Source organism: Streptomyces sp. NPDC038200 (assembly GCF_055600785.1).
In genome coordinates this window covers 112,827-167,723 of record NZ_JBVJYH010000020.1, presented here as the reverse complement: position 1 = coordinate 167,723, position 54,897 = coordinate 112,827, and the positions used below count along the sequence as shown (strand labels likewise).

The 54,897-nt window shown below is 72.4% G+C and carries 55 protein-coding genes (1 of these 55 cut by a window edge); 32 read left to right on the top strand and 23 right to left on the bottom strand.

What is annotated here, in order from left to right; genetic code table 11:
- The first annotated feature begins 144 nt into the window (after positions 1-144).
- The 5 genes from ACZ7KF_RS32765 to ACZ7KF_RS32745 all read left to right on the top strand — a co-directional run bounded on the left by ACZ7KF_RS32765 (position 145) and on the right by ACZ7KF_RS32745 (position 3,906).
- Positions 145-960: a phosphatase gene (locus ACZ7KF_RS32765; RefSeq protein WP_471083232.1), complete on the top strand. Its 816-nt coding sequence runs from the start codon at positions 145-147 to the stop codon at positions 958-960.
- 129 nt (positions 961-1,089) lie between these two features.
- Positions 1,090-1,302: a helix-turn-helix domain-containing protein gene (locus tag ACZ7KF_RS32760; RefSeq protein ID WP_121791081.1), complete on the top strand. Its 213-nt coding sequence runs from the start codon at positions 1,090-1,092 to the stop codon at positions 1,300-1,302.
- A 136-nt stretch (positions 1,303-1,438) separates the two neighbouring features.
- Positions 1,439-1,537, top strand: a complete 99-nt coding sequence (locus tag ACZ7KF_RS32755) for a 30S ribosomal protein bS22 (RefSeq protein WP_003948845.1) — start codon at positions 1,439-1,441, stop codon at positions 1,535-1,537.
- Between the two features lie 234 nt (positions 1,538-1,771).
- On the top strand, positions 1,772-2,833 hold the full coding sequence (locus ACZ7KF_RS32750) for an NAD-dependent epimerase/dehydratase family protein (protein WP_471083229.1): 1,062 nt from the start codon (positions 1,772-1,774) through the stop codon (positions 2,831-2,833).
- Between the two features lie 14 nt (positions 2,834-2,847).
- A complete protein-coding gene (locus ACZ7KF_RS32745) occupies positions 2,848-3,906 on the top strand; it encodes a lysophospholipid acyltransferase family protein (protein WP_471083226.1) in 1,059 nt (352 codons plus the stop codon).
- Positions 3,907-3,976: 70 nt separating this feature from the next.
- On the opposite strand, the gene ACZ7KF_RS32740 is transcribed toward ACZ7KF_RS32745, so the two are convergent.
- The 3 genes from ACZ7KF_RS32740 to ACZ7KF_RS32730 all read right to left on the bottom strand — a co-directional run bounded on the left by ACZ7KF_RS32740 (position 3,977) and on the right by ACZ7KF_RS32730 (position 7,520).
- On the bottom strand, positions 3,977-5,206 hold the full coding sequence (locus tag ACZ7KF_RS32740) for a DUF5667 domain-containing protein (protein WP_471083223.1): 1,230 nt from the start codon (positions 5,204-5,206) through the stop codon (positions 3,977-3,979).
- Positions 5,207-5,442: 236 nt separating this feature from the next.
- Positions 5,443-6,222 carry an ECF subfamily RNA polymerase sigma factor, BldN family gene (locus tag ACZ7KF_RS32735; RefSeq protein ID WP_471083220.1) on the bottom strand — a complete coding sequence of 260 codons (780 nt, stop codon included), beginning with the start codon at positions 6,220-6,222 and terminating at the stop codon, positions 5,443-5,445.
- Positions 6,223-6,599: 377 nt separating this feature from the next.
- Positions 6,600-7,520, bottom strand: coding sequence for an HAD family hydrolase (locus ACZ7KF_RS32730; protein WP_471083217.1), 921 nt, complete (start codon positions 7,518-7,520; stop codon positions 6,600-6,602).
- Between the two features lie 117 nt (positions 7,521-7,637).
- Here ACZ7KF_RS32730 and ACZ7KF_RS32725 point away from each other — a divergent pair, with 117 nt between their 5' ends.
- The 6 genes from ACZ7KF_RS32725 (at position 7,638) to hemB (ending at position 14,733) form a co-directional block, all read left to right on the top strand.
- The gene (locus ACZ7KF_RS32725; protein ID WP_471083214.1) at positions 7,638-7,925 is read left to right on the top strand and encodes a glutaredoxin family protein; all 288 of its coding nucleotides are present in this window, start codon (positions 7,638-7,640) and stop codon (positions 7,923-7,925) included.
- A 288-nt stretch (positions 7,926-8,213) separates the two neighbouring features.
- Entirely contained in the window at positions 8,214-8,990 is a 777-nt protein-coding gene (locus tag ACZ7KF_RS32720; RefSeq protein WP_471083211.1) for a redox-sensing transcriptional repressor Rex, read from the top strand.
- Positions 8,987-10,744, top strand: coding sequence for a glutamyl-tRNA reductase (locus ACZ7KF_RS32715; protein WP_471083209.1), 1,758 nt, complete (start codon positions 8,987-8,989; stop codon positions 10,742-10,744). Before ACZ7KF_RS32720 ends, ACZ7KF_RS32715 begins: the two co-directional genes overlap by 4 nt.
- Positions 10,741-11,736: a hydroxymethylbilane synthase gene (gene hemC / locus ACZ7KF_RS32710; protein ID WP_471083206.1), complete on the top strand. Its 996-nt coding sequence runs from the start codon at positions 10,741-10,743 to the stop codon at positions 11,734-11,736. Before ACZ7KF_RS32715 ends, hemC begins: the two co-directional genes overlap by 4 nt.
- Positions 11,733-13,442: a bifunctional uroporphyrinogen-III C-methyltransferase/uroporphyrinogen-III synthase gene (locus ACZ7KF_RS32705; RefSeq protein WP_471083203.1), complete on the top strand. Its 1,710-nt coding sequence runs from the start codon at positions 11,733-11,735 to the stop codon at positions 13,440-13,442. Before hemC ends, ACZ7KF_RS32705 begins: the two co-directional genes overlap by 4 nt.
- 298 nt (positions 13,443-13,740) lie before the next feature.
- Positions 13,741-14,733 carry a porphobilinogen synthase gene (hemB, locus tag ACZ7KF_RS32700; protein WP_471083200.1) on the top strand — a complete coding sequence of 331 codons (993 nt, stop codon included), beginning with the start codon at positions 13,741-13,743 and terminating at the stop codon, positions 14,731-14,733.
- A gap of 13 nt (positions 14,734-14,746) precedes the next feature.
- Here the strand turns inward: hemB and ACZ7KF_RS32695 are convergent, their stop codons facing one another.
- On the bottom strand, positions 14,747-15,490 hold the full coding sequence (locus ACZ7KF_RS32695) for a DUF4232 domain-containing protein (RefSeq protein WP_471083197.1): 744 nt from the start codon (positions 15,488-15,490) through the stop codon (positions 14,747-14,749).
- A gap of 196 nt (positions 15,491-15,686) precedes the next feature.
- Between ACZ7KF_RS32695 and ACZ7KF_RS32690 the strand changes: the two genes are divergently transcribed.
- Entirely contained in the window at positions 15,687-17,081 is a 1,395-nt protein-coding gene (locus ACZ7KF_RS32690; protein WP_471083194.1) for a helix-turn-helix domain-containing protein, read from the top strand.
- Between the two features lie 178 nt (positions 17,082-17,259).
- On the opposite strand, the gene ACZ7KF_RS32685 is transcribed toward ACZ7KF_RS32690, so the two are convergent.
- Positions 17,260-18,084, bottom strand: a complete 825-nt coding sequence (locus ACZ7KF_RS32685; RefSeq protein WP_471083191.1) for a DUF4253 domain-containing protein — start codon at positions 18,082-18,084, stop codon at positions 17,260-17,262.
- 113 nt (positions 18,085-18,197) lie between these two features.
- A complete protein-coding gene (locus ACZ7KF_RS32680; protein WP_471083188.1) occupies positions 18,198-18,584 on the bottom strand; it encodes a VOC family protein in 387 nt (128 codons plus the stop codon).
- A 71-nt stretch (positions 18,585-18,655) separates the two neighbouring features.
- On the opposite strand from ACZ7KF_RS32680, the gene ACZ7KF_RS32675 reads away from it, so the two are divergent.
- Complete coding sequence (locus ACZ7KF_RS32675) at positions 18,656-19,603, top strand: helix-turn-helix transcriptional regulator (RefSeq protein ID WP_471083184.1); 948 nt, start codon at positions 18,656-18,658, stop codon at positions 19,601-19,603.
- A 192-nt stretch (positions 19,604-19,795) separates the two neighbouring features.
- Here the strand turns inward: ACZ7KF_RS32675 and argS are convergent, their stop codons facing one another.
- Entirely contained in the window at positions 19,796-21,580 is a 1,785-nt protein-coding gene (gene argS / locus ACZ7KF_RS32670; protein WP_471083181.1) for an arginine--tRNA ligase, read from the bottom strand.
- Between the two features lie 127 nt (positions 21,581-21,707).
- Between argS and lysS the strand changes: the two genes are divergently transcribed.
- Entirely contained in the window at positions 21,708-23,471 is a 1,764-nt protein-coding gene (gene lysS, locus ACZ7KF_RS32665) for a lysine--tRNA ligase (RefSeq protein ID WP_471083178.1), read from the top strand.
- Between the two features lie 63 nt (positions 23,472-23,534).
- On the opposite strand, the gene ACZ7KF_RS32660 is transcribed toward lysS, so the two are convergent.
- The 3 genes from ACZ7KF_RS32660 to ACZ7KF_RS32650 form a co-directional block, all read right to left on the bottom strand.
- Positions 23,535-24,773: a DUF2637 domain-containing protein gene (locus ACZ7KF_RS32660; protein WP_471083265.1), complete on the bottom strand. Its 1,239-nt coding sequence runs from the start codon at positions 24,771-24,773 to the stop codon at positions 23,535-23,537.
- Positions 24,774-24,893: 120 nt separating this feature from the next.
- Complete coding sequence (locus ACZ7KF_RS32655) at positions 24,894-25,832, bottom strand: DUF3558 family protein (RefSeq protein WP_471083175.1); 939 nt, start codon at positions 25,830-25,832, stop codon at positions 24,894-24,896.
- Between the two features lie 126 nt (positions 25,833-25,958).
- Positions 25,959-26,846: a DUF3558 domain-containing protein gene (locus ACZ7KF_RS32650; RefSeq protein ID WP_471083172.1), complete on the bottom strand. Its 888-nt coding sequence runs from the start codon at positions 26,844-26,846 to the stop codon at positions 25,959-25,961.
- A 214-nt stretch (positions 26,847-27,060) separates the two neighbouring features.
- On the opposite strand from ACZ7KF_RS32650, the gene ACZ7KF_RS32645 reads away from it, so the two are divergent.
- Positions 27,061-28,254: an RtcB family protein gene (locus ACZ7KF_RS32645; protein ID WP_471083169.1), complete on the top strand. Its 1,194-nt coding sequence runs from the start codon at positions 27,061-27,063 to the stop codon at positions 28,252-28,254.
- 136 nt (positions 28,255-28,390) lie between these two features.
- On the opposite strand, the gene ACZ7KF_RS32640 is transcribed toward ACZ7KF_RS32645, so the two are convergent.
- Positions 28,391-28,987 carry a TetR/AcrR family transcriptional regulator gene (locus ACZ7KF_RS32640; protein WP_471083166.1) on the bottom strand — a complete coding sequence of 199 codons (597 nt, stop codon included), beginning with the start codon at positions 28,985-28,987 and terminating at the stop codon, positions 28,391-28,393.
- Positions 28,988-29,068: 81 nt separating this feature from the next.
- Between ACZ7KF_RS32640 and ACZ7KF_RS32635 the strand changes: the two genes are divergently transcribed.
- Positions 29,069-29,914 carry an SDR family oxidoreductase gene (locus ACZ7KF_RS32635; RefSeq protein WP_471083163.1) on the top strand — a complete coding sequence of 282 codons (846 nt, stop codon included), beginning with the start codon at positions 29,069-29,071 and terminating at the stop codon, positions 29,912-29,914.
- Between the two features lie 115 nt (positions 29,915-30,029).
- Positions 30,030-30,425 (top strand): hypothetical protein, encoded by a 396-nt coding sequence (locus tag ACZ7KF_RS32630; protein WP_471083160.1) that lies wholly within the window; start codon positions 30,030-30,032, stop codon positions 30,423-30,425.
- A 66-nt stretch (positions 30,426-30,491) separates the two neighbouring features.
- Here ACZ7KF_RS32630 and ACZ7KF_RS32625 read toward each other — a convergent pair whose 3' ends face one another.
- Together ACZ7KF_RS32625 and ACZ7KF_RS32620 are read right to left on the bottom strand one after the other, a co-directional pair.
- Positions 30,492-30,692, bottom strand: coding sequence for a hypothetical protein (locus ACZ7KF_RS32625; protein WP_471083157.1), 201 nt, complete (start codon positions 30,690-30,692; stop codon positions 30,492-30,494).
- Positions 30,692-31,468, bottom strand: coding sequence for an SDR family NAD(P)-dependent oxidoreductase (locus ACZ7KF_RS32620; protein ID WP_471083154.1), 777 nt, complete (start codon positions 31,466-31,468; stop codon positions 30,692-30,694). Before ACZ7KF_RS32620 ends, ACZ7KF_RS32625 begins: the two co-directional genes overlap by 1 nt.
- 353 nt (positions 31,469-31,821) lie before the next feature.
- Here ACZ7KF_RS32620 and ACZ7KF_RS32615 point away from each other — a divergent pair, with 353 nt between their 5' ends.
- Positions 31,822-32,220 carry a hypothetical protein gene (locus tag ACZ7KF_RS32615; RefSeq protein WP_471083151.1) on the top strand — a complete coding sequence of 133 codons (399 nt, stop codon included), beginning with the start codon at positions 31,822-31,824 and terminating at the stop codon, positions 32,218-32,220.
- Positions 32,221-32,316: 96 nt separating this feature from the next.
- Here ACZ7KF_RS32615 and ACZ7KF_RS32610 read toward each other — a convergent pair whose 3' ends face one another.
- A complete protein-coding gene (locus ACZ7KF_RS32610) occupies positions 32,317-32,721 on the bottom strand; it encodes a winged helix-turn-helix transcriptional regulator (protein WP_471083148.1) in 405 nt (134 codons plus the stop codon).
- Positions 32,722-32,854: 133 nt separating this feature from the next.
- Here ACZ7KF_RS32610 and ACZ7KF_RS32605 point away from each other — a divergent pair, with 133 nt between their 5' ends.
- The 6 genes from ACZ7KF_RS32605 to ACZ7KF_RS32580 all read left to right on the top strand — a co-directional run bounded on the left by ACZ7KF_RS32605 (position 32,855) and on the right by ACZ7KF_RS32580 (position 38,984).
- A complete protein-coding gene (locus ACZ7KF_RS32605) occupies positions 32,855-33,745 on the top strand; it encodes an NADP-dependent oxidoreductase (RefSeq protein ID WP_471083145.1) in 891 nt (296 codons plus the stop codon).
- Between the two features lie 89 nt (positions 33,746-33,834).
- On the top strand, positions 33,835-34,986 hold the full coding sequence (locus ACZ7KF_RS32600) for an LLM class flavin-dependent oxidoreductase (RefSeq protein ID WP_471083142.1): 1,152 nt from the start codon (positions 33,835-33,837) through the stop codon (positions 34,984-34,986).
- A gap of 20 nt (positions 34,987-35,006) precedes the next feature.
- Complete coding sequence (locus tag ACZ7KF_RS32595; RefSeq protein WP_471083262.1) at positions 35,007-35,603, top strand: FMN reductase; 597 nt, start codon at positions 35,007-35,009, stop codon at positions 35,601-35,603.
- A 117-nt stretch (positions 35,604-35,720) separates the two neighbouring features.
- Complete coding sequence (locus tag ACZ7KF_RS32590) at positions 35,721-36,467, top strand: response regulator transcription factor (protein ID WP_471083139.1); 747 nt, start codon at positions 35,721-35,723, stop codon at positions 36,465-36,467.
- A complete protein-coding gene (locus ACZ7KF_RS32585; protein ID WP_471083137.1) occupies positions 36,468-37,913 on the top strand; it encodes a sensor histidine kinase in 1,446 nt (481 codons plus the stop codon).
- Between the two features lie 270 nt (positions 37,914-38,183).
- Positions 38,184-38,984, top strand: coding sequence for a hypothetical protein (locus ACZ7KF_RS32580; protein ID WP_471083134.1), 801 nt, complete (start codon positions 38,184-38,186; stop codon positions 38,982-38,984).
- A gap of 27 nt (positions 38,985-39,011) precedes the next feature.
- On the opposite strand, the gene ACZ7KF_RS32575 is transcribed toward ACZ7KF_RS32580, so the two are convergent.
- On the bottom strand, positions 39,012-40,799 hold the full coding sequence (locus ACZ7KF_RS32575; protein WP_471083131.1) for a phosphatidylglycerol lysyltransferase domain-containing protein: 1,788 nt from the start codon (positions 40,797-40,799) through the stop codon (positions 39,012-39,014).
- 265 nt (positions 40,800-41,064) lie between these two features.
- Complete coding sequence (locus ACZ7KF_RS32570) at positions 41,065-41,337, bottom strand: hypothetical protein (protein ID WP_471083127.1); 273 nt, start codon at positions 41,335-41,337, stop codon at positions 41,065-41,067.
- An 89-nt stretch (positions 41,338-41,426) separates the two neighbouring features.
- Between ACZ7KF_RS32570 and ACZ7KF_RS32565 the strand changes: the two genes are divergently transcribed.
- Complete coding sequence (locus tag ACZ7KF_RS32565; RefSeq protein WP_471083124.1) at positions 41,427-42,257, top strand: M55 family metallopeptidase; 831 nt, start codon at positions 41,427-41,429, stop codon at positions 42,255-42,257.
- A gap of 162 nt (positions 42,258-42,419) precedes the next feature.
- Here ACZ7KF_RS32565 and ACZ7KF_RS32560 read toward each other — a convergent pair whose 3' ends face one another.
- Positions 42,420-43,043 (bottom strand): ABATE domain-containing protein, encoded by a 624-nt coding sequence (locus ACZ7KF_RS32560; protein ID WP_471083259.1) that lies wholly within the window; start codon positions 43,041-43,043, stop codon positions 42,420-42,422.
- A gap of 194 nt (positions 43,044-43,237) precedes the next feature.
- On the opposite strand from ACZ7KF_RS32560, the gene ACZ7KF_RS32555 reads away from it, so the two are divergent.
- Entirely contained in the window at positions 43,238-43,984 is a 747-nt protein-coding gene (locus tag ACZ7KF_RS32555) for an MBL fold metallo-hydrolase (protein WP_471083122.1), read from the top strand.
- A gap of 8 nt (positions 43,985-43,992) precedes the next feature.
- On the opposite strand, the gene ACZ7KF_RS32550 is transcribed toward ACZ7KF_RS32555, so the two are convergent.
- Positions 43,993-45,405 carry an MFS transporter gene (locus ACZ7KF_RS32550; RefSeq protein WP_471083120.1) on the bottom strand — a complete coding sequence of 471 codons (1,413 nt, stop codon included), beginning with the start codon at positions 45,403-45,405 and terminating at the stop codon, positions 43,993-43,995.
- Between the two features lie 189 nt (positions 45,406-45,594).
- On the opposite strand from ACZ7KF_RS32550, the gene ACZ7KF_RS32545 reads away from it, so the two are divergent.
- The gene (locus ACZ7KF_RS32545; protein WP_471083117.1) at positions 45,595-46,479 is read left to right on the top strand and encodes a helix-turn-helix transcriptional regulator; all 885 of its coding nucleotides are present in this window, start codon (positions 45,595-45,597) and stop codon (positions 46,477-46,479) included.
- A gap of 60 nt (positions 46,480-46,539) precedes the next feature.
- Here ACZ7KF_RS32545 and ACZ7KF_RS32540 read toward each other — a convergent pair whose 3' ends face one another.
- On the bottom strand, positions 46,540-47,487 hold the full coding sequence (locus ACZ7KF_RS32540) for a LysR family transcriptional regulator (RefSeq protein WP_471083256.1): 948 nt from the start codon (positions 47,485-47,487) through the stop codon (positions 46,540-46,542).
- A gap of 79 nt (positions 47,488-47,566) precedes the next feature.
- Here ACZ7KF_RS32540 and ACZ7KF_RS32535 point away from each other — a divergent pair, with 79 nt between their 5' ends.
- Positions 47,567-48,451: an EamA family transporter gene (locus ACZ7KF_RS32535; protein WP_471083114.1), complete on the top strand. Its 885-nt coding sequence runs from the start codon at positions 47,567-47,569 to the stop codon at positions 48,449-48,451.
- The gene (locus tag ACZ7KF_RS32530) at positions 48,448-49,107 is read left to right on the top strand and encodes an NAD(P)-dependent oxidoreductase (RefSeq protein WP_471083111.1); all 660 of its coding nucleotides are present in this window, start codon (positions 48,448-48,450) and stop codon (positions 49,105-49,107) included. The genes ACZ7KF_RS32535 and ACZ7KF_RS32530 overlap by 4 nt, the downstream gene beginning before the upstream one ends.
- Before the next feature lie 73 nt (positions 49,108-49,180).
- On the opposite strand, the gene ACZ7KF_RS32525 is transcribed toward ACZ7KF_RS32530, so the two are convergent.
- Positions 49,181-49,690 (bottom strand): NUDIX hydrolase, encoded by a 510-nt coding sequence (locus ACZ7KF_RS32525; protein ID WP_471083108.1) that lies wholly within the window; start codon positions 49,688-49,690, stop codon positions 49,181-49,183.
- 80 nt (positions 49,691-49,770) lie between these two features.
- Positions 49,771-50,664, bottom strand: coding sequence for a phosphorothioated DNA-binding restriction endonuclease (locus ACZ7KF_RS32520; protein WP_471083104.1), 894 nt, complete (start codon positions 50,662-50,664; stop codon positions 49,771-49,773).
- Positions 50,665-50,802: 138 nt separating this feature from the next.
- On the opposite strand from ACZ7KF_RS32520, the gene ACZ7KF_RS32515 reads away from it, so the two are divergent.
- Positions 50,803-51,069, top strand: coding sequence for an MmyB family transcriptional regulator (locus ACZ7KF_RS32515; RefSeq protein ID WP_471083101.1), 267 nt, complete (start codon positions 50,803-50,805; stop codon positions 51,067-51,069).
- A 186-nt stretch (positions 51,070-51,255) separates the two neighbouring features.
- On the opposite strand, the gene ACZ7KF_RS32510 is transcribed toward ACZ7KF_RS32515, so the two are convergent.
- The gene (locus ACZ7KF_RS32510) at positions 51,256-51,756 is read right to left on the bottom strand and encodes an NUDIX domain-containing protein (protein WP_471083098.1); all 501 of its coding nucleotides are present in this window, start codon (positions 51,754-51,756) and stop codon (positions 51,256-51,258) included.
- Between the two features lie 36 nt (positions 51,757-51,792).
- Positions 51,793-53,145, bottom strand: coding sequence for a helix-turn-helix domain-containing protein (locus ACZ7KF_RS32505; protein ID WP_471083095.1), 1,353 nt, complete (start codon positions 53,143-53,145; stop codon positions 51,793-51,795).
- A 225-nt stretch (positions 53,146-53,370) separates the two neighbouring features.
- On the opposite strand from ACZ7KF_RS32505, the gene ACZ7KF_RS32500 reads away from it, so the two are divergent.
- Positions 53,371-54,120: a hypothetical protein gene (locus ACZ7KF_RS32500; protein WP_471083091.1), complete on the top strand. Its 750-nt coding sequence runs from the start codon at positions 53,371-53,373 to the stop codon at positions 54,118-54,120.
- Between the two features lie 80 nt (positions 54,121-54,200).
- Positions 54,201-54,897: the 5' portion of a phosphotransferase family protein gene (locus ACZ7KF_RS32495; protein ID WP_471083088.1), read on the top strand. 215 nt of this gene lie beyond the right edge of the window; the window shows 697 of its 912 coding nt (coding positions 1-697); the start codon lies at positions 54,201-54,203; its stop codon lies off the right edge, out of view.

Below are 54,897 nucleotides of genomic sequence, written 5' to 3'. Positions count from 1 at the left end.
CCGGCTGCCCGGGCCGGCGGGGAAGGCGTCGTCGGCTGTCCGGACCGGCGGGGAAGGCGTCGTCGGGGCCCCGCATTAGGCCAACCGTGCGGATTTTCCCGGATTCCGGCCCGGGCCGCCCCCCGCTGGGCCACCATCGCAACCGTGTCGACCCCCGCCCGGCTTCGCGCGCATCTGGTGGCCGTCGGGCTGGCCGGGGTGGTGGCGACCTCGCGGGAGGAAAGCCTGCGGAGCTACCGGCTCTTCGCCGCCCGGGATCCGCGCGCGCTGATCGGGATCGACCCCGAAGGGCCCTGGGGATTCCCGGACTTGCTCGGGCTGATGGCGGAGAGGTGCGGGGTTTCGGCCGACCCTCGCTACACATCCGGTCCGGATGTGATCGATCCGGACCGGACACTTACCGCGCTGGACGCGTTCGCCGGTCGGATCCGTGCGGTCGCCCGGCGCGGTGCGCCCGTGCTGCTCGGCACGGGGCACCCGCAGCGGCTGCTCGGCTTCTACGTCGGCTTGGCGGACGCGTTGTCGGCGGCGGGATGTGAGGTACTCACCCCGGCGCAGGGTCACTGTGTCGACATATTGACCCGGTTCGGTCTACGCACCCATCGCCTCGACTACGTACGAGGGGTTGCCCTGGTGCGGGAACCGGCGAGCGGGCGCCCCGGTCGTGAGCCGGGTGCCCACAGCCACTCGCCGCTCCCGGTTCGGGTCGTCCTGGATGCCGCGGCGGCGGCCGGCGGGCCGCTGCCCGAGCTGGTCGTGGGGGATCACGGGTGGGTCTGCGGTGCTGGTCAGCTGGGGTTCGAAGCCATCGGCCTGGCCGACACCGACGATCCCGCGCTGTTCGTGGGGGAGGCCGAGGGGCGGGTGTCCGTCGTCGTTCCGGTTGATGACGCAGTGCGGTCTAGTCACTACCGCCCGCTGATCCGCTACGTACTCAATCGAGCGTGTCTGTCACAGTAGGCCGCCGATGGGTGCACCTCTTCCCCACTCGCATCACCCGCCCCTAGTCTGGGGAGTGAGCACGCAGCGACGAAGAGTCACCGGAAGGGGAAGCCGGTGGCCGTCGAGTGCGGAAGGTTCAGGTGTGTCATGGCTGCAGCTGGCGAGAGGCCTCTGAACGAGGTTCAGTTCCTTACCGTGGCGGAGGTCGCCTCGGTGATGCGAGTGTCGAAGATGACCGTGTACCGCCTGGTGCACAGCGGTCATCTGCCCGCGATCCGGGTGGGACGGTCGTTCCGCGTCCCGGAACAAGCGGTACACGAGTACCTCCGCGACAGCTATGTGGGGGTGGAGACGGCCTGACGGCCACCCCCGGGTGACCCGGGGGTGCCCCCTCGATTACGACCTCGGCGCTCGGTTGGGTAGGCTAGCCCCTCGTAGGTCGTGTGGGCCCATGGCGCCCAAACAACCGAGTGATGAGAAGTGAGCGAGGGTAGTCGTGGGCTCTGTTATCAAGAAGCGGCGCAAGCGGATGGCCAAGAAGAAGCACCGCAAGCTGCTCAAGCGCACGCGCGTTCAGCGTCGCAACAAGAAGTAGTCCGCTCCCCGCGTCAGCGGGGGTGAACTACGAGGTTGCGGCGCCGCGAAAGCGTGGCCCTGTGGCCCCCCACCGACAGTGGTGGGGGGCCACAGTCATGTTCCGGCCTGTGCCGATGGGGGAAATTCCGTCACCTCGTGCATCGAGGGTCATCACAGCGCAACGTCGACCGGCTAGGTTGGCCGCACACGGGGAACGCGGGATACCGGTTACGCGGGAAGGAAGGCGCTGATCTTGGGAAAGGTCGTGCTCGTCACCGGAGTGGCCCGGCAGCTGGGCGGCCGGTTCGTGCGGCGGATCCAGCGGGACCCGGAGGTCGACCGCGTGATCGCCGTGGACGCGGTGCCGCCGGCGCACCATCTGGGCGGAGCCGACTTCATCCAGGCCGACATCCGGCAGCCGACCATCGCCCGGGTGCTCGCCGAGACGGGTGCCGACACGGTCGTCCACATGGACGTGACGGGCACGGCGCTGGGCGGCGGGAGCCGGGCCACGGTCAAGGAGACCAATGTCATCGGCACCATGCAGCTGCTCGGTGCCTGCCAGAAGTCGCCCTCCGTCCAGCGGCTCGTGGTGAAGTCCAGTACGAACGTGTACGGGTCCGCGCCGCGCGATCCGGCCGTGTTCACCGAGACGACCCCGCCCAAGTCGCTGCCCAGCGGCGGCTTCGCGAAGGACGCCGTCGAGGTGGAGGGCTACGTGCGCGGGTTCGCGCGGCGGCGGCCGGACGTCGCCGTGTGCGTGCTGCGGTTCGCCAACATCCTGGGGCCGACCGCGGACACCCCCCTCGCCTCGTACTTCGCGCTGCCCGTCCTGCCGACCGTGTTCGGCTACGACCCGCGGCTGCAGTTCGTGCACGAGGACGACGTGATCGAGGTGCTGCGGATCGCCTCGCACGAGCCGCGCCGGGGCACCCTCAACAGCGGCACCTTCAACATCGCCGGGGACGGCGTCCTGCCGCTCTCGCAGTGCTCACGGCGGCTCGGCCGCCCCACCGTGCCGCTGCTGCTGCCCGCGGTCACCTGGGCCGGTTCCCTGGTCCGTACGCTCGGCATGACGGACTTCTCGCCGGAGCAGATCCGGCTGCTCACCCATGGGCGCGTGGTGGACACCGTCCAGATGCGCGAGACGCTGGGCTTCACGCCCCGCTACACCACGGCCGAGACCTTCGCGGACTTCGCGCACGGCCAGGGCCCCGGGCTGCTGCCGCCGGAGGCCCTCGCGGGGGCCGTCGACCGGATCGCCGCGCTGACCGCGAGGGCAGGCGGCCACCCCCAGACGCACAGCGCCAACTGAGGAGAGCGGCAACGATGGCGGACGCCAAGGTCATTCCGTTCGACGACGACCGCTCCCGCGGGAGCGCCGCCCAGCGTCAGGCGCGGCGCCGGGGGAGCCGGCGCGGCGCGCTCGGTGAGCCGGGCGAGATCGGTGCGGTCCAGCCCCTGCCGGGCAGGGAGCGGGCGCAGGAGGATGGGCCTGTGAGCCGCGAGGAGGAGCCGCTGGAGCAGCCGGATGCCGACGGGCGGGACGGCGGCCTGGAGCGGCGGGTGGCGGCCGGGCTGGCCTTTCTGCGGCGCCGGCTCACCGGGGACTACGAGGTCGACGACTTCGGCTACGACGAGGAGCTGACCGACCAGGTCCTGATGTCGCTGCTGCGGCCGGTGTACGAGAAGTACTTCCGGGTCGAGGTGAAGGGCATCGAGAACATCCCGGCCGAGGGCGGGGCGCTGATCGTCGCCAATCACTCCGGGACGCTGCCGCTGGACGGCCTGATGATGCAGGTGGCGGTGCACGACCACCACCCGGCCGGGCGGCATCTGCGGCTGCTGGCGGCCGATCTGGTCTTCGTGCTGCCGGTGGTCAACGAGCTGGCCCGCAAGCTGGGGCACACGCTGGCGTGCGCGGAGGACGCGGAGCGGTTGCTGGGCCAGGGCGAGCTGGTCGGGGTGATGCCGGAGGGCTTCAAGGGCATCGGGAAACCTTTCAGCGAGCGGTACAAGCTCCAGCGGTTCGGCCGTGGCGGTTTCGTCTCGACGGCCCTGCGCCAGGGGGTGCCGATCATCCCGTGCTCGATCGTGGGGGCCGAGGAGATCTACCCCATGATCGGCAACGCGAAGACCCTCGCCCGTCTGCTGGGTTTCCCGTACTTCCCGCTGACGCCGACCTTCCCGTGGCTGGGTCCGCTGGGTGCGATCCCCCTCCCCACGAAGTGGACGATCCAGTTCGGCGAGCCGATCCCGACGGACGGCTATCCGCCGGAGGCGGCGGAGGACCCGATGCTGATGTTCAACCTGACCGACCAGGTCCGGGAGCAGATCCAGCACACGCTGTACAAGCTGTTGGTGCAGCGGCGGTCGGTGTTCTTCTGAGCTGTGCGGTACCGCATCCGGGGCGCCCCTGCTCGGAAAGGGGCGCCCCGGATGCCGTGGCGGTGGGCCGCTAGTCCGCGTCCTCGCTGTCGATGCCCAGGCCGGGGAGCAGGTCGGGCAGGAGCGGGGGGATGGTGACGTCCGGCTGGCCCGTGGGGGACTTGCCCGCGGACGGCGAACTGCCCTCGCTGCCGGTCTTCGGCGGATCGAGCAGGCCCCCCGTGTCGCCGCCGATGAGGCCCTCGACGGTGCTGCCGGTGGCCGAGCCGCTCGGCGTGCCGGTGCCGGTGTGCTTGCCCGCGGACGGGGTGCTGCCGGCGCTGGGTGCGGTCGACCGGTGGCTTCCGGAGGAGCCGGTGGAGGGCGAGCCGGAGCCGCCGTGGCGTCTTCCCTCGCCGGACCGGGGCGGCTGCTGCGGGAGCAGGGACTGCAGCGGGGCGACCTCTTCGTCTATGGCGTCGAAGACCGAGGACACCTGCTGTTTGACGTCGCCCAGCTGCACGGGCAGCTTGTCGCTGAGCGCGCTCCAGGCCTCGCGGTGGGACCGGGAGAAACTGGACAGCGCCTGGATGGGGCCGAGGGAGCCCGGGTCCGCCTCATAGGCCGCGTGGAGCAGGCGGTGGCCCTCGGTGACATCGTGCTGCATCCCGGAGAGGGTGCGGCGGATCTCCCCGATGGACTCGTGGTCCAGATGGCCGCCCCGGCCGCGCTCCAGCAGTCTGCGGGCCTCGCTGAGCCGGGTGGACGCCTGGTCGAGGTAGGTCTGGCCGCGCTGGTCGTCGCCGTCGGCCAGATAGTTGAGCTTGAAGTCCTCGATGCCGCGTTTGAGGCCGTACAGCGAGTCGCCGGGCAGGGCGTCGGAGCTGGCGGCGGCGACACCGCCGAAGGCTCCGGCGGCCACGCCCACGCTGAGCCCGCCGGCCGCGAGCCCCTTGGTCAGTCTGGTGCGCGGGCGGAGTTTGCCCAGCGGACTCGCCCGGTGCGCGCCCCTGCCCCGGTGTGCCCGCTGTTCCGGTACCGACGCGTCCGCCGCCGTGCCCTCCTGGAGCATGGCCTCCATCGCGGCCACCAGCTGGGCGCGCTGGACGACCTTGACCTCGGGGTCGAGCTGCGGCTTGGGCAGCGCGTCCAGCCCCGCGGTCAGGGTCAGCAGTCTGCCCCGCTCGGTGTGTTCCTCGGTGGTCGGCGGTGCTTCCGCCGGCGCTGCGGACTGCTCGGCCGCCGTTTCCCGGTCGGACTGCTCATCCAGGGCCTGGGCGAAGGCGTTCGCCCGCCGGTGCGCCGATACGTTCGCGATCACTGGCGGCACCTCCTCTCGTCATGACGGTCGGCTCCCCAGGGGGTCCTGAGGGTCGCACGCCCCCGACCGCTTCCACACGATCGAGCGATCGGGGAGGGCCGGGACGTGACCACAGGGAGCCTGTATCCCGCACAACGACTGGCGCGGCACTTGGGTTACGGACGGCGGATGATCGGATCAGAAAGACAACGGGCCTTCACGGAACGTGAGTTGGCTGTCGCTCGTGGTTGCCGCGGTCAGCGGACGTCGTCGGGCAGCAGTCGGGCGAGCGTGCGCACGGCGCGGTACTGGAGGGTCTTGATGGCGCCCTCGTTCTTGCCCATGACGCGTGCGGTCTCGGCGACCGAGAGGCCCTGGAGGAAGCGGAGCGTCACGCACTCCTGCTGCTGCGGGTTGAGCCGCCGTACGGCGTCGAGCAGGGCGGCGTTCGACAGGGACTCCAGGACCGAGTCCTCCGGGGAGCGCTCGACCTCGTTGGCGTCGAGCATCTCGCCGGTGGTGACCTCCAGCCGGAAGCGGCTGGACTTGAAGTGGTCGGCGACCAGGTTCCGGGCGATGGTGACCAGCCAGGCCCCGAAGTCGCGGCCCTGCCAGGTGAAGGTGCCGATCCTTCTGAGCGCCCGCAGAAAGGTCTCACTGGTGAGGTCCTCGGCGGTGGCCCGGCCGCCGACGCGGTAGTAGATGTACCGGTAGACGGTGTCGCTGTACTGGTCGTAGAGCCGGCCGAAGGCCTCGGCCTCCCCCGCCTGGGCGCGTTCGACGAGGTCCATCATCCGGGCGCTGTCGCTGTCGGCGGCCGGGCGGCGAGCGCTGGCCGCGCCGGTCGCGCGGCCGCGTCTGCCGACCGCCGCGCTGCCCTCGGCCAGTGCGTAGCACGGGCCGGCGGGCGCGGCGGCGGCGAAGGCGGGGACGGCGTACGCGGTGGGGACCAGGCCGCGCAGCGTCTCTTTGACCGTTGCGACTGTTGCGCGCAGCGTAGCCAGGCCCGAGGCGTCAACCCCGACGTGTGGGTACACGGGACTCCCAGAGGCAGAGCTTCCATCACGTGCAGTGCGGAACCTTTCACCCGTCGTAGCGACGAGAGGGGTACCGGTTTGCGTCTGAGGAGAATAACGCTTCGTACAGGCCCTGCTACACCGAGTTGTTCAAATCGCCGATTGCGTCGCATCTGTTGTCGTTTGATGCCTGGTCAAGTTCCGCAAGATGATCGGTTGTTGACCGGAAAAGGGCGTGTTTCGGTGAACTGCAGGGCGTGTTGAACGTGGTGATGTACATGAGCCCGATCAAAGGGCACGCGGAGCCGTGACCGGGCGTGTCGGGGCGGCTGTCCGGGGGTGTGGGCGCGGTCCGACTGCCCGGGGCGGGACGGGGCAGGGCGGAGGAGGGCGGGGCGCTACCGGCGGCGGCGGCTCAGGGCGATCGCGGCGGCCGTGCCACCGGCGACCGCGCCGACGCCCGCCGCGGCCGGGATGCCGACCTTCGCGGCCTTGCGGCCCGTGCGGTAGTCCCGCAGGCGCCAGTCCTGCTCGCGGGCGTGCCTGCGGAGCTTGGCGTCCGGGTTGATGGCGTAGGGGTGGCCGACCAGGGACAGCATGGGGATGTCGTTGTGGCTGTCGCTGTAGGCCGCGCAGCGCGAGAGGTCCAGCCCCTCGGCCGCGGCCAGGGCGCGGACCGCCTCCGCCTTGGCGGGGCCGTGCAGCGGCTCGCCGACCAGCTTGCCGGTGTAGACGCCGTCGACCGACTCGGCCACCGTGCCGAGGGCGCCGGTCAGACCGAGGCGGCGGGCGATGGTGTGGGCGATCTCGACGGGGGCCGCGGTGACCAGCCAGACCTTCTGGCCCGCGTCCAGATGGGCCTGGGCGAGGGCGCGGGTGCCGGGCCAGATGCGGTCGGCCATGTACTCGTCGTAGATCTCCTCGCCGATCGACTCCAGCTCGGCGACCCGGTGGCCCTTGACGATCGACAGCGCCGAGTCGCGGGCGTCCTGCATGTGCTCCGGGTCCTCGACGCCGGCCAGCCGGAACCACGCCTGCTGCCAGGCGAACCTGGCCAGGTCGCGGGTCTCGAAGAACTTCCGCTTGTACAGCCCCCGGCCGAAGTGGAACAGCGCGGCGCCCTGCATCACCGTGTTGTCGAGGTCGAAGAAGGCGGCGGCCCTGTCGTCGCCGATCACCGGGAACTCCGGTTCCTCCGGCGTGGCGGGCGGAGTCTCCTGCGAGGACTTGCGGGCGGCCTCCGCCGAGGCCTCGCCTGCCAACACGCTCCGCGCCGTGGCGGAGCGCCTACGGGGAGTGAGCCATCCGAGAGGGGCCATGACGTGAGCATAGCCAGTCGGTTCGGGGGTTCCGGAGTCGAGAGGTTGGCGCGGTGTGAACTCTGCGCGACCGAGTCGTTAAAGAAGCGATCCGGAACGGGCGTGGAGCGCGCGAGAATGGCCGGCATGAGTCCCCTCTTCCGACGCAAGGCCGAGCCGCGCGCCCGGCTGGTCACTCTCGTCCGCAAGCCCGGCTGCCATCTGTGCGACGACGCGCAGGCGGTGATCGAGAAGGTCTGCGGCGACCTCGGCGTGCCGTGGGAGCCGAAGGACATCACCGAGGACCGGGAACTGCACGACCGCTACTGGGAACAGATCCCGGTCGTCCTCATCGACGGTGAACAGCACACCTTCTGGCGCGTGAACGAGGAGCGACTGCGCCGCGCACTGACCGGCCAGAACTGACCGACCAGTCCAAACCGGTCGGAAAGTCGCTTAGGATCGACGGCGGTTTGGTCTCGGGGGCGGGATTCGTGAGGAGTGTGTGCGGTTTTGCCCCCAGTAACGAAGGAGCGCCGGTGCGTATGCGCCGGTTCCCGGCGTAGGCGCGAAACCCGCGTGACCCCGGTCACTTCTGGTGGGCAAATCGGACACCATCTTTGTGCACGCGTTCACAAAGACATAGCCTGCTGTCGACGGGGCGGTCTGGGGACGTATGACCGCCTGCAGCCCCGCTCTACCCGCAGGAGCACCGTGGCAACTGGCCGAACACACCGACCGGCGACCCGTAGCCGAGGGATTCCCGAGGCCACCGTCGCCCGGCTTCCGCTGTACCTCCGAGCCCTCACCGCACTGTCGGAGCGCTCGGTACCCACGGTCTCCTCCGAGGAGCTGGCCGCGGCGGCGGGGGTCAACTCCGCCAAGCTGCGCAAGGATTTCTCGTACCTGGGCTCCTACGGAACGCGCGGTGTCGGCTACGACGTGGAGTATCTCGTCTACCAGATCTCCCGCGAGCTCGGCCTGACCCAGGACTGGCCGGTTGTGATCGTCGGTATCGGCAACCTCGGCGCAGCCCTGGCCAATTACGGCGGTTTCGCCTCCCGCGGCTTCCGGGTCGCCGCGCTGATCGACGCCGACCCGGCGATGGCCGGCAAGCCGGTCGCGGGCATCCCGGTCCAGCACACCGACGACCTCGAGAAGATCATCGAGGACAACGGCGTGTCGATCGGTGTGATCGCCACCCCCGCCGGTGCCGCCCAGCAGGTCTGCGACCGGCTCGTGGCCGCCGGTGTGACCTCCATCCTGAACTTCGCGCCGACGGTGCTGTCCGTCCCGGACGGCGTCGACGTGCGCAAGGTCGACCTCTCCATCGAGCTGCAGATCCTCGCGTTCCACGAGCAGCGCAAGGCCGGCGAGGAGACCGCCGCGGGCGACGGCGCGCTGCCCGCCGCCGCCCCCCGCGGCACGGCCGCCGCGCACTCCGCCGACCAGGGGCCCGACGGGGACGTCCCCGCCGTGATGCCGGCATGAGTCTCCTCGTCGTCGGACTGAGCCACCGCAGTGCCCCGGTCAGCGTGCTGGAGCGGGCGGCGCTGAGCGCGGACGCCCAGATCAAGCTGCTCCAGGACACGGTCGCCGCCGAGCCCGCCACCGAGGCCGCGGTGCTGGCCACCTGCAACCGCATCGAGCTGTACGCCGACGTGGACAAGTTCCACGCCGGTGTCGCCGAGCTGTCCACGCTGCTCGCCCAGCACAGCGGGGTCGGCCTGGACGAGCTGACGCCCTACCTGTACGTGCACTACGAGGACCGGGCCGTCCACCACCTGTTCACGGTGGCCTGCGGGCTGGACTCGATGGTCGTCGGCGAGGGACAGATCCTCGGCCAGATCAAGGACTCCCTGGCCCGCGCCCAGGAGCTGCACACCGCCGGCAGACTGCTGAACGACCTGTTCCAGCAGGCCCTGCGGGTCGGCAAGCGCGCCCACTCCGAGACCGGCATCGACCGCGCCGGCCAGTCCCTGGTCACCTTCGGCCTGGAGCAGCTGGCCGCGGGCGGCGACGTCCGGGAGTGGGCCGCGGGCAGCCGGGCGCTGGTCATCGGCGCCGGGTCCATGTCGTCCCTGGCCGCCGCGACGCTCGCCCGCGCCGGGGTCGCCGAGGTCGTCGTCGCCAACCGCACCTTCGAGCGCGCCGAGCGGCTCGCCCTCCTGCTCGAGGAGCAGTACGGACACGGCCCGACCGAGGGCGGCGGCACGAGCGCCGTGACCGCCCGCGCGGTGCGCATGGACGCGGTGGGCGACGAACTGACACGTGCCGACGTCGTCGTCTCGTGTACCGGGGCGACGGGTCTGGTGCTCACGGCGGAGGCGGTCGCGCAGGCGGTCGAGGGCCGTACCGGCGCCCCCGTCGCCGAGATCGACGGCCCCACCGGCACCGCTCCCGCGGCCGGCCTCACCCCCGCGGCCGACACCGCGCGTACGCCCGGCAAGGCCAAGGCGCCGCTGGCGCCCGCCGCCGGCAACGACGAGAACTGCCCGCTCGACCTGGCCGCCGCACAGCCCGGCTTCTCCGTGATGGGCGAGGCCGCCGTGGCCGGCATGGACGCCGCCACCCTGGAGCAGCACGCGGCCTGGGCCGCGGGAGGCACCCTCGACCGCCGGGAGCGCCGTACCCCCGAGGCGGACGCCGAGCTGATCACCGCGCTCGCCGCGACCGTCGCGACGGTGGGCCGCATCCCCGAGCGGCGCAAGCCGGAGCCGGTGGCCGAGCGCCCGGCCCCCTTCTTCTTCCTCCTCGACCTGGCCATGCCCCGCGACATCGACGCGGCCGTGCACCGGCTGGCCGGGGTCCGCCTGGTGGACATCGAGTCGCTGGCGGAAGCCTCCGCCGACGCCCCGATGGCGGCCGACGCGGACCAGGTCCGGCGTATCGTCTCCGACGAGGTCGCGGCCTTCGGCGCGGCACAGCGGGCGGCGCACATCACGCCGACCGTGGTCGCGCTGCGCACCATGGCCGCCGATGTCGTCGCCGGTGAGATCGCGCGGCTCGACGGCCGCCTGCCCGACCTGGACGAGCGCCAGCGCGGCGAGATCCGGCAGGCCGTCCACCGGGTCGTGGACAAGCTGCTGCACGCCCCGACCGTACGGGTCAAGCAGCTCGCGGCCGAGCCCGGCGGCGCCGGGTACGCGGACGCGTTGCGCACCCTCTTCGACCTCGACCCCGAGACGGTCGCCTCCGTCTCCCGGGCCGGGGACAGCACGGACGACAAGGACCGACCGGCATGAGTGAGAAGGCACTGCGACTGGGGACCAGGCGGAGCAAACTCGCCATGGCCCAGTCGGGGCAGGTGGCGGAGGCCGTCCGCCAGGTGACCGGGCGGCCCGTCGAGCTGGTCGAGATCACCACGTACGGCGACACCTCCCGCGAGCACCTGGCGCAGATCGGCGGCACCGGCGTGTTCGTGACGGCGCTGCGCGACGCGCTGCTGCGGGGCGAGGTCGACTTCGCGGTTCATTCGCTGAAGGACCTGCCGACCGCACAGCCCGAGGAGCTGGCCCTGGCCGCCGTACCGGTGCGCGAGGACCCGCGGGACGTGATCGTCGCGCGCGACGCCCTGAAGTTCACCGACCTCCCGCGCGGTGCGCGCATCGGTACCGGCTCGCCGCGCCGCATGGCGCAGCTGAACGCGTACGCCCGCGCCCACGGCCTGGACATCGAGACGGTCCCGATCCGCGGCAACGTCGACACGCGCATCGGATACGTCCGCGACGCCGAACTGGACGCGGTCGTGCTGGCCGCGGCCGGCCTCAACCGGATCGGCCGGATCGACGAGGTGACCGACTTCCTGTCGGTCGACACGGTTCTGCCCGCCCCCGGCCAGGGGGCCCTGGCGATCGAGTGTGCCGCGCGGCACACGGAACTCGCCGCCGCGCTCGGCGAGCTGGACGACCCGCTCACGCGGGCCGCCGTCACCGCCGAGCGGTCCCTGCTCGCCGCCCTGGAGGCCGGTTGCAGCGCACCTGTGGGCGCGCTGGCCGACCTTCCCCCACTCTCGGCTCCGCTCGAGCGGGGGGACCCCCAGGCCGACGGGCAGATTGTCAACGAAATGCGCCTGCGGGGCGTCGTCGGCACCACCGACGGCTCTCGCATGGTGCAGCTGTCCACCACCGGTCCCGTGCCCCAGACGCACGACCAGGCGTGGGCACTCGGTCGCGAACTCGCCACCGAGATGCTCGCCCAGGGCGCGGCCGGTCTGATGGGGGAGCGAGCACAGTGAGCCCCACCACTCTTCCCGCCGGTCCGGAACACGGGCACGTCACCTTCCTCGGTGCCGGACCCGGGGATCCGGGACTGCTGACTCTGCGCGCCGTGGAGGCGCTGTCGCACGCGGATGTCCTGGTCGCCGAGCACGAGGTGCTCGACGTGATCCGGACGCACGCCCGACAGGGCGTCTCCGTCGTGCCGATGGACGCGGACCCGTCCTCGGTGTCACCGCCGGGCACGGGCACGCCCCAGCTGACGGTGGTTGACGGCACGTCAACACCCGCCGCTGTCCCGGCTGCTGCCCGGGATGCCGCTCATCTTGTCATGGAGGCTGCGCGGGGCGGCAGGCGGGTCGTCCGTGCGGTGTCCGGGGACCCGGGCCTTGATACGTACGCGGCCCAGGAAATGCTCGCCTGCGCCGACGCCGGGGTGACCTTCGAGGTCGTCCCCGGTGTCGCGGCGGCGGTCGGCGTGCCCGCGTACGCCGGTGTGCCGCTGCGGGACGCCGAGGGCGCGGACGTCCGGTTCGTGGACGCCCGTACCGCCTCCGAGCGCTGCTGGACGGAGGTGGGCGCGTCCGACGGCACGGTGGTGGTGTCCACGACCCTGGACTCCGTGGCCGTGGCGGCGGGCGAGCTGGTCTCGGCGGGCCGCAAGCCCGACACCCCGCTGACGGTGACCGTCGCCGGTACGACGACCCGTCAGCGCACCTGGACGGCGACGCTCGGCACGATCGCGCAGACGCTGAAGCAGGCGAAGGTGCTGCCGTCGCCGGACGGCGGCCGGCCGGTGATAGCCGTGGTCGGCGAGCGTTCCGCCGCCGCCCGGCGCGACCAGCTGTCGTGGTTCGAGTCCAAGCCGCTGTTCGGCTGGAAGGTGCTCGTGCCGCGGACGAAGGAGCAGGCGGCATCGCTCTCCGACCAGCTGCGGTCCTACGGCGCCGTGCCCCACGAGGTCCCGACGATCGCCGTCGAGCCGCCGCGCACGCCCCAGCAGATGGAACGTGCCGTCAAGGGGCTGGTGACCGGCCGGTACGAGTGGATCGCCTTCACGTCGGTCAACGCGGTGAAGGCCGTCCGGGAGAAGTTCGAGGAGTACGGCCTTGACGCTCGGGCTTTTGCGGGTATCAAGGTGGCTGCGGTGGGCGAGCAGACCGCGAAGGCGCTGGTGGCCTTCGGCGTGAAGCCGGACCTGGTGCCGAGCGGCGAGCAGTCCGCTGCCGGCCTCCTGGAGGACTGGCCGCCCTACGACCCGGTCTTCGACCCGATCGACCGTGTCTTCCTGCCCCGTGCCGACATCGCGACGGAGACGCTCGTCGCCGGGCTCATCGAGCTGGGCTGGGAGGTGGACGACGTCACGGCCTACCGGACCGTGCGCGCCTCGCCGCCGCCGGCCGACACCCGTGAGGCGATCAAGGGCGGCGGCTTCGACGCGGTCCTCTTCACGTCCTCGTCCACGGTCCGGAACCTGGTCGGTATCGCGGGCAAGCCGCACAACGTGACGGTCATCGCCTGCATCGGCCCGGCCACGGCGAAGACCGCCGAGGAGCACGGCCTGCGGGTCGACGTCATGGCCCCGGAGCCCTCGGTGCACAAGCTGGCCGAGGCCCTCGCCGACTTCGGCATGAAGCGGCGCGCCGCGGCGGTGGAGGCCGGAGACCCGGTGACTCGCCCGAGCGAACGCCGGCCGGGGGCGCGCAGGCGCCGCTCGACGACCTGAACCACCAGGGGGCCCCACCCCCTGGACCCCGGCCGCACTCCGGCCTGTGCCCGCCCGTCGTCCGGCTCGGTCGGCGGGCGGGCGGGCTGCCCGCGGCTCGGTCCCCGGCCGACGCGTCCGGCCCCGGCGCGCCCGTCACCCGGCCGACGCGTCCGGCCCCGGCGCGCCCGTCACCCGGCCGACGCGTCCGGCCCCGGCGCGCCCGTCACACGGCCGACGGTTTCGGGCGGTTCGGGCCCTTTCCTGGCCGACAGGGCGTCGGCAAGGGTGCGGGTGCGGCGGGCGTAGCGTAGACGGCATGACGAAGTACGGATCTTTTCCCGGTACGCGTCCGAGGCGGCTGCGTACCTCGCCCGTCATGCGGCGGATGGTCGCCGAGACCCGGCTGCACCCCGCCGACTTCATCCTTCCGGCGTTCGTCCGGGAGGGCGTCGACGAGCCGGTGCCGATCACGGCGATGCCCGGGGTCGTGCAGCACAGCCGGGACAGTCTGAAGAAGGCCGCGCTGGAGGCCGTGGAGGCCGGGATCTCCGGGATCATGCTGTTCGGCGTGCCGGAGGACGACAAGAAGGACGCCCAGGGCACCGTCGGCACCGATCCGGACGGGATCCTCCAGGTCGCGCTGCGCGATGTGCGCGCCGAGGTCGGCGACGATCTGCTCGTCATGTCCGACCTGTGCCTGGACGAGTTCACCGACCACGGGCACTGCGGGGTGCTGGACGCCGAGGGGCGCGTCGACAACGACGCCACCCTGGAGCGGTACGCGGAGATGGCCCAGGTGCAGGCCGACGCCGGGGCCCATGTCGTCGGCCCCAGCGGGATGATGGACGGCCAGATCGGTGTCGTCCGCGACGCGCTCGACCAGATCGGGCGCGAGGACGTCGCCATCCTCGCCTACACCGCCAAGTACTCCTCGGCCTTCTACGGCCCGTTCCGCGAGGCCGTCGCCTCCTCGCTGCAGGGCGACCGCAAGACCTACCAGCAGGACCCGGCCAACTGGCGCGAGTCCCTGCGGGAGCTGGAGCTGGACCTCGCCGAGGGCGCCGACATGGTGATGGTCAAGCCGGCCGGCCCGTACCTCGACATCCTCGCCCGGGTCGCGGACGCCGTGGACGTGCCCGTCGCCGCCTACCAGATCTCCGGCGAGTACTCGATGGTCGAGGCCGCCGCCGCGAAGGGCTGGGTGGACCGGGACCGGGCCATCTTCGAGACCCTGACCGGCATCAAGCGGGCCGGGGCGCGGAACATCCTCACCTACTGGGCCACCGAGGTGGCCCGGAAGCTCCGCTAGTCCGCGAGGCCGTTCACCAGCCGGAGACGGCGTCCAGGTCCTGCTGCCAGTACGTCACCTTCAGCGCGCTGTCGTAGTGGACGCCCTTGGCCGGCAGGGCCGGGGTCGCGGAGGGGCCGCCGTCGCTGTTCGGGGTGGAGCCCTGGAAGGCCACGGTCAGCTTGTGGGCGGTCTGCCCGCCGGTGCCGCTGCCGTCGGCGGCCGACAGCAGCACACTGGCGTACCCCGACTCGCCGGGCGCCAGGGAGACCACGGCCTGCGGCCGGGTGTCCTCGTCCGCCTGCGGCACCCACTGCATCTGGTCGAACCGCAGGACCGGGTAGTACGGCAGGTCGCAGGTCTTGCCGCCGGTGTTCTTCACCGTGAGCAGCATGTGGTTGAGGGGCTGGTTGAGCGGCTGGGCGGTGACGGTGGTGTTGGTGCCGTTGCACAGCACCAACGACCTGCCGGTGCCGGCGCCCTGGCGGTCTTCGGTGGCGGACGGGTTCGGCTGGCTGCCGGGCGTGCGGGTGCGGGCCGCGGGCGTGCCGTTCGCCGTACCGCTTCCGTCGGAGCCGTTCCCGCTTCCGGTGGAGCCGTTGCCGTCGTCGGTGGCGTTGGCGGTGCGCTCCGGCGTCTTGGCCGCGGGGGCCTCGGCCGCCGTCGGCCGGGCGGCGCCCTCGTCCTCGGTGCCCGTGCCGCTGCTGCACGCCGTGAGCGCGAGGGCCGCGACGGCGGTGCCGGTGGCGGCGAGCAGACGGATGTGGCGCAAACGCATGGCAAGTCCTCTTTCGGGCTGGGCCGGTTGGCGTGCTTGGATGACCAACAGCCTGTGGGCAGGTTCGTCCCGACGCGAGCAGCTGCCGCCGATCCGGGACGCTGGAATGCCTACACAGGCGTTGACCTGTGCAAACGGGACCTCCCTGGAACAGCGGGGTGGGACGAGGGGGGAAGAGGGAACGGTGACGGAGGGCATGTCGGGAAGCGGTTTCGCCGAGTTGCTGCGGGAGTTGAAGGACCGCTCCGGGCACAGCTACGGCACGCTCGCCAAACGGCTCCACATGAGTACGTCCACGCTCCACCGCTACTGCAACGGGGACGCCGTACCGGCCGACTACGCCCCCGTGGAGCGGCTCGCCCGGCTCTGCAAGGCCACGCCCGGGGAACTGGTGGAGCTGCACCGGCAGTGGGTGCTGGCGGACGCGGGACGGGGGCGGAAGGAACCGGGCCGCAAGCCGGAGCCGGCCGCCGAGGTGGTCGCGGAGCCGGTGCGGGGGCCGGAACCGGAGCCGGTACCCGAGCCGGTACCCGAGCCCGATTCGGTGCCGGTGCCGGTGCAGGCGCGCGTGCCGGGGGCTGAGTCCGCACCCGAGCCCGAGCCCGGGTCCGTGCCCGAGCCGGTGTCCGCGTCCGAGCCGGTGTCGGGGGTGCGGGCAGGCGGTTCCCGGTACCGGAGGCGGCGGACCGTCCTCCTCGCGGCCCTCACCGTCACCGCGCTGCTCGGCACCGTGGCACTCGCCCTCAACCTGCCCTCCGGCGACGGGAGTCAGGACGGCAAGGGCGCCCTCGCGGATGCCGGTGCCGCCCCCCGCAGCAGTGCGCCGGTGACCCCGACGCCCGGCAGCAGCCCGTCCCCGCACCGGACCGCCTCCCACTCGCCCTCGGCCTCGGCCTCCCCCTCGGCCTCCGCCGGTCGCAGCAGCACGGCCGAGAGCAGGCCCGACGGCTCCGAGGCCGCGGGGAAGTCCCCCATGGCCGGCACGCCCCTGACGGTCAGCACGCAGCCCTACGCCTGGGTGGACCCCTGCTCCCAGCACTACCTGATCGACCGGCCGCCCACCGCCGTCTCCCCGCCGCCGCTGGAGCAGGACGCGCCCGCCTGGGTGGACGTGCACAAGGCGGTGTCGTCGGGGGAGCAGTTCGTCACCTTCACCGTGCAGGGCAGCGGTGAGGAGACGGTGGTCCTGGAGAAGCTGTCCGTGCGCATGGCGGGCAAGCGGTCCCCGCTCGCCTGGAACGACTACGCCATGGGCTACCCGGGCGTCGGCTGCGGCGGCGGGGTGCCGACCCGGTCCTTCACCGTGGCGCTGGACGCGATGCGCCCCGCTCCCGTGCCGGAGGCCGGCGGCCGGAACTTCCCGTTCAAGGTGAGCCAGTCCGACCCCGAGGTCTTCCATGTCACGGCCGACGCGTCCGCGTACGACGTCAGCTGGTACCTGGAGCTGTCCTGGTCCAGCGGCGACCGGCACGGCACGCTGGTGATCGACGACGGCGGCCGTCCGTTTCGCACCAGCGGCAACAACGGCCGTCCGGCGTACGCCTTCCCGCTCGGCGGCCAGAAGTGGAAACCGGCGGCGGACTTCGACTGAGGCTTCCTGCGGCGGGCGCGCCGAGGACAGCCGGGACCAGGGCTGTCGGGACGGCGCGGGTCAGCCCGCCACGGACCGCCCCGCCCCGGACCGCCCCGCCTCGGACCCGGCCGGGGCCGGACCCGGGGTGGCGCGGGGACGGGGCGGGCCGCTCGGGGCCGGTCCGGGGCAGTCCGGGTCAGTCCCACCAGAACGACCAACTGGTGGCCGTGATCAGCTCCTCGGCATACGCCTCCACGCTCCCCGGACCGCTCTGCACCACCGTGTTCGGACACAGGGCGTAGTGCTCGGCGGCCAGCACCTCCGCGTCCGCGAGGGTGCCGGGCGGCGCCGCGACGGACACCACCAGGGAGTCCAGGCCGAGCGCCACGACCCGTATGCCGAACCGGTCCTCCCACGACCGCAGCACCGCGCTGATCCGGGCCACGTCCGCCTCGTAGTTCAACGGGCCCGTCCACCCGATCGCCGCCGGTATGTCGGCGGACCGGCGGGCCGGGACCAGCGCCAGATGCGGTTCCTCGATCCACTCCACCCAGGCGCCCGGGTCGCTGTTCAGCGCGTCGGCGACCTGCGCGGCACGGGTCTCCGGATCGGCCGACAGCACACCGGCCGCCGCCAGCCCCGGCCACTCCGCCCCGAACGGCGCGATCTCGTCGCCGACGTGCCCGTCCGTCTCCTCTTCCCAGTACTCCGCGAGCACGTCCTCGACGTCATGGTCGCCCGGGTACGACGCCTTTCCGGGCAGCAGCGCCCAGTCCTCCACGCCGACCCGGCAAGAGGCCAGGTCCACCAGCACCGGCAACAGCCCCGCACGGGCCGCGGGCGCGCCCAGCGCCTTCCAGGTGCCGGGTGCGGACGCCTTCTCCGCGTGCCACAGCAAGGGCTCGTGCCAGGGCCCGTCGTCCGTCTCGTCTACCAGCCTGCCGGGCGGCAGTTGAAGGCCCAGGGAACGCCCGCTGGGGTCGGTGGCCAGCCTGGGCAGCGGGTTGGGAAGAGTCGCCATGCCAGTGACTGTAAGCGCCGCCACTGACAACGCCGTTGGACCGGCCCGACGGCTGCTTGAGGGTGGAGGGGAGGCCGCGAAGACCGCCCGGGTGACTTCCCGGGCGGCCCCGGTCAGACGAGGGTCGTGATGCAGAACGGGTGGCCCGCCGGGTCCAGCAGGACCCGCCAGCGGTCCGGCTGCGGCTGGTGCTCCGGCTTGGTCGCGCCCAGGGACAGCAGACGGGCCTCGGCGGTGTCCAGGTCCGCCACGCCCACCTCGATGTGGGCCTGCTTCTCCTGGGCCGGGTCCGGCCAGGTGGGGCGCCGGTAGTCGGCCAGGCGGCTGAAGCCGAGGCCCACGCCGTCCTTGCCGCCCAGGAAGACGAAGTCGTCGCCCGAGTAGGTGACGGGCAGGCCGAACATCTCGCCGTAGAAACGGGACAGTTCGGCGGGGTCCGCGCAGTCGAAGGTGACGGCGGCGAAGCGGAACGCGGGTGCGGAGGTGTTCTCTGTGGTCATGGGGGCGACGGTAGGACCCGACCCGGACAGTTCCGGTCCTGGTCATGGGGATCCATGGAAAAATTCGCGTCGTGCTCAGCGCCTCCACCCGTCTGCTGCGCCTGCTCTCGCTGCTCGCCGCCCGGCCCGCATGGACCTGCGCCGAGCTGGCCGAACGCATGGCGGTCACCGACCGCACCGTGCGGCGGGACATCGCCAGGCTGCGGGAACTCGGGTACACCGTCGACTCCGACGCCGGTCCGTGGGGCGGTTACCGGCTCCGCGCCGGGGCGCGCGTGCCGCCGCTCGTCCTGGACGACGAGGAGGCGCTGGCCGTGGCCGTGGGGCTGCGGGAGGCGGCGCTGAGCGGGGTGCTCGGCGGGGACCAGGCCGCGCTGTCCGCGTTGCTCAAGCTGCGGCAGGTGCTGCCGCCGCGGATCGCCGAACGGCTCGGGGAGTGGGACGACGCGCTGGTGCGGCTGCCGTGGTCCGAGGAGCCGCAACTGCGGCCGGGCATGCTGCTGGAGCTGGCCGCTGCCTGCCGGCGGGGGGAGCGGGCCCGGTTGTCGTACTGCGACGGGGCGGGCCGGAGCACGGTCCGGGACGTCGATCCGTACCGGCTCGTGCACACCGGCCGGCGCTGGTACTTCGTCGCGCGCGACGTGAGCCGGGGGTGGCGGACGTTCCGGGCCGACCGGGTCGAGCGGCTGGTGCCCACCGGGCAGCCGGTGCGGATCACCGACCCGCCCGATCCGGCGCGACTGGTCTCCCACAACACCGCGAACGGCCCCTATCCGCTGTCGGCCACCATCCGGCTGCCGCTGCCCATGGACCAGGCACTGCGGGTCGTACCCGCGACGATCGGCACGCACCGCCCCGACGGCCCCGACGCCACCCTCGTCGACATCGGCGGCCCGGACGCGGACGGCCTCGCCCGCTATCTCCTCGGCCTGGCGACGCCGCTGCGTGTCATCGCACCGGAACCGGTCCGGCAGGCTCTGGCACGCCGGGCCCGTGAGCTGTTCCAGGAGAACGCCTGAGGTTTCCGGCCGTCCGGCCCGCGTGCCGGGCCGTAGACGCGTCGTGGCGGCCCGAAGACTTCGGGCCGCCACGAGACTCACAGAGAACGATCAGGAGACCGACGCGCGCAGCGTTCGGTTCCCTTCGGCGTGTCGCGGTGGGAAACGGCCGGTCGGAAGGCCGATCCCCGCAACACGCCGAAGCGTCCGCCGTCAGAGCTTCTCGGGTGTCCTGATGCCCAGCAGGGCCATGCCCTGGTGCAGGGTGCGGGCCGTGAGGTCCACCAGGAACAGGCGGTTCTCCACGACCTCGGCCGGGTTGTCGGCGGACAGCACCTGGCACTGGTCGTAGAACGTCGTCAGGTGCGACGCCAGCTGGTACAGGTAGGCCGCCAGCTTGTGCGGCTCGTACGCCGTCGCCACCTCCAGCACCGTCTCCGCGAACTGGTCCAGGTGCAGGCCCAGCGCGCGCTCGGCCGGGGCCAGCGCCAGCTCCGGGTGCGCGACCGGGCGGGCCTCGCCGGCCTTGCGGAGGATGGACTGGATACGGGCGTAGGCGTACTGGAGGTAGACGGACGTGTCGCCGTTCAGCGAGACCATCTGGTCCAGGTCGAACTTGTAGTCCCGGACCGCGGAGGTCGACAGGTCGGCGTACTTCACCGCGCCGACACCCACGTAGCGGCCGTTCTCGACGATCTCCTGCTCCGACAGACCCACCTTCTCGGCCTTCTCCCGGACCACGGTCGTGGCCCGCTCGACGGCCTCGTCCAGCAGGTCCTGCAGCTTGACCGTCTCGCCCGCACGCGTCTTGAACGGCTTGCCGTCCTTGCCGAGGACCGTGCCGAAGGCCAGCTGCACCGCCGTCACGTCGTCGTTCAGCCAGCCGGCCCGGCGGGCGGTCTCGAAGACCATCCGGAAGTGCAGGGCCTGCCGGGCGTCCACCACGTACAGGAGGGTGTTCGCCTTGAGGTTGAAGACACGGTCACGGATCGCGGAGAGGTCGGTGGCCGCGTAGCCGTAGCCGCCGTCGGACTTCTGCACGATCAGCGGGACCGGGTTGCCGTCCGGGCCCTTGATGTCGTCGAAGAACACGCACAGCGCGCCCTCCGAGCGGACCGCGACGCCCGACTCCTCCAGCAGGCGGCAGGTCTCCGCCAGCATGTCGTTGTAGCCGGACTCGCCGACGATGTCCGGGTCCCGGACCTCCATGTCCAGCTTCTCGAAGACGGAGAAGAAGTAGATCTTCGACTCGTCCACGAACTTCTGCCACGTGGCCAGCGTCTTCGGCTCGCCGGCCTGGAGGTCGACCACCCGGCGCCGGGCCCGCGTCTTGAACTCCTCGTCGGAGTCGAACAGCTTCCGCGCGGCCTTGTAGAGGCGGTCGAGGTTCGACATCGCCTCCTCGCCCGAAGCCGCCGTGTCCTCGGCGGACGCCCGGTGGTCCAGCTCGTGCGGGTGCTCGTCCAGGTACTGGATGAGCATGCCGAACTGGGTGCCCCAGTCGCCGATGTGGTGGCGGCGGACCACGTTCTCGCCGGTGAACTCCAGGATCTGCACCACCGAGTCGCCGATCACCGCGGACCGCAGGTGACCGACGTGCATCTCCTTCGCCACGTTCGGCTGGGCGTAGTCGATCACCGTCGTGCCCGGGTGCGCGGCGGTCGGCACGCCGAGGCGGCCCGTCTTGTCCGCGTACCGTGCGGCCAGGTTCTCGGTGATCGCCTTGTCCGCGATCGTGATGTTGAGGAAGCCGGGGCCGGACACCTCGACGTCCTTGATCACGTCACCCGTCACCACCTGGGCGACGACCTGGGTCGCCAGCTCCCGGGGGTTCGCCTTCGCCTTCTTGGCCAGGGCCAGGATCCCGTTGGCCTGGAAGTCGGCCCGGTCGCTTCGTCGCAGCAGCGGGTCCGCGCCGGCGGCCTCCGGCAGGGTGGCCGAGAGGGCGGACGCGAGGTGCTGCTGGACGTTGTCGCTGAGGGACGTGACCGAGGCCATAGGAATGGGTGCCGTTCTCCTCGTGGGGCGGATGGTCCCCGCCAGTATCCCACGGGGGGTAAAGCCGTTTTCCCGGTCGAGGGGCGGTCTGTGAGAATGGGGTGTCACCCCGTTCAGAAAGAAGGACGTGCCGATCGTGGCTCAGAGCACCGAGACCACCGACTGGGTCTCCCGTTTCGCGGATGAGGTCATCGAGGAGTCGGAACGGCGGGCTTCGGGCGCGAAATCGTCGGCCGCCTCCGCCCCGCTGATCGTCGTCGCGTCCGGACTCTCCCCCTCCGGGCCGATCCACCTCGGCAACCTGCGCGAGGTCATGACGCCGCACCTCGTCGCCGACGAGATCCGCCGCCGCGGCCACCAGGTCCGGCACCTGATCTCCTGGGACGACTACGACCGGTACCGCAAGGTCCCGGCCGGTGTCGCGGGCGTCGACGAGTCCTGGGCCGAGCACATCGGCAAGCCGCTGACCTCGGTACCGGCCCCCAAGGGTTCCGCGTACCCGAACTGGGCCGAGCACTTCAAGGCCGCGATGACCGAGTCGCTGGCCGAGCTGGGCGTCGAGTTCGACGGGATCAGCCAGACCGAGCAGTACACCTCGGGCACCTACCGCGAGCAGATCCTGCACGCCATGAGGCACCGCGGCGACATCGACGCGATCCTCGCCCAGTACCGCACCAAGCCCAAGGCCAAGAAGCCGCAGCAGAAGGCCGTGGACGAGGCCGAGCTGGAGGCCGAGGAGGGCTCCGGCGCCGCCTCCGAGGACGACGGCAGCTCCGGCTCCGCCGGGTACTTCCCGTACAAGCCGTACTGCGGCAACTGCGAGAAGGACCTGACGACCGTCACCTCCTACGACGACGACAGCACCGAGCTGGCGTACACCTGCACCGCGTGCGGCTTCTCCGAGACCGTCCGGCTCAGCGAGTTCAACCGCGGCAAGCTGGTCTGGAAGGTGGACTGGCCGATGCGGTGGGCGTACGAGGGCGTCGTCTTCGAGCCCAGCGGTGTCGACCACTCCTCACCCGGATCGTCCTTCCAGGTCGGCGGTCAGATCGTCGGGATCTTCGGCGGCAAGCAGCCCATCGGTCCCATGTACGCGTTCGTCGGCATCTCCGGCATGGCCAAGATGTCCTCGTCCCGGGGCGGCGTGCCGACCCCGGCCGACGCGCTGAAGATCATGGAGCCGCAGATCCTGCGCTGGCTCTACGCCCGCCGCAGGCCCAACCAGTCCTTCAAGATCGCGTTCGACCAGGAGATCCAGCGGCTCTACGACGAGTGGGACAAGCTCGTCGGCAAGGTCGCCGACGGCTCCGCCCTGCCCGCCGACATCGCCGCCCACACCCGTGCCGTCGGCACCGCCGCCACCGAGCTGCCCAGGACGCCGCGCCCGCTGCCGTACCGCACGCTGGCGTCCGTCGCCGACATCACCGCGGGCCACGAGGACCAGGCGCTGCGCATCCTCTCCGAGCTGGACCCGGACCAGCCCCTGTCCTCGCTGGACGAGGCCCGGCCGCGCTACGACAAGGCGGAGGCGTGGATCAACACGCACGTCCCCGCCGACCAGCGCACCATCGTCCGGGACGAGCCCGACGCCGAGCTGCTCGAGTCCCTCGACGAGGCGTCCCGGCAGTCGGTACGGCTGCTGCTCGACGGACTCGCCGAGCACTGGTCGCTCGACGGGCTGACCCACCTCGTGTACGGCGTGCCCAAGGTCCAGGCCGGCTTCCCCGCCGACGCCACGCCGAAGGAGCTGCCGGCCGAGATCAAGACGGCCCAGCGGACGTTCTTCGCGCTCCTGTACCACCTGCTCGTCGGCCGGGACACCGGTCCCCGACTGCCCACGCTGCTGCTCGCGGTCGGGCAGGACCGGGTGCGGAAGCTGCTCGGGGAGTAGGACCGACCACGAAAAGGGGCCCCTTCACCGGGGCCCCTTTTTCACGTCCTCACGCGCGGGTCCTCACGCGATGTGGTCTTCCTGGAGTTCCGCGGTGTGCCGGTTGGTGAAGCGGTTGACCATCCGCTCGGCGTCCCCCTTGGGGAGCGCCATGCCGAAGGTGGCCTGCACATCGTCCTTGAACTGGCCGGCCGTCGGATAGCTGCCGTCGATCGACTTGCGGAAGACCAGGTAGAAGTCCTCCTCGGTCGGCTCCGGGTCCGCCGTGCCGCCGCCGTCGCCCAGCTCCCGGGTGCGGTTCGGCCCCACCGGGATGGGGAAGCTGCCCGTCTCCTCCGGGGAGGGCTGCTGGAACTGCTCCGGGGGCTGCTCCTCGTACCACTCCTCGTACTGCTCCTCGGGCTCGTACTGGGGCTCCGGGGGCGGCTCGTAGGTGGGGTCGTAGCCCCCGTGGTACTCGATCTCGCGCTGAGCCTGGAACCAGGGGCTCTCGTCGTCCTCCACGGCGGCGTTCGCCGGGTGCCCGGGGTGCTGGCGGGGCAGCTCGCGACGCTGCTCCACGGGACGCGCGCCGGCCGGTGCGACGGGCGCCGCCCCGGCGGTCCGACCGCCCACGGTCACGGCGGGTACCAGGCTCGGCTCGATGCCCGCCGCCGCCAGACCCGCCGGGGCCGTCTCCGCCAGCGGGACGCCGTACCGCGCCAGCCGCAGCGGCATCAGCGACTCCACCGGGGCCTTCCTGCGCCAGGCGCGGCCGAACCGGGAACGCAGGCGCGCCTGATAGACGAGACGTTCCTGCTCCAGCTTGATGACCTGGTCGTAGGAGCGCAGCTCCCACAGCTTCATGCGGCGCCACAGAAGGAACGTCGGCACCGGTGACAGGAGCCAGCGGGTGAGGCGGACGCCCTCCATGTGCTTGTCGGCCGTGATGTCGGCGATCCGGCCGATCGCGTGACGAGCCGCCTCGACCGCCACGACGAAGAGGACCGGGATCACCGCGTGCATGCCCACACCCAGCGGATCCGGCCAGGCGGCGGCACCGTTGAAGGCGATCGTCGCCGCCGTCAGCAGCCACGCCGTCTGGCGCAGCAACGGGAAGGGGATACGGATCCAGGTCAGCAGCAGGTCGAGGGCGAGGAGCACACAGATGCCTGCGTCGATGCCCACCGGGAACACATAGGAGAAGTTCCCGAAGCCCTTCTTGATGGCCAGCTCACGGACGGCCGCGTACGAACCGGCGAAGCCGATACCGGCGATGATCAGAGCGCCGCTCACGACCACGCCGATGAGCACGCGGTGCATCCGAGTCAGCTGCAGTGGCGCGGCCACTCGTACTCCCCTCCCCTTGCGTCTTCTTGCGCGCAACAGAGTGGCACACGTGTGCGCCGAACGTGGTGCCGGTCGGCCGCGACGGCCCCCCGGTCAGCTCTTGGCGGCGGCCGACTTGGACGGAGACGCGCTGGAGGAGGCCGACTTGGACGGCGACTTCGACGGCGACTTCGACGGGGACTTGGACGCCGGCTTCGCGGCGGACGTGGACGGCGACGCCGACCCCTCGGACGTCGAAGTCCCCGAGCCGCTCTGGCCGTTGGCCGACGACACCGCCGCCACGACCTCCTTGAGCGCCTTCTCCGCGGCCTTCGTCAGATCGTCCGCGTCGGGGGTCTTCTCGCCCGCCAGGCCCGCGCCGTTGTAGTCCAGGGTGACGACGACGTTCTCCACCCGGGCGACCACCGTCTGCTGCTTGAACAGACCTTCCTTCTTCTTCAGGTCGTAGCGCACGGCCGTGCTCTCCGCGCCGGTCCCGGACAGCGGCACCACCTTGGGGTTCTTGGCGCCGTCCACCGCCTGCGCGTCCTTGACCTGCTGAGTGAAGTACGCGTGCGCCTGGTCGTCGCCGGCGCCCCGGGTGGTGTCCGAGTCGAAGCGCAGCAACGAGACGTTCAGCCAGCGGAACTGGGAGCCATCGACCCCGTTGTTGTCCAGGCTGTTCCACGAGCACGACGCTCGCGAGGAGGGGTCGTCCGAGCTGCCCTTCTTGCTCGACTTCACGCCCTTGGGGACCAGATCGGCCAGCGTCTTCTTCGCCAGCGCCCCGCACGGGTCGGGAAGCTTCTGGTACGCGGCGGGCCGCACCGTGGGGGACGCGCTCGCCGACGGCCGGGTGCCACCGCCCGCCGCCTGCTCGGTGCTCGCGTCCCCGGACTTGCCCTTGGAGTCACCGGAGTCACCGGAGTCCGAGGAGCAGGCCGCGGTGATCAGGACCGCGGGGACGGCTGCCGCACAGACGAGAGCGAGGCGGAGGCGCCTGACTCGCTGGGCACGCTGGGCACGGTCGTCTCGCTGGGCTGCTCGCTGCATGGTTCCTTCACTCATGACGCTCGGTGTTCGTGCGGGTTCCTGCGGGGCCACCGTACGCGGTGGAAGAGCGGTGCGGTTTCCGTTCGCCCGCTTTGCCGGCGGGGGCGGAGGCGACCGGCGAGACCGTCAACTGTTCAGCGCGTCGTCCAGTTGAGAGGCCAGATTACGGGCCCTGTCCTGCATTTCCTTGCTGTCGGGGACCGTTCCCGTGGCCGTCGGCTGCTCCTCGTACTGGAGGGTGACGACCACGTTGGACGTGCGGAACACCACAGTCACCGTCCGCTGTTCGGCCGTCGAGCCGGAGGTGCCGAGCCGGTCGTCCAGGTACGCCTCGTCACCGAGATCGGAGAGCGTACGCGGCTGGAGATCGGCGGGTGTGGTGCCGTCGGACGAGCCGGCGGCACCCGAGGCGTCCGAGGCGCTGGAGGTGGCGGACGACGCCGAGGACTTCGAGGACGGCGGCGCCTTCGCGGGCGAGGCCGACGACGAGGCGGTGCCGCTCGGTGAACCCGTCGAGGACGCGGTGGGCGTCGGGGAGGAGGGCGGTGCGGAGGAACTGCTCGGCGCCGGGAGGTCGGCGGCGGTCTCCTTCTCCTGGTACAGCTTCTGCGCCTGGTCGTCGTCGCTGACCGCGTTGTCGTACGACACCACGCGCTCCAGGTCGACGGAGAGGCGGTCCGTGGCGTCGGCCGACTCGACCTTCCAGTGGCAGCCGACCTTGCGGTCGGTGTCGTAGGTGAGCGCGGCCTCGCCCTGGTAGGCCTTGTCCCGCTGGACCGGGTCGGCGATCTGCTGGATGCCCGGCAGCAGCGCGTTCAGGGTGTCGTGGCCGACCGCGCCGCAGGGCTCCGGGAGCGTGCGGTACTTGCCGGGCTGGGCGGCCACCGTCGCCGTGCCGGCGTCGCCCGGGTTGGCGTTGTCCGTCGGACCGTCGTCCCCGGAACCGCTCGTGCAGCCGGCCAGCAGGGCCGCGAGGAGGGCGGCGATGCCGGTGGTGTACGCCTTCCGCTGCACGGTCGGGCTCCTCTCGACGGATCACTCGGTGTGGCCGGGCCAGTGTCCCCGCTGGTTATTCGCTTGCCGCGGCGGGGCGCCCCCGGCAGACAATGTGTATCGCACGCACCGCCGTGGACGCCGGTCCCTTGTCCCTTTTCGTAGACCCTGGCGCCTTTTTGCGTTTTGCTGCTTCTAAGCCTTTTGTTGGTACTTCCGGGGGAATGAGGAACATATGTCGTACGTGGAGATGCCGGGCGCCAAGGTCCCGATCCGCCTGTGGACGGACCCGGCGACGGTCGAGGACGTGGCCCTGCGCCAGCTCCAGAACGTGGCGACCCTGCCGTGGATCGAGGGCCTGGCCGTGATGCCGGACGTGCACTACGGCAAGGGCGCGACGGTCGGCTCGGTCATCGCCATGCGGGGCGCGGTGTGCCCGGCGGCGGTGGGCGTGGACATCGGCTGCGGGATGTCGGCGGTGAAGACGTCGCTGACCGCGAGCGATCTCCCCGGTGACCTGTCCCGGCTCCGCTCGAAGATCGAGCAGGCGATCCCGGTGGGGCGGGGCATGCACGAGGACCCCGTGGAGCCGGGCGGCTTCCACGGGCTGGCCACGGCCGGCTGGGAGGACTTCTGGGGGCGGTTCGACGGGGTGGCGGAAGCGGTCAAGTTCCGCGAGGACCGGGCGCACAAGCAGATGGGCACCCTCGGCTCGGGGAATCACTTCGTGGAGGTCTGCGTCGACGCCTCCGACGCGGTGTGGCTCATGCTCCACTCCGGGTCCAGGAACATCGGCAAGGAACTCGCCGAGCACCACATCGGCGTGGCCCAGAAGCTTCCGCACAACCAGGGCCTGGTCGACCGTGACCTCGCCGTCTTCGTCGCGGACACCCCGCAGATGGCGGCCTACGAGAACGACCTCTACTGGGCCCAGGAGTACGCGAGGCACAATCGGTCGATCATGATGGCGCTCCTCAAGGACGTGGTCCGCAGGGAGTTCAAGAAGGCCAAGGTGACCTTCGAGCCCGAGGTGAGCTGCCACCACAACTACGTGAGCCGCGAGCGGTACGAGGGCATGGACCTGCTGGTGACCAGGAAGGGCGCCATCAGCGCCCGGTCCGGGGAGTACGGCATCATCCCCGGCTCCATGGGCACCGGTTCGTACATCGTGAAGGGGCTCGGCAACGAGAAGTCCTTCAACTCCGCCTCGCACGGCGCGGGCCGCCGGATGAGCCGGAACGCGGCCAAGCGGCGCTTCAGCGCCAAGGATCTGGAGGAGCAGACGCGGGGCGTGGAGTGCCGGAAGGACTCCGGTGTCGTGGACGAGATCCCGGGTGCCTACAAGTCGATCGACCACGTCATCGACCAGCAGCGGGACCTGGTGGAGGTCGTGGCGAAGCTGAAGCAGGTCGTCTGCGTCAAGGGCTGACGTGCGGCTGTGACCGAGGGCCCGGCCGGAAGGCCGGGCCTTCTGCGTCGGCCGGACGCGCCGGGGGGAGTGCGCGGACCCGGGGCCGACGGGTGCGTCGCCCTCGGCGGTGAGCGGTGGCGTTCGTCCTCGTGGTTCAGCCGTCCGCCGGTGTCAGGGAGTCCAGCCATCCCAGCAGGCGGGCGCCCTCGCGGGTCATGATGTCCGGGTCGCGCAGGGCGTTGGCCATCAGGGACATGCCCTGGTAGGCGGAGACCAGGGTGAGGGCGAGGTCGTCGGGGCGGGGCAGGCCGAGGGTGCGGAACTGGGTGGCCGTCCAGTCCAGCAGGTGCCGGATCAGCGTGCCGGCCTCCGCGTCGAGGGTGCCGTCCGTGCGCTTGTCGAGTTCGACGGCGAGGGTGCCGGTGGGGCAGCCGTGGCGGGCGGCGGTCTCGCGTCGGTCCACCCAGGCCGAGACGAGTCCCTTGAGGCGGTCGCGCGGGTCCGTCAACCGGTCCAGCCGCTCGGTGAGTTCGTCCAGGTGGGCGCGGTGTTCGGAGAGCGCGGCCCGGACCAGTTCGTCCTTGGTCTTGAAGTAGTAGTAGACGTTCCCGACCGGGACGTCGGCCTCCCGCGCGATGTCGGCGAGGGTGGTCCGTTCGATGCCCTGCTCGTGCAGGACCCGGGCCGCCGCCGCGGTGAGCCGTCGGCGCTTCTGGGACGCCCGCGCCCGCCGATCCACTGAGTTTGTCACCTCACTGACTATAGACAGCCGGGGGTGCGGGCGTGTTAGCGTCTTGAGTTAGTTGACTCACTAACTTACAGGGGGCGCGTGATGATCACTGTGACCGGAGCCACCGGCACCATCGGACGGACGCTGGTCGGACTGCTGGCCGAGGCGGGGGAGAAGGTGGTGGCCGTGTCGCGGCGGCCCGGGCCGGCGGATCCGGATCCCGGGGTCCGGTGGGTCCGGGGCGCGGTCGGGGACGCGGCGGGCATGCGGCCGGCGCTCGACGGCGCCCGCGCGGTCTTCCTCGTGCTGGGCGGTGAGCTGAACTTCCGGGGGGAGAGCCCCGAGGCCCTGCTGGACGTGGTCGCGGACGCCGGGGTCGAGCGGGTCGTGCTGGTGTCCTCGCAGGTCGCCGCCACCCGGCCGGAGACGCCCTCGCACGCCCGGCTGCGCGCCTTCGAGGCCGCGGTGCGTGCGTCCGGACGGGAGTCCACCGTCCTGCGCCCGGCGGGATTCGCCTCCAACGCCCTCGCCTGGGCCGCGTCGGTCCGCGCGCGGCGCACCGTCTTCGCCCCCTTCGGCGAGGTCGCGCTGCCGGTGGTCGACCCGGCGGACATCGCCGCGGTGGCCGCCGCCGCGCTGCGCGAGGACGGCCACGCCGGCCGGACCTACGAGCTGACCGGACCGGAGCCGATCAGCCCCCGCGAGCAGACCGCGGTGCTCTCCGTGGCCCTGGGCGAGGACGTGGCCTTCACGGAGCTGTCCCGCGAGGAGGCGCACGCCGGGATGGCGCGGTTCATGCCGGAGCAGGTCGTCTCCGGCACCCTGGACGTCCTGGGCGCGCCGCTTCCGGCCGAGCGGCGGGTGAGCCCCGACGTGGCGGCCGTGCTGCACCGCCCGGCCGCGTCCTTCGCGGACTGGGCCGCGCGCAACCTGCCGGCGTTCGCCTGAGGCTTGCCCCGACGAACACCTTCGCGGCGCGGCGCGGTCACCCGCTTCTCGAAGGAACGCGGGCAGGCCCCCGAATCCTGTGGTAACGCCCCTATTCAGTCCCTGCAGTCAGCGCATGGCCACCGAGGACGAGCACCCACGTCCCCCCGACATCGCCGCGATGCTCACCGACCAGACGAGCGCGTGCGAGGCGGCCCGCGCCGCCATCGCCGCTGGTGGCGAGGTACAGGTCGCGGACGGGGAAGCGCCTCACTGGATGGTCCACGGTATCGCCGCAACCAGGCTGAGACGGTCGTTGAAGCGCGGTCTGCCGAAGACCCTCGGCCTCGACGAGACCGTTGCGATCCTCGCGCGGCACCGCGGCGAGCAACTGCGTACCGGGACCATCCTCGCAGCGGACCGGCTCTGGTCCTTCAATCTGTACTTCGACACCACCGGGACCGAGCTCTTGGCGTGCAGCGGTGTCGAACGCTCTCCGCTGCCCGGTACGAAGGACTCGTTCGAGCCCTGAGGTCGTCCGCGTCACCGACCCACTGCCCGCCCCGGCCGCTCCTGCGGCCGGGGCGGGTCCGGCGCGCTACTTCGCGTGCCGGACCGCGTAGATCATGATGAACGCGATGAAGTGGATGCCGAAGAGGAAGTAGGCCAGGAAGTACCAGACCTGGCGTTCGTTCCTCGTCTCCTCGGCCAGCCGCCGCTTCTCCAGGGCGGTGTCCCGCTCCGGGGAGGCGCCGCCGTCCGCCGGGGCGCCGTCCGCCACGGAGGGGTCGTCGCTCATCACCGCTCCCGGTGCACCTTGGTGTTGGACGCCTGGGCGCGCGGGCGCAGGACCAGCAGGTCGACGTTGACATGGCTGGGGCGGGTCACCGCCCAGGTGATCGTCTCGGCGACGTCGTCCGCGGTGAGGGGCTCGGCGACGCCCTCGTACACCTTCGCCGCCTTCTCGGCGTCCCCGCCGAAGCGGGTCAGTGCGAACTCGTCGGTCCTGACCATGCCGGGCGCGATCTCGACGACCCGGACCGGCTGGCCGACGATCTCCAGGCGGAGGGTCTCGGCGAGCACGTGGGAGCCGTGCTTGGCGGCCACGTAGCCACCGCCGCCCTCGTAGGTGCCGTGGCCGGCGGTGGAGGAGACGACCACGACCACACCGTCGCCGCTCGCCACCAGCTTCGGCAGCAGGGCCTGCGTCAGGTTCAGGGTGCCGATGACGTTCGTCTCGTACATCGTGCGCCAGTCGGCGGGGTCGCCGGTGGCCACCGGGTCCGCGCCGAGGGCGCCGCCCGCGTTGTTGACCAGGACGCCGATCGTCTTGAAGGCGGTCGCGAACTCGTCCACGGCCGCGCGGTCCGTCACGTCCAGCGGATAGGCCACCGCCGCATGTCCGGCCGTGGTCAGTTCCTCGGCCAGGGCCTCGATGCGGTCCTTGCGGCGGGCGGTGAGGACCACGCGGTAGCCGGCCGCGGCGAGCCGGCGGGCCGTGGCGGCGCCGATGCCGCTGCTCGCGCCGGTGACGACGGCGATGCGGGCGGCGGCGGACGGGGCGGCGGTGGCCATGGCTGCTCCTGGGGCTGCGTCGAGGACGGTTCCGTCCAGCCTAAGTGAGCCTCGGCCGCCGTTCCCCGGGGCCCACACGATGACGGCCGTCCCGGCGAGACGGACCGGTGCACCGGCGATGTCCCGGTGGTCGTCGTCGAGCCTCGCTGTCGTGCGCCGGGGCCCGCCGGCGGCCGGTGGATCCCGGCGTCCCCTGTCCTGTCACCTGTTGGACGGCGCCTGGCGGGCGGCTCGCGTGGCATACATCCGTACGGCAGTCGGAGCGCGAGCGAGGAGTGGTGAGGGGCGTGCGGATGCGGGCGTGGGTGTTGTCCGGAGTGTGTGCCGGTGCCGTTCTGGTACCGGGGACCGCGGTGGCCGCTCCGGCCCCGGAGGGCGACCTCGCCTTCCACGGGACCGTGGTGATGAACGAGGACCAGGCGGAGGTGCGGCTGACCCCGCGCAACAACGGGCCGGGCGCGGTCACCGGCGCCACGGTCCGGCTGCGCTGGTCGGCGGAGCTGGCCGACCGGCAGGAGCTGCCGTCGCAGTGCGTCCGGGAGGACGAGCGCACGGTGGTGTGCGGGCTGGCGGCGCTGGCCGCGGAGGAGACGGGGGAGCAGCTGCGGTTGCCGGTGCGGCTGCGCGAGCGCCCGGCGGAGGTGACGCTGGAGATCGACACCGCGTGGAGCGCGGGGGCGGTCGACAGGGACCGGACGAACGACCGGATGCAGGTGCTCGTGCTGGCCACCGGGGACGCGTACGCCTTCTGAGCCGCGCCCGCGACGGCCGGGGGCGGGGCGCCCGGACCACGGCGCCCCGCCACGAGGCTCCGTGTCCGGCACCCGCCCGGGAGGTGAGGGCGTCGGCTACGCGGGGTTCTCCGCGTCGTAGCGTTCGCGGGCCGTGTGGACCTCGTCGAAGTGGGTCTCCGCCCAGTTCTTCACCGCGGTGAGCAGGCCGGCGAGGCTGGTGCCGAGGGGGGTGAGCGTGTAGTCGACGCGGACCGGGACGGACGGGGTGACCGTGCGGCTGATGATGCCGTCCCGTTCCAGGGCGCGCAGGGTCTGGGTGAGCATCTTGGGGCTGACGCCGGCGATCTTGCGGCCGAGGTCGCTGTAGCGCAGGGGGCCGGGGGTGAGGGCGGCGACGACGAGGCTGACCCATTTGTCGCTGAGCCGCCCGAGGAGCTGGTTGGTGGGGCAGCTGCGGAGGAAGGCGTCGTAGTCGGCGCGGGCCTGTTCGCGGCGCTGGGCGGCGGTCGAGGTCGCCATGGGCTCTCCTCCGGGTCGGCTACGCACTTTCAGGTAACTACTTACCAATGGATAGTACCTCTCCTAGGGTTGGTGCTGCGGCCGGGAAACCGGTCGAAAACCGACAAGTACTGTGAGTACGGGGAGAGTTGACATGCGTGCTGCTGTGGTGAGTGCGTTCGGTGGTCCGGAGGCCGTGGAGATCGCCGAGGTGGCGGTGCCGGAGCCGGGGGCGCGGCAGGTGCGGATCAAGGTCGCGGCCGGTGCGGTGAACCCGGTGGACCTGGCGGTGCGGGCCGGTCTCTTCGGCGGGGCGGGCAAGACGATCGGGCTCGGCTGGGACGTCGCCGGAACGGTCGACGCGGTGGGCGTGGCCGCCGCCTGGCAGGTGGGCGACGAGGTGGTCGCGCTGGTGCCGGGGGTGGCCGATCCGCTGGCGGCACACGCCGAGTACGTCGTCGTGGCCGCGAACGCGGTGGCCAAGGCGCCGGCCACGGTGGACGCGGTGCACGCGGGCACACTGCCGCTGAACGGGCTGACCGCCGTCCAGGCCCTCGACCTGCTGGCGCTGGAGCCCGGTGCCTCGCTGCTGGTGACCGGTGCGGCGGGCGCGGTCGGCGGGTTCGCGGTGCAGCTGGCCGCGCACCGGGGGATCGAGGTGACCGGGCACGCCCGGCCGGACGACGAGGAGCTGGTGCGCTCGCTGGGCGCCGCGCGCTTCGTGTCCGAGGGGGTGGCGCCGGGGAGTGTGGACGCGGTGCTGGACGCGGCGGTGCTCGGTGTGCCGGCGCTGGAGTGGGTGCGGGACGGGGGCGCGTACGTGGGGGTGCACCCCGGGGCGCAGCCGGGGTCGGTGCGCGGGGTGCGGACGGACGCCGTGGAGGTGGCCGCGGACGGGGTGCGGCTGGCGGAGCTGGCCCGGCTGGTCGACGAGGGGGTGCTGACCCTGCGGGTGGCCGGGACCTATGCGCTGGACAAGGCGGCCGAGGCGCATGCCCGGCTGGCCGAGGGCGGCCTGCGGGGACGGCTCGTGCTGCTGCCGTAGGGGGCGGAGCGGGGGGCTGGAATAGCCGGGCCGGGGTGACCGTTGGAGGGGTATAGTTGAACGGTCAACAACCTGGAGGGTGAGCGACCATGCAGTTCGGGATCTTCACGGTCGGCGACGTCACGCCGGACCCCACCACGGGGCGCACTCCGACCGAGCGCGAGCGGATCAAGGCCATGGTCGCCATCGCGCTGAAGGCCGAGGAGGTCGGCCTGGACGTCTTCGCGACCGGCGAGCACCACAACCCGCCGTTCGTCCCCTCGTCCCCGACCACGATGCTCGGCCACATAGCCGCCCGCACGGAGAAGCTGATCCTCTCCACGTCCACGACGCTGATCACCACCAACGACCCGGTGAAGATCGCGGAGGACTACGCGATGCTCCAGCACCTGGCCGACGGCCGGGTCGACCTGATGATGGGCCGCGGCAACACCGGACCGGTGTACCCGTGGTTCGGCCAGGACATCCGGGAGGGCATCAACCTCGCCATCGAGAACTACGCCCTGCTGCGCCGGCTGTGGCGCGAGGACGTCGTCGACTGGGAGGGCAAGTTCCGTACGCCGCTCCAGGGCTTCACGTCCACCCCGCGGCCGATGGACGACGTGCCGCCGTTCGTCTGGCACGGCTCCATCCGCTCCCCGGAGATCGCCGAGCAGGCCGCGTACTACGGCGACGGCTTCTTCCACAACAACATCTTCTGGCCGGCCGACCACACCAAGCGGATGGTCGAGTTCTACCGGAAGCGGTTCGCGCACTACGGGCACGGCACGCCGGAGCAGGCGATCGTCGGCCTGGGCGGCCAGGTGTTCATGCGGAAGAACTCGCAGGACGCGGTGCGGGAGTTCCGCCCGTACTTCGACAACGCCCCGGTCTACGGCCACGGGCCCTCGCTGGAGGAGTTCACCGAGCAGACCCCGCTGACCGTGGGTTCGCCGCAGCAGGTGATCGAGAAGACGCTGTCCTTCCGCGAGTACGCCGGCGACTACCAGCGCCAGCTGTTCCTGATGGACCACGCGGGGCTGCCGCTCAAGACCGTGCTGGAGCAGCTCGACATGCTCGGCGAGGAGGTCGTGCCGGTGCTGCGCGAGGAGTTCGCCAAGGGGCGCCCGGCCGACGTGCCGGACGCGCCGACCCACCGGTCCCTGCTCGCCGCGAAGGACGCCGAGGACGCCCGGGACGCGGACGCGAGGGACGCCAAGGACGCGAAGGACGCCAAGGAGAAGGAGGCGACCGCCGTATGAACCGCCGCACGGACCGTCGTATGAAGCTCGTCGTCGTGTCGGCGGGACTGAGCGTCCCGTCCTCCACCCGGCTGCTGGCCGACCGGCTGGCCGCCGCGGTGGACCGGCGGACCCCGGCCGACATCCAGGTGGTCGAGCTGCGCGACCTCGCCGTCGACATCGCGCACACCTTCACCAACGGGTTCGCCGGGAAGGCCCTGGCCGCCGCGCAGGACGCGGTGGCGGGGGCCGACGGCCTGATCGTCGTCACCCCGGTGTTCAGCGCGTCGTACAGCGGGCTGTTCAAGTCGTTCTTCGACGTGCTCGACAAGGACGCCCTCGCCGGCAAGCCGGTGCTGATCGCGGCGACCGGCGGCACGGCCCGGCACTCCCTGGTGCTGGAGCACGCCCTGCGACCGCTGTTCGCCTACCTGCGGGCCGTGGTCGTGCCCACCGGGGTGTACGCCGCCTCCGAGGACTGGGGTGCGGAGGGGCTGCCCGAGCGGATCGAGCGGGCGGCCGGGGAGCTGGCCTCCCTGGCGACCGGACTGTCGGCGGCCAGGGCCGACACCCCCGGCGGCTTCGAGGTCGTGCCCTTCGAGGCGCAGCTGGCGAAACTCAGCCCCTCCGGTGTGTGAGGAGGGGCGGGACCCCCGGCGCGGGTCGCCCCTGTGACGGTGAGAGACCGGTAAAAAGGGTGATCGTCGGTCCATCGGGCCCGGACGGACCGACGAAGCCCTTGGCAGACTGGGAAGGTGCCCCAGACTGTGCTGCTCGCCGAAGACGACCGTGCCATCCGTCATGCCCTGGAGCGTGCCCTGACGCTGGAGGGCTACCGGGTGACGGCGGTCGCCGACGGCGTGGAAGCGCTGGCGCAGGCCCACAAGAACCCGCCGGACGTCCTCGTCCTCGACGTGATGATGCCGGGCATCGACGGACTCCAGGTCTGCCGCGTGCTGCGCGCCGAGGGCGACCGCACCCCGGTCCTCATGCTCACCGCGCTCGTGGAGACCGCCGACCGCATCGCGGGCCTGGACGCCGGCGCCGACGACTACGTGGTCAAGCCGTTCGACGTCGAGGAGGTCTTCGCCCGGCTGCGCGCGCTGCTGCGCCGCACCAGCCCGGTCCCGACCGGCGGCAGCGGCCCGGAGGGCCCGGTACGCGAGGCACCGGTCGCCGAACGCGAGGTGCACGTCACCGACCGGCAGGTGGAGGCCGCCGGCATCCGCATGGACCTCCAGGCCCGCCGGGCCTGGCGCGGCCGGCGCGAGCTGGAACTGACCCGCACCGAGTTCGAACTGCTGGAACTCCTGGCCCGCAACGCGGGCATCGTCCTCGACCACTCCACCATCTACGACCGCATCTGGGGCTACGACTTCGGCCCCGGCTCCAAGAACCTCGCCGTCTACGTCGGCTACCTGCGCCGCAAACTGGACGAGCCCGGCGCCCCGCAGCTGATCCACACCGTGCGGGGCGTGGGTTACGTGCTGCGGGAGGACTGAGTGGGCCGCCGCTGGCGGCTGCCGGCCCGGCCCCGGCCGAAGCTGGTCTCCCTGCGCACCACCTTCGCGGTCTCCTTCGCGGCCGTCACCGCGGCCGTCACGATCCTCGTCGGCATCCTGTCGTACAGCTCCGCCGCCCGCCTGGTCCGCGTCGACCAGCAGTCGGTGTTCACGCAGGTCGCTCAGGACGTGCGGGACGAGGTACGGCAGCACGCCATGGGCCCCGAGGACTTCTCCTCCTCCCGCCCCGGCCACGACCTGGTCCGCCCCGCCCGCACCGACGTGCAGGTGCTCGGCGCGCAGGGGGAGATCGTGGACCACGGCAGCCCGGTGCTGCCGGTGACCTCCGAGGACAAGGCGGTGGCCGTCGCGCGCTCGGCCGGGAGGGTCGTCCAGCACAAGGACGTACGGGTGGACGAAGACCTGTTCCGCATCGCCACGGTCTCGCTCGGCGACGGGCGGGGCGCGGTCCAGGTCGCGCAGGAGTTCAGCGACACCGAGGACCTGCTGCGGGCGCTGCAGCAGCGGACGCTGATCCTGATGTCGGCGGTCGTGGTGGCGGCCGGACTGTTCGGCTGGTGGCTGGCCCGGCGCATCACCCGGCGGCTGGTGGTCCTCACCTCGGCCGCCGAGGACGTCGCCCGCACCCGGCAGCTGGGCATCCAGGTGCCGGTGGCCGGGCTGGACGAGGTGGGCCGGCTGGGCCGCGCCTTCGACCGGATGCTGGGGCGGCTCGCGCAGTCGGAGGAGGACCAGCGCAGGCTGGTGCAGGACGCCGGCCACGAACTGCGGACGCCGCTGACCTCCCTGCGCACGAACATCTCCCTGCTGCGCCGGATCGACGAACTGCCGCCCGCCACCCGGGAGGAGCTGGTCGCCGACCTCTCCCAGGAGGCACGGGAACTGACCGACCTGGTCAACGAGCTGGTCGACCTCGCCGCCGGGCAGTCCGACGCCGAGCCGCCCCAGCGGGTGGACCTCGCCGACCTCGCCGAGGACGTCGTCGGGCTCGCCCGGCGCCGTACCGGCCGGGACGTGGTGCTGCGCACGAGCGGTGACACGACGACCGACGGGCGGCCCGGCATGCTCCAGCGGGCCATCTCCAATCTGGTGGAGAACGCCGCCAAGTTCGACCGGGGCGGCCGGGCGCCGATCCAGGTCCACATCACCGGGCCGGCGCGGCCGGGCACCGTACGGGTGGAGGTCCTGGACCGCGGGCCCGGGATCGCCGAGGGCGACCTCCTCCGCATCTTCGACCGCTTCTACCGCGCCGCCGACGCCCGCTCCCAGCCCGGCTCGGGGCTCGGCCTGTCCATCGTGCGCGAGATCGCCATGGCCCACGGCGGAGCACCGTTCGCCTTCCGGCGCGAAGGGGGCGGGGCGGTCATCGGCTTCACGGTGGGCGGCGGGATCGTGGGCGGCGACGGCGGCGGCACCGGCGGCTGACGGCCCCGGGGTGCGGCCCGCGCGGGCGGGCGGCCAGGGGGTGGGCCTGCCCGGGGCGCGTGCGGGTCGAGTGGGGGTGCTACGGCCCGTGGCGCGTCGGGCGGGCGGGGCGGGCGGGCGTGGGGTGCGTGTCGTCGCGTGCGGGCGGACGGGGACGCGGGAACGGGCCGGGCCGCGCCGGGCCGTCGACCCGGGTTGAGTACGGCTACCCAGCCCGCGGCGGGTACGCGCACTCATCCGCCGGCTCTCGCGCCGCCCTACCGTCGCCGTATGCCCGAGGAGACCGCACCGACCGCCACCCCAGCCGAAGCACCCGACCCCGACCCGACCGACCCCGCCCCGACCGGTTCCGACCCGACTGGTACCGCCCCGACCGGTTCCGACCCGTCCGGTTCCGTTCCGTCCGGTTCCGACCCGACTGGTACCGCCCCGGCCGGTTCCGCCGCCCGTGCGCTCGGGATCGGCTGCCTCGGCTGCGGCGGGCTGGTGCTCCTCGTCGTCGTCACCCTGATCGGCATGCTCATGTGGAACGCCTCGGACGGCACCGACCTCCCCCGCGTCGCGCCCGAGGACATGGCGGACCGCGTCTCCCTGCACTCCCAGGAGGCCTACGACGTCCTGGGCTTCACGCGCGCCGTGCCGGCCGGGAACGCGCGCGTCGACGGCGGCCCGTACAGCACACTGGGCGCCCAGTTCTGCTACGACGGGGGCGCGCTGGGACTGGACGACAAGACCGTCGACGGCGCCTACCGGATGTACCACGACTGGGCGCTGGACCACGTGTCCGCGAGCCGGGCCGTCCCCGGCCTGCGCCGACTGCACCGGCGGCTGCGGGACGACGGCTGGGAGGTGTCGTCGTACACCGAGGGCGGCAAGGGGAAGGACTGGGCGCTGTTCGTGCAGCGGGACGGCGGTGAGCGGATGTCCTTCACCTGGTACCCGGACCGGCGGTACTTCATGGGCACCGCCGCCGCCCCCTGCGCCTACGACCCCGGGTGGACGGAGGGCGACGAGCCCTACCACCCCGACTCCGAGGCCGGCTCCGTGACGCCGCCCTCCCTCCTGCCGTGAACCCTGGGAGCGGCCCTGCCGTGAACCCTAGGAGCGGCCCGGCAGCGTGAGGAAGCCCTCCGCCCGGGCGCTCGCCAGGCCGATCCTCGGGATGTCGCTGCTCTTGGCGAAGAGCAGGAAGCGGGGTTCCCACACGGGCCGGTACTTGGCGTTGGCCCGGTAGAGGGACTCGATCTGCCACCAGCGGGAGAAGAACGTGAGGGTGGAGCGCCACAGGCGCAGGACGGGCCCCGCGCCGAGACGGGCGCCCCGTTCGAAGACCGAACGGAACATCGCGAAGTTGAGCGAGACCCGGTCGACGCGCAACTCCTGTGCCCGAAGAAGGAGTTCGACCACCATGTACTCCATCAGGCCGTTCTCGCAGGCGCGGTCGCGGCGCATCAGGTCCAGGGAGAGTCCGTGCTCTCCCCAGGGGACGAAGCTGAGCAGCGCGCGCGGTTCGTCGTCGGCGTCCCGGCACTCCAGCATCACGCAGCGGCCGTCGGACGGGTCGCCGAGGCGGCCGAGCGCCATGGAGAAGCCGCGCTCGGTGGCGCCGTCGCGCCAGCGGTCGGCGCGCTCCAGCAGATCCGCCATCTCATCGGCGGGGATGTCCTCGTGGCGGCGGATGCGGACCGTGTAACCGGCCCGGCGGACCCGGTTGTGGGCCTGGCGGACCACGCGCATGGCACGACCGTCGAGGGTGAAGTCGGCGAGGTCCACGATCGCCTCGTCGCCGAGTTCGAGCGCGTCCAGGCCGTGGCGGCCGTAGATCGTGCCGGCTTCCTCGCTCGCGCCCATGACGGCCGGGGTCCAGGCATGGCGGCGGGCCTCGGCGAGCCAGGCGTCGATGGCACCGGGCCAGGCCTCGGGATCGCCGAGCGGATCGCCGGAGGCGAGGCTGACCCCGCCGACGACGCGGTAGGCGATGGCCGCCTTGCCGCTGGGGGAGAAGATGACGGACTTGTCGCGGCGCAGGGCGAAGTAGCCGAGGGAGTCCCGCTCGCCGTGCCGGTCCAGGAGGGTGCGCAGCCGGGCCTCGTCCTCCGGCGCGAGCAGGCACGCGCCGCGCGGGGCACGGAAGCAGGCGTAGAGGACCAGCAGGAACGTGACGGCCATCAGCGAGTTGACGGCCATGTCCGCCCAGCGGGGGGCCCGCACGGCGGGGAACCGGTCGGCGAGCGGGCCGACGCTGATGCCGCGCAGCAGGGTGTAGGCGATCTCGTCCCGTAGGGCGGCGCCGCCGACCTTGTTCGTGGCGTGCACCAGGAGCGTGCCGAGTCCGCCGCTGACGAGGGTGCCGCCCATGCCGACGGCCAGGGCCAGCCGCGGGTTGGACCGGTCGCCGATGGCGTCGAACTCGCGCCGGCCGAGCAGCAGAGCGGCCACGAACAGGCCCGTGAGGGCCGTGGAGATCCAGTTGAAGGGGTGCTCGCGGTAGGGGGCGTGGGTGAGGGCGACGGCGTAGAGGCCGAGGAGGGGGCCGGCGAGGAGGAGGTTGAAGAGCCAGGCGGCCCGTTTGCGGCGGCGCATCACCACCGCGAGGAACAGGGCGAGGGCCGCCGAGACCAGGCCGGCGGTGGCCAGGTACGGGGTGAAGTACTGGCCCGCGTTGTGCTCGTGCACCTCCTCGCGGAACGGCAGTGAGACGACTGCCGCGAGGTTCAGGACGACGAGCAGGCGCAGGTACCAGACGGTGGCCGTGGCGGCGCGGGTGCGCAGCCGGTCGTCGCCGCCGAGGGCGCGGAAGCGGGTGGGGAGGGAGCGGATGCCGCGGGAGGGGTTGCGGGGAGCGGGAACCTGTGGCGGGATCAGAGTCGTCTGTGGAGCGGGCATGTGACGGGTCACCCTTGGGGACGGGGACGGGGCATCGCAGACCCTACAGCTTGTAGGGTAGCGGGAGTGCGGGGATGCGCACAGTCGGCGCACAGCCTCTCATTCGTCGACGGCCCCCGCCGCCGCACCGGCGCTCCGGGGGCCGCCGCCCGCCTGCCGGGCCCGCGGCGTCACCCGGGGCCGCCGCCGGTCGCCGCTCCCGCGTGGCCCGCCGCCGCTCTCGCGCGGCCCGCCGTCGGTCGCCGCCCCCCCGCGTGATCCCGCGTCAGTCGCCGCCCTCGCGTCGGGCCGCCGTCAGCATCCAGGCCAGGTTGCCGATCGCCGCCCCGGCGGCCACCGTCGCGACGATCACCCCGCCGGTCGCCAGGCCGTCGCTGAACAGGTGCGGGCGCCGGGCCAGGCTGTGCAGACCGAAGCCGCACAGCTCGTACACGCCGACGGCGGAGACGACCAGGCTGACGACGAGCAGGGTCAGCGTCGGCGCGAGACTGTGCGCACAGACCTCCGCGCCGGGCTCCGTTTCCGTGGTGTCCTGCATGGGTCCCCCGTTGGACGGGCGCGTGAACGGCCCGGTAGTTGCTGGCGGTTGGGAACCTACAATACGTAGGGTCGGTTAGGGTCGACGCCGTGCGGATCTACATCAGCGTGGACATGGAAGGCGTCACCGGGCTCGTCGACGCCGAGGACGTCCAGCCGGGCGGCCGGGACTACGAGCGGGGCCGCGCGAAGATGGCCGAGGACGTGAACGCCGCCGTACGGGGCGCCCTCGCGGCCGGTGCCGCCGACATCCTCGTCAACGACGCCCACGGCCCGATGCGCAACATCCTGCCCGAGGCGCTGCACCCGGCGGCCCGCCTGGTGCGCGGCAGGCCCAAGCAGCTGGGCATGCTGGAGGGCCTGACCGGGGAGTACGACGCCGCGCTGTGCGTCGGCTACCACTCCCGGGCCGGTGCGCTGGGCGTGCTCAGCCACAGCTTCATGGGGCACGAGATCGAGGACATGTGGCTGGACGGCCGCCCGGTCGGCGAGATCGGTCTCGCCCACGCCACGGCGGCGGCCCTCGGGGTGCCCGTCGTGGCCCTCACGGGTGACGACGCGGCGTGCGCGGAGATGACGGAGTGGGACCCGTCGGTCGTCACCGTCCCGGTGAAGTACGCCCACGACCGCTTCGCGGCCGAGCTGCGGCCGGAGGCGGAGGCGCGCAAGGCCATCGAGGAGGCGGTCGCACGGGCGCTGACCCCGGCCCCGCGCCGTCCCGTACCGTCCCCCGCCGAGGCGACCCTCGCCGTCCGCTGGCAGTCCGCCTCGGTCGCCGCCACGCTGCTCGGCATCCCCCGGGTGACGGCCGAGGACGCCAGGACCGTCCGGGCGAGCGGCCCGCTGCCCGCGCTGTACCGGCAGTTCGGGGTGTGGATGCGGGTGGCGGCGTCGCTCACCCATCAGCCGCCGTACTGCTGACGCCGGGGGCGGGATCGTCGCGGTGTGGCTCGGGGTGGCGGCGTCGCTCACGGGCCGGCCGCGACGCCGGGGGCGCTCGCCCGCGAGGAGTTCCCCGGTCGGGAGGACTGGATCGAGGGGCTGCGCCGCCGAGCGGGGACGGGGCGGAGCGGAGCGCGCGGGCTACTCCGTCGCGGGGCGGGCGGTGCGGCGGGCATAGGCGCGGGCCGCGCGGGCGCGGTCGCCGCAGCGGGTGGAGCACCAGTGGCGGCGGCCGTGGCGGAGCAGGTAGCGGTTGCAGGGCGGGGAACCGCAGGCGGTGAGGCGCTCCGCGTCGGGCCCGGTGAGCAGGTCCGCGGCGTCGGCGGCGAGGGCGGCCAGGGCGTGCTCGACGATCTGGGTGGTGGGGTGGGCGGCGGCCCGGTACAGGCCGCGTTCGGGGGACCAGTGCAGCAGTGAGGCCGCCGGGGCCAGGGTGAGCGCGTCGTTGAGGGCGGCCAGCGCGGCGGGCGGGGCGGGGTGGCCGTCGCCGTGTGCGGCGAGCAGCGCGCGGACCTGGTCCCGCAGGGCGCGCAGCCGGCCCGCACAGGTCTCGCGCAGATCGGCGGCGGCCGGGGCGAGACCGCGGTCCACCAGCCAGTGCCGGGCCGCGGCGGGCGTGGCGAGAAGGTCCGCCGCCTGGCCGCCGGGCAGGGTGATCGCGGTGTTGGCCAGGTCGAGGGCGGGGTGCTGCTCGGCGCCGGGGGCGGGAGGCAGGGGCGGCCCGTCGGTCTTCCCCGTCCCGCCCGCCCCGCCGCCCTCCGGCACGCGCGGCCCCGCGGTCTCGTCCCCTGCGTGCGGCCCGCCGGTCTTCTCCTGGCCGCGTGGTCCGGCGTCCTCGCTCACGCGTGCTTCGGCGCTCTCTCTCACGCCTCTCATGGTAGGGCTTGCGTCCATCCGTGAGAAAGGGCTAGCGTCACTCTCACGGATGAAATCCTTCCTATCCATGAGGTGAGTCGGTCATGCAGATCCCCGTCCAGGTCCTCGGCGGCCCCACCGTCCTCATCGAGTACGGCGGCCTCCGCTTCCTCACCGACCCCACCTTCGACGACCCCGGCGACTACCCGGCACCCAGCGGCCGCATCCTCACCAAGACCGCCCCGCCCCGCGTCCCCCTCGCCGAACTCGGCCCCGTCGACGTCGTCCTGCTCTCCCACGACCAGCACGCCGACAACCTCGACCACTCCGGCCGCGCCCTGCTCGCCGACGTCCCCCGCACCCTCACCACGCGCGCGGCGGCCGAACGGCTCGGCGGCACCGCCGAAGCCCTCACCCCCTGGCAGTCCGTCGACCTCACCCGCCCCGACGGCGGCACGGTCACCGTGACCGCCGCGCCCGCCCTGCACGGCCCCGAGGGCTCCGAGCCGATCGTCGGCGAGGTCACCGGCTTCCTGCTGACCGCCCCCGACCTGCCCACCGTCTACGTCAGCGGCGACAACGCATCCCTGGACCTGGTCAAGGAGATCGCCGCCCGGTACGCCCCCGTGGACACCGCCGTCCTCTTCGCCGGCGCACCCCGTCTGTCCGTCCTCGACGACGCCCTCCTCGTCCTGGACGGCGCCGGTACGGCCACCGCCGCCCGGCTCCTCGAAGCCCGCCGGGTGGTCCCGGCCCACTGCGACAGCTGGGCCCACTTCACCGAGACCCGGGAGCATGTGGTGCGGGCGTTCGAGGAGGCGGGGCTGGCGGACCGCCTGCAACGGGACTGACCGGCCGGTCACCGCGCCCTTTCCCGCAGGAACAGCGCGCCGGTCAGCGTGCCGAGGAGGACGAGGACCGCGTTCAGCGCGATCGCGGTCTTCAGTCCGCCGAGCACGGCCAGGGTGCCCGACCCGGTCATGGCGGCGGTGGCGACGGCACTCATCACCGGGGTGCCCATGGTGATGCCGATCTGCTGGGTCATCGTCGCGAGTCCGGTCGCCAGGCCCTGTTCGCGGTCGGCGAGACCGGAGGTGGCGGTCACCATGAAGCCGACGATGACCAGCATGTTGCCCACCCCGCCCACGAAGGTCGCGGCCAGCAGCAGCCACAGCGAGGAACGGCCGGTGCCGAGCCCGAGCAGGGCCGCCGTGAAGACGGCCTGGACGAACCCCCCGGCCGACAGCACCCGGGTCGCGCCCAGCCTGCCGATCAGCCGCGGGGCGAGCGCGCCGCCGACGACGGTGCCCGCGCCCAGCACACCGAACGACAGCCCGGCGGCCAGCGGGGAGAACCCGAGCACCTCCTGCAGGTACAGGGTCAGCAGGAACACCAGGGACGTCTCGGTGAGGAACGCGATCAGACCGGCGACGTTCCCCCAGGCCACCGACCGCTTGCCCAGCACGTGCGGCGGCACCAGCGGGGCGGGCACCCGGCGCTCCACGGCCCCGAACACCAGCAGCAGCACCACCCCGGCCGCCAGCGGCAGCAGCGCGGCCGGCGCTCCCCAGCCGTGCTCGCCGGCCTGCGTCAGACCGAGGATGACCGCCAGCAGCCCGAGCGTGACCGTGACGGCCCCCGGCACGTCCAGCCTCGGCCGCTCGGCGGGCCGGGACTCCGCGATGACCGCGGGCGCGACGAGAAGCACGGCGAGGGCCACCGGGACGTTGACGAAGAAGGCCCAGCGCCAGGAGAGCAGATCCGTCAGCAGGCCGCCGAGGACCGCGCCCGTGGTGAAACCGGCCGACATCAGCGCCCCGTTGAGGCCGAGCGCCTTCTGCCGCAGCGGGCCCTCCGGGAACGACGTCGTCAGCAGCGAGAGCCCGGCCGGGGTCACCGCCGCGGTGGCCAGCCCCTGGAAGACCCGGGCCGCGATCAGCACCTCCGGGCTCCCGGCCAGCCCGCCCGCCAGCGAGGCCGCGCCGAGCACCACGAGACCGCCCAGGAACAGCCGACGACGGCCGAAGAGATCGGCGACCCGCCCGAACAGCAGGGTGAACCCGGCCGCGCACAGCGCGAACGCCGTGCCGATCCACTGCAGACGGGCGAGCGGGAAGCCCAGACCGGTACCGATCACCGGCAGGGCCACGTTCAGGATGGAGAAGTCCACGGCCAGCATGAACTGGGCCGCGAGCAGCAGCACCAGCACCAGGCGGAGCCGGGGAGTCAGGGCGGCGGACGTGCCGGCCGGTTGTACGACTACGGCGGACATGACGAGGTGGTCCTCTCTGCGCGGCGGAGTTGCCGGGCAAGAGGCTCGTCCGTGCCGGCCGGGGCAACCAGCACCCCCGTGCGACCCGCCGCCGCGAGGGTGGTCATCGCACGACCACCCTCGGGGGTCCCGTTCGCGGGGCCCCCGAGGGCAGGATGGAGGGCGACCGCCCACATCCCGGAGGCATACATGGACGCGTCGTCCGACCTGGGGGACTTCCTCAAGTCCCGCCGTGCCGCGGTGCGGCCGGAGGACGTCGGCATCACGACCGCCCCGGCCCGTCGCCGGGTCGCCGGACTGCGCCGCGAGGAACTGGCCCTGCTCGCGGGCGTCAGCATCACCCACTACACCCGCCTCGAACAGGGCCGCGCGGCCGGTGTCTCCGACGCCGTGCTCGACGCGATCGCCCGCACCCTGCGGCTCACCGAGGACGAGACCGCCCACCTCAAGGACCTGGCCCGCCCCGCCGCCCGGCGCCGCCCGGCCGCACCCCGCGCCGAACACGCGACTCCGTCCGCCCGTCAGCTGCTCGCCGCCATGACGGACGTACCCGCGCTCGTCCTGGACCGGCGCGGTGACGTCCTGGCCTGGAACCGGCTGGGCCGTGCGCTGCTCGCCGCGCACCTGCCCCACACGGCCCCCGACAGCCCCGCCGACCGTCCGAACCTGGTCCGCATGCTGTTCCTGGACGAGCGCTACCGGGCCCTGTATCCCGACTGGAAGGAGGAGGCCCACCTCGCGGTCGCCTCCCTGCGCCTGGTCGCCGGCCGCCACTCCGACGACCGCGCACTGGCCGAGCTGGTCGGCCGGCTGTCCATCCAGAGCGAGGAGTTCACCGCCCTCTGGGCCCGGCACCCGGTCCGCACCTGCGCTTCGGGCAGCAAGTCCCTGCACCATCCGGCGGTGGGCAGGCTGGAGCTGAGCTTCGAGAACCTCTGCCTGCCCGGCCCCGCCGGCCAGCGCCTCATCGCCTACACGGCAGAGCCCGGCACCCCCTCCGACGCGGCCCTGCGCCTCCTGTCCGGCACGACGGCCACCGCGGAGCCGGAACTGCCGACCCCGGCCGTGCGCTGACCCCGGCGGCCACCTCCCCGGCCGTGCACCGACCCCGGCGGCCACCTCCCGGCCGAGCGCTCACCCCGGCGCCCGGCCGCGCTCCCCGGCACTCGGCCGGGCACTCGGCCCCGGCTCCTGTCCCCCCGCCCGCACCCCGAGGACGTCGAGCACGGCCAGGGTGGCCGGGCTGGGGTTGAAGCGGCTCCAGGCCAGATACTCGACGCGGTGCGGCCCGTCGACCACCGGGACCAGTGCCAGCCCGGGATCGCCGGCCGCCAGCGGCCCCACGAACGCCGAGGGCAGCAGCGCGATGCCGAGCCCCCGGGCGATCAGCCGGGTGATCAGCTCGACGACACCGGCCTCGTAGGCGACGTCACGGGTCAGGCCCGCCGCGGCGAACGCCTGGTCCGACTGGGCCCGGGCGGGCGTCCCGGCCACGAAGTCCACGAACGTCTCCTCGGCGATCTCCCGCAGCGTCACCCGGCCGGCTCCGGCCAGCCGGTGCCCGGCCGCCACGACCAGCACATGCTCGTCCTGATCGAGCACCACGCTCTCCACCCCCGAGGGCCGCTCGTCCGCCGGCAGTCCGAGAAAGGCGATGTCCAGGTCGCCGTCCCGGATCGCCGCCGCCAGCTCGTCGCTGCGCCCGGACCGGAGCATGACCCGCACCTGCGGATGCCGGGCGCGGTAGCGCTGCAACAACTCCGGTACGTCCACGGCGGCGGTGGTCACGATCACACCGACGGCGAGCCGACCGCGTACCACGCCGGCCGCGGCGGACGCGTCGGCCACCGCCCGGTCGGCCGCGGCCAGAGCCTCCCGCGCCCGTGCCACGAACGCGACTCCGGCACTGGTCAGTTCAACCCGCCGGCTCGACCGCGCGAACAGCTTCACCCCCAACTCCCGTTCCAGCCCCGCGATCCGGTGACTGAGCGAGGACTGCACCACGAAACAGCGCTCCGCGGCCCGGGTGAAGTTACGGGTCTCGGCGACGGCGACGACGTAGCGCATCTGCTGAAGATCCACCCATCCATCGTTCTCGTTCATCGCTGCGATGGCAACCATGTCTTGGACGCATGACCGATACCTGCCGAGACTTCTTCACATGCCCTCGTACGACCACCGATCGGCAACCGTCCTCCTGACCGCCCTCGCCCCCGCCGCCTGGGGAACGACCTACGTCGTCACCACCGAACTCCTCCCGGCCGGGCACCCCTTGTTCGCCGGTCTCATGCGCGCCCTGCCCGCCGGGCTGCTCGGCCTGGCGCTCACCCGCGTGCTGCCGCGCGGGGACTGGTGGTGGCGGACCGCCGTCCTCGGCGTGCTCAACATCGGCGGGATGCCGCTGCTGTTCGTGGCGGCGGAACGGCTCCCCGGTGGTGTCGCCGCCACCCTCGGCGCGACCCAGCCGCTGCTGGTCGCCGCCCTGGCCATCGCGGTGCTCCAGGACCGGCCGACCGCCTGGCGCTGGACCTGGGGCGTGCTCGGCGTGGCCGGCGTCGGACTCGTCGTCCTCGGGCCGCATGCCCGGCTGGACGCCGTCGGGGTGCTCGCCGGGCTCGGCCACACGGCGACCATGGCCGGCGGTGTCGTCCTCACCAAGCGCTGGGGCCGCCCGGCGGACGCGAGCCCGCTCACCCTCGCCGCCTGGCAGCTCACGGCCGGCGGCCTGCTGATGCTTCCGCTGGCCCTGGCCGTGGAGGGGCCGCCGTCCCGGATCGACGCGGGAGCCGTCGGCGGCTATCTGTGGCTCGGCAGCATGGGCGGACTGATCGCGTACACGCTCTGGTTCCGCGGCATAGCCCGCCTCCCGGTCGGCGCCTCCGCCCCCCTCGTCCTGCTCTCCCCGCTGGTCGCCACGGTCATCGGCGCGGTACGGGGCGAGTCCCTGAGCCCGCCCCAGGCGCTCGGCTTCGTCCTGGCCCTGACGGCGATGCTGGCGGCGCAGCTGAACCCACCGAAAACCGCGACACAGGAACTGGTGCGATGAAGACGAACATGACGATCGCGGTGCTCGGCGCCACCGGAATGGTCGGCAGCCGGGTGATCGACGAGGCCACCGCGCGCGGACACCACGTCCTGGCCCTGTCCCGCACACCGGCCGGCGAGACCCCGGACGTGACACCGCTCCCGCTCGACGCGAACGCCCCGGACGCCGTGCACAAGGCGCTGGCGGAATCGGACGCGGAGGCGGTGGTGCTGGCCGTGCGGACCCACCCGGTGGACGAGGACTTCCTCGTGGGCACGACCCGTGCCGTCCTGGACGCGGCGGCGGACGCCGGCCTCCGCGTCCTGGTGGTGGGCGGGGCGGGCGCCCTGCACAGCCCCGGCGCCCCCGGCCTCCTGGTGGCCGACGACCCCGCGCATGTACCGCCGGAGCTGCGGCCGGTCGCCGCGGCCGGAGTCGCCCAGCTCCGCACCTGCCGGACCCACCCCCACCCCGACTGGGTCTACCTGAGCCCTCCGGCCCTCCTCGAACCCGGCCCCCGGACCGGCCGCTACCGCCGCGGCACGCACACCCTGCTCACCACGGCCGACGGCCGCTCCTGGATCAGCGCGGAGGACCTGGCCGTGGCGGCCCTGGACGAACTGGAGACCCCGGGCCGGGACCACCACATCACGGTCGTGCACACCGACGAGAAGTGAGACGCCCACCCACCCGCCGAGCCGGCCCGCACCTCCGTACCTCCGCGGGCGACCGGGTTCCCCGACCGGGGGCCTACGTCGGCGACCGGTCCGGCCGGACTCCCGTCGCCCGCGTGACGAGGTCGTGGATCAGGAACTCCCCGGGCCGGCGGTTCTCCTTGAGCCGGTCCAGGTCGCGGGGGCCGAACCAGCCGTAGGCCGCGTGCTTGGACCATTCCAGAGCGGGATGGTGCAGATCGCCCTCGACCTCGACGAGATAGTCGGCCTCGTGACGGAGGCCGGCGCCGTCGTCTCCCTGCCAGGTGGTGGTCCCCAGGAATCGCCGCACACGGCGCAGACGCCAGCCGGTCTCCTCCTCGATCTCCCGCGCGAGGGCTTCGAGGAGGGTCTCCCCGGCCTCGACATGACCGCCGACGATGTCCCAGGTGTCGGGGAAGAGGCGGCGGTGCGGGCTTCGCTTCTGCGCGAAGGCCTCACCGGCGTCGTTGAGGACGACGGCGCCGACGGTCCACAGCTCCCCGGGCCCCGGCACGGGAACCTCCACCTCGGGGTCCACGCTGAACGGCTGGTCGGATGAGGGCATGGCCCCCACCGTAGGGCGGAATTCGCCCCCGGAGCAGGTGCCCGGGAGGCGGGGCCGGCGTCCCCTTGTGACTGCTTGGATCAGGCAGTCGTGGCAGGGCGCGGTTCGCCGTGGAAGACCTGCCGGGCATGCCAGTCGCGATGAGCCGCGGCAACGGGGCGCGAGCCGGCTTGGGGGCCGACGAGCGGGCGGCCGGCTAGGGCTATGACCTGCTCGCGGGCGGCGGGGCTGTGACCGATGAAGCGTTGCGAGACCAGGATGCGTTGGTCGTCCCCCACGCCGAGGACGCCCTTGTCGAAGAGCTTGTGGTGAAGCGAGCACAAGCACAGCCCGTTCTCGATCTCGTCGGGTCCGCCGAACGCCCACCAGCGCACGTGGGCGGCCTCCAGCCCGACGGGTACCGCGCCGATCCTGCCGTCGTATCCGCAGAAGGCGCACTGGTACTCGTAGGCGGTCAGCACCAGCTCCCGCATTGTGCGGTCCCGCTGCCTGCGTACCGCCGAGAGTTGCACCGCCTCCACCGGCTCCAGGTCCAGGCCGACGGCTTCGCACAGCTCTCCGTGCACGGAGGGTGGGAAGTGCAGGTCGAGCAGCAATCGCGTGATTCTGCCGAGCAGGTCCGGTTCGCGACGCAGCGCCGCCCGCAGGTCCGGAGCGAGCTGCCCGGTCGCACCCGTCTCCCGGAGGTCCCGTACCCCGGTGCCGGGACTCCCGGGCCCACGGTCGGTGCACACCTCCCACACGCCGTCGCTGACCAGGTGATGGAAGGGGTAGGCGGGCGTGGTCCTGTTCGGAGGACCGTACTCGGCCAGCAGCCGTTGCAGATCCTGTTCCACGGTGCTGTACCGCAGACCGCCCCCGGCGTCCTCCTGGAACCGGCCGAGGGCGTACAGGAGCAGCAGCGGCTTGTGCGGAGCCCGGGTACCGCTCCTGGTCCACTGCCTCAACTTCGCGACCCGCTCGACCCAGTCCATGCCGGCTGATCGTAGACGGACTGGCCCGACCACCCGGTATTGCCGACCGTGGCCTGATCGAGCTTGTCGAGGAAGTACGTCCCACCAGTGTGGAGTTCCCCCGGCTGCGGGACGGGGGGGGCGGTCGGGCCGCACGTCTTGGCCCGCAAGACCATCGTGCACCCCCAGGTCGGCGAGGTGACATGCGACTGCGACGTGCTCACCGTCCCGGGCCGCGACATCCACCTCGTCGTCTACACGGTGGCCGCGGGTTCCGCCGATGCGGAAAAGCTGGAGTTCCTGCGGGTCAGGAACGGCGTCCGCGCCGACGACTCCTCGCCTCCGGGGCCCGCGCTCTGGCGAGTGCAAGCACCTCTGCTGCACTTATCAGGTCCCTCCGCCGCAATCACCGTCGCGGGAACGTGAGCCACCGGACAGCCTCTAGGCGGGAAGGGGCTGGTGCGAGGGTGTTCTTATGGCGTCGGGGTGCAGCTTGATAGAGGGGTGTCTGGAGCAACGAGGTGCACCAAGTAGCCCGACGGAGAAGCGGTTCGCCGTGGCAGCCAGGTGTGAAGTGCGAAACCGGTCGGCGCGGGGGTGGCCCTTGGGTGCTTACTTCCAGCCGTTCAGCGACACCTGAGGACCATCGGTGAGATATCGGTGCAGAGCGCTGGCGGTGGTGTCCACGAATTTCTCCGGGAGAGCGCCGGTGTCAACCCAGCAGACCTGGGAGTGCTTGCGCGGCTCACGGTTTTCCGGTTCGCCGGTCCATTCGTGGGCGGCGAAGACGACGGTGAGAAAGCCATTGGGCGCCTCGACACCCCAGGCGCCATGGATGATGTGGGCGACCTGAAGGGCTTCAGGCTTCACACTCAGACCGGTTTCCTCGTACAGCTCTCGTACGGCGGTCTCGGTGATCGGCTCACGGGGTTCGCTCTTGCCGACGGGGAGGTCCCACATGCCCTGGGCGAACTTGGCGTTCTGGCTGCGCTGGAGGAGGACGACCCGGTTGGTGGCCTTGTCGTGGACGATGACGGCGGCGACCAGCAGGGTCATGCATGTGAGGGCGGGTGGGAGGGCTTTGGCCTGGTCGTCGGTGTTCGGCTGAGCCACGGTTGGTGTCCCTTCGTCGGCCGGTTGGTGGGCAGCTTAGGCCAGTGCTTCGCGTGCGCGACGGGCGAGTTCGGCGGCTCCGGGCACTCTGCGACGCTGGTAGATGGCGAGGGTGGAACGGAGTGAGGTGATCGCCTTGCGGGTGCGGTCCGAGGTCATGCCCTCCATGAGGGACAGGGCCTGGGACCAGGCGGCGACGGCTTCGTCGGCTCGGGCTTGGGCGGCGAGGCTGTCGCCGAGGTCGGCGTAGGTGAGCGCGTGGACGCGCTTGTACTTCTCGGGATCCCAGCGCACCAGGGCGTCGCGGTGTTGTTGCTCGGTACCGACGTGGTCGGCGAGGTCGGTCAGTGTGCGGGCGGTGTGGCTGGCGACTGTGCCGGCGGCCGGGCCGCTGACGCGGGAGTAACTGGGCTGTGGGCCGTCCTCGCGTAGGAGGGCATCCTCGGCGGCGAGCAGGGCGCGAGCCGCTGCGGGCCTCTCGCCCACAGCGGCGTACGCGCGGGCATGGGTGATGTGGAGCAGCGCCTCGGTCCGGCCGTCGACGTGCCCCAGGCCGCGGGTCAGTGCGCCCTCGACGAGGTCGACGCAGTGGCGGGGTTGCTTGAGGCTCAGTGCTTGGTGGGCGAGGGCACGCATCATCCAGGCGGCATGGCCGTGCGGATCGGCTTCGCAGGCGAGTTGGTAGCCGACCTGGTAGTAGCGCTGGGCGGCACCTTCCTGGCCGAGGTCGTGGTGCTTCCAGCCTGCGAGGTAGGCGAGTTCTGCGACCGCTCCGAAGGCTGCCCGGCGTAAGGCTTCGTTCGGAAACCGCCCTCGAAGCGTGGGGGCGGCAGTGTCGGCGAGATACGCGGTGACGGTGGTGAGCCCATGGCCGCCACCGAGACGCTCGTCGGCGGCACTGAAAGCTGCGGTGATCTGGCGTACGACGTCCACGTCCTCCGCCCCGACCAGGGAGCTACCGGTGCGGGCCCGGAGCATGCGAGCAGTGGCCTCGTGGTCGTACGCAAGGGGCATAGCAACGCCGGCTGCGGTGAAGGCGGCCACGGCCAAGAAGCGTCGGCGTTCGACGTCGGCACGACCCAGGTCGGTCGCGGCGAGGACGGGATCAGCCTGCTCGGTCGGTGCCCCGCCCACGCGGAGACCGATCTCCGTCTCGGTGACCGTGCGGCGTGCTCGCCGGGACAGTGCCTCGGCGAGGTACCGGGCGGTCCGGCCGGTCGGCTGGCGGGTGCCGTTCACCCAATGGGAGACAGCCGACTTGTTGGTCTGGAGGGTCTCGCCGTTCTCGGCAGCGATGCGTCGGATATCCCTCGCCAGAGCCTCAAAGGTGCAGCCTGTCGCCTCGATGGTCTCGCGCAGACGGGAGTTGGGCTCTCTCTGCGCTGCCACGACCGCCTCCGCTCCGGAGCTGTAAACCGCGTATACCGCCTCGACTGCCTCTCACCGTACCCACTGTGCGTGACGGTGTGTTCACTGAGTATCAGCCGCCCGGCACGGCCCGACAACGTGACCAGGCTTTCCCCTTCGGCCGGGCCGCTCCCCCAAGTTCCCTACGACAAAAACGGATTCGGGCACCTGTGCGCCCGAATCCGGCCGATCAGAGACGGAGACACGGTGACCACCATCGACACCGCGGCCATCACGGTCGAGCTGCCCCAGGCATTTGACGAGCGCTGGAGCCGCCTGCCGGGCATCCGGGTGGACGGCCGGCGCATCACGATCGACCCGGCCGAGTACTTCTTCCGCTTCGAATCCAACACCTGGCTCGTCACCGACTGGGAGCTGGTCAAGTCCCAGCTCCTGGACGTGGAGGAGAGCACCGAGAACGCGGTCGAGCAGTTCGCCCTCGACTTCGTCAAGGCCCACACTGAGTCCACCTCGGACGCCGCCCGCGTGCTGTCCACCGCCTACGAGGTGTACGCCTACCTGTTCCGCGACGAACACCTCGCCGGCCTCGGCCTGCCGCAGATCACCGCCGAGCACCTGCGGATGCTCCGCGAGGCGGCCACGCTGATGGCACTCAACAAGGTGGAGCTGGACGGACACATCTCCAACGTCGGCCCGTGCTGGTTCTTTCCCGCCGCCACCTCGGTCGTCTTCGACCTGGACGACGAGACGGGCGGGATGCTGGACGAGGTCTACCACGGCGGCTGGTTCAACGAGCACCGCCGCATCGAGTCCATCAAGGCCCACGCCGCCCTCGGCGGCCGACTCGTGCACGGCTGCCAGTCCGTGCCGGATCAGTCCGGCGGCGTCGTCGCGCCCTACGGTGCGTCGATGACCGCCTTCCGCGACGACCTCGCGGCCCTCAAAGCCGACTGGATCGAGCAGGTCTACGCCCACCGCGTCAGCTCTGCCGCGTAGCAGTACACCGCACACCAGCCTCCGGGGCGGGCAGGCACTTCTCGCCCACCCCGGACGCCACCACCGCACTGGAGCCCTTCATGGACGCGACCCTCAACGCCGAACTCCTGGACAACCTACTGACCCTGGCCAACCACTCCTGCGCATCGCGTGAGGAGGTGCGCGTCTGGTCCATGTCCGGCGTCGAGCGCCTGACCTTCACCGACGGCAGCACCGCCATCTTCAAGTACGCCAGGAGGCCCTTCGACAGGGAGGAACAGGCACTCCGGTTGGCAAAAACGCTCGGCGTCCCCGTTCCCTCCGTTCACGCCTCGGCAGTCCTGGACGGTTGGCTCGGGATGCTGCTGGAAGACCTCGGCGCTCCCATCCGCGAAGCCGACGATGTCGACGGCGCCGCCGCAGCCGTGGTCTTGCACCGCACCCGCACGGCTGCGGCCCTGCCAGTCCTCGATCAGGAAGGGCTGCGCAGCCTCCCGGCGCGAGCCCTGGAACACCTCCGCCACCTGCGCAAGGCCGACCGGTGGGAGGACACCCACGACATCGGGGACGCGCTTGACCGCATCACCGAAGCCGCCGGAGCGCGCTCGGCCGGTGCCACGGTCGGCCCGTTCGGCTGGGTGCACTCCGAGTTCCATCCCACCAGCCTCCACATCGGCCGGCGCGGCTGGCGGCTGCTGGACTTTGCCCGTGCCTTCACCGGCCCTGGCCTGCTCGACCTCGCCAGCTGGCACGGCACCATCGACGACCCCGACCCCGCACGCCTGCGGGCCTTCCTGG

What these genes read in the sequence shown, in the direction of transcription:
- ACZ7KF_RS32760 (WP_121791081.1), top strand. Translation starts at nt 1,090, where the DNA reads ATGGCTGCAGCTGGCGAGAGGCCTCTGAACGAGGTTCAGTTCCTTACC.
- ACZ7KF_RS32745 (WP_471083226.1), top strand. Translation starts at nt 2,848, where the DNA reads ATGGCGGACGCCAAGGTCATTCCGTTCGACGACGACCGCTCCCGCGGG.
- ACZ7KF_RS32730 (WP_471083217.1), bottom strand. Translation starts at nt 7,520, where the DNA reads ATGGCCCCTCTCGGATGGCTCACTCCCCGTAGGCGCTCCGCCACGGCG.
- ACZ7KF_RS32725 (WP_471083214.1), top strand. Translation starts at nt 7,638, where the DNA reads ATGGCCGGCATGAGTCCCCTCTTCCGACGCAAGGCCGAGCCGCGCGCC.
- ACZ7KF_RS32715 (WP_471083209.1), top strand. Translation starts at nt 8,987, where the DNA reads ATGAGTCTCCTCGTCGTCGGACTGAGCCACCGCAGTGCCCCGGTCAGC.
- hemC (WP_471083206.1), top strand. Translation starts at nt 10,741, where the DNA reads ATGAGTGAGAAGGCACTGCGACTGGGGACCAGGCGGAGCAAACTCGCC.
- hemB (WP_471083200.1), top strand. Translation starts at nt 13,741, where the DNA reads ATGACGAAGTACGGATCTTTTCCCGGTACGCGTCCGAGGCGGCTGCGT.
- ACZ7KF_RS32695 (WP_471083197.1), bottom strand. Translation starts at nt 15,490, where the DNA reads ATGCGTTTGCGCCACATCCGTCTGCTCGCCGCCACCGGCACCGCCGTC.
- ACZ7KF_RS32690 (WP_471083194.1), top strand. Translation starts at nt 15,687, where the DNA reads ATGTCGGGAAGCGGTTTCGCCGAGTTGCTGCGGGAGTTGAAGGACCGC.
- ACZ7KF_RS32685 (WP_471083191.1), bottom strand. Translation starts at nt 18,084, where the DNA reads ATGGCGACTCTTCCCAACCCGCTGCCCAGGCTGGCCACCGACCCCAGC.
- ACZ7KF_RS32680 (WP_471083188.1), bottom strand. Translation starts at nt 18,584, where the DNA reads ATGACCACAGAGAACACCTCCGCACCCGCGTTCCGCTTCGCCGCCGTC.
- argS (WP_471083181.1), bottom strand. Translation starts at nt 21,580, where the DNA reads ATGGCCTCGGTCACGTCCCTCAGCGACAACGTCCAGCAGCACCTCGCG.
- ACZ7KF_RS32660 (WP_471083265.1), bottom strand. Translation starts at nt 24,773, where the DNA reads ATGCACCGCGTGCTCATCGGCGTGGTCGTGAGCGGCGCTCTGATCATC.
- ACZ7KF_RS32655 (WP_471083175.1), bottom strand. Translation starts at nt 25,832, where the DNA reads ATGCAGCGAGCAGCCCAGCGAGACGACCGTGCCCAGCGTGCCCAGCGA.
- ACZ7KF_RS32645 (WP_471083169.1), top strand. Translation starts at nt 27,061, where the DNA reads ATGTCGTACGTGGAGATGCCGGGCGCCAAGGTCCCGATCCGCCTGTGG.
- ACZ7KF_RS32635 (WP_471083163.1), top strand. Translation starts at nt 29,069, where the DNA reads ATGATCACTGTGACCGGAGCCACCGGCACCATCGGACGGACGCTGGTC.
- ACZ7KF_RS32630 (WP_471083160.1), top strand. Translation starts at nt 30,030, where the DNA reads ATGGCCACCGAGGACGAGCACCCACGTCCCCCCGACATCGCCGCGATG.
- ACZ7KF_RS32625 (WP_471083157.1), bottom strand. Translation starts at nt 30,692, where the DNA reads ATGAGCGACGACCCCTCCGTGGCGGACGGCGCCCCGGCGGACGGCGGC.
- ACZ7KF_RS32620 (WP_471083154.1), bottom strand. Translation starts at nt 31,468, where the DNA reads ATGGCCACCGCCGCCCCGTCCGCCGCCGCCCGCATCGCCGTCGTCACC.
- ACZ7KF_RS32610 (WP_471083148.1), bottom strand. Translation starts at nt 32,721, where the DNA reads ATGGCGACCTCGACCGCCGCCCAGCGCCGCGAACAGGCCCGCGCCGAC.
- ACZ7KF_RS32605 (WP_471083145.1), top strand. Translation starts at nt 32,855, where the DNA reads ATGCGTGCTGCTGTGGTGAGTGCGTTCGGTGGTCCGGAGGCCGTGGAG.
- ACZ7KF_RS32600 (WP_471083142.1), top strand. Translation starts at nt 33,835, where the DNA reads ATGCAGTTCGGGATCTTCACGGTCGGCGACGTCACGCCGGACCCCACC.
- ACZ7KF_RS32595 (WP_471083262.1), top strand. Translation starts at nt 35,007, where the DNA reads ATGAAGCTCGTCGTCGTGTCGGCGGGACTGAGCGTCCCGTCCTCCACC.
- ACZ7KF_RS32580 (WP_471083134.1), top strand. Translation starts at nt 38,184, where the DNA reads ATGCCCGAGGAGACCGCACCGACCGCCACCCCAGCCGAAGCACCCGAC.
- ACZ7KF_RS32575 (WP_471083131.1), bottom strand. Translation starts at nt 40,799, where the DNA reads ATGCCCGCTCCACAGACGACTCTGATCCCGCCACAGGTTCCCGCTCCC.
- ACZ7KF_RS32570 (WP_471083127.1), bottom strand. Translation starts at nt 41,337, where the DNA reads ATGCAGGACACCACGGAAACGGAGCCCGGCGCGGAGGTCTGTGCGCAC.
- ACZ7KF_RS32555 (WP_471083122.1), top strand. Translation starts at nt 43,238, where the DNA reads ATGCAGATCCCCGTCCAGGTCCTCGGCGGCCCCACCGTCCTCATCGAG.
- ACZ7KF_RS32550 (WP_471083120.1), bottom strand. Translation starts at nt 45,405, where the DNA reads ATGTCCGCCGTAGTCGTACAACCGGCCGGCACGTCCGCCGCCCTGACT.
- ACZ7KF_RS32545 (WP_471083117.1), top strand. Translation starts at nt 45,595, where the DNA reads ATGGACGCGTCGTCCGACCTGGGGGACTTCCTCAAGTCCCGCCGTGCC.
- ACZ7KF_RS32535 (WP_471083114.1), top strand. Translation starts at nt 47,567, where the DNA reads ATGCCCTCGTACGACCACCGATCGGCAACCGTCCTCCTGACCGCCCTC.
- ACZ7KF_RS32530 (WP_471083111.1), top strand. Translation starts at nt 48,448, where the DNA reads ATGAAGACGAACATGACGATCGCGGTGCTCGGCGCCACCGGAATGGTC.
- ACZ7KF_RS32525 (WP_471083108.1), bottom strand. Translation starts at nt 49,690, where the DNA reads ATGCCCTCATCCGACCAGCCGTTCAGCGTGGACCCCGAGGTGGAGGTT.
- ACZ7KF_RS32520 (WP_471083104.1), bottom strand. Translation starts at nt 50,664, where the DNA reads ATGGACTGGGTCGAGCGGGTCGCGAAGTTGAGGCAGTGGACCAGGAGC.